59 protein-coding genes (1 of these 59 only partly in view) are annotated in these 55,896 nt (G+C 64.8%); 30 read left to right on the forward strand and 29 right to left on the reverse strand.

All coding sequences use genetic code 11. The annotated features are described in order from the left end of the window. The first annotated feature begins 177 nt into the window (after positions 1–177). Positions 178–336: a hypothetical protein gene (locus CH289_RS28130; RefSeq protein WP_019663404.1), complete on the forward strand. Its 159-nt coding sequence runs from the start codon at positions 178–180 to the stop codon at positions 334–336. A 5-nt stretch (positions 337–341) separates the two neighbouring features. Here the strand turns inward: CH289_RS28130 and CH289_RS01035 are convergent, their stop codons facing one another. The 5 genes from CH289_RS01035 to CH289_RS01055 form a co-directional block, all read right to left on the reverse strand. Further along, a complete protein-coding gene (locus CH289_RS01035; protein WP_094727030.1) occupies positions 342–803 on the reverse strand; it encodes a Sec-independent protein translocase family protein in 462 nt (153 codons plus the stop codon). Positions 804–819: 16 nt separating this feature from the next. Then, positions 820–1,602 (reverse strand): twin-arginine translocase subunit TatC, encoded by a 783-nt coding sequence (gene tatC / locus CH289_RS01040; protein WP_019663406.1) that lies wholly within the window; start codon positions 1,600–1,602, stop codon positions 820–822. Further along, complete coding sequence (locus tag CH289_RS01045) at positions 1,599–1,817, reverse strand: twin-arginine translocase TatA/TatE family subunit (RefSeq protein ID WP_019663407.1); 219 nt, start codon at positions 1,815–1,817, stop codon at positions 1,599–1,601. The genes tatC and CH289_RS01045 overlap by 4 nt, the downstream gene beginning before the upstream one ends. Positions 1,818–1,852: 35 nt before the next feature. Continuing rightward, entirely contained in the window at positions 1,853–2,866 is a 1,014-nt protein-coding gene (locus CH289_RS01050) for an intradiol ring-cleavage dioxygenase (protein ID WP_019663408.1), read from the reverse strand. A 147-nt stretch (positions 2,867–3,013) separates the two neighbouring features. After that, on the reverse strand, positions 3,014–3,649 hold the full coding sequence (locus tag CH289_RS01055) for a DUF3159 domain-containing protein (protein WP_019663409.1): 636 nt from the start codon (positions 3,647–3,649) through the stop codon (positions 3,014–3,016). A 247-nt stretch (positions 3,650–3,896) separates the two neighbouring features. Between CH289_RS01055 and CH289_RS01060 the strand changes: the two genes are divergently transcribed. Beyond that, positions 3,897–4,472, forward strand: a complete 576-nt coding sequence (locus CH289_RS01060; protein WP_037144378.1) for a dihydrofolate reductase family protein — start codon at positions 3,897–3,899, stop codon at positions 4,470–4,472. Positions 4,473–4,489: 17 nt separating this feature from the next. Here the strand turns inward: CH289_RS01060 and CH289_RS01065 are convergent, their stop codons facing one another. Next, positions 4,490–5,266: an SDR family NAD(P)-dependent oxidoreductase gene (locus CH289_RS01065; RefSeq protein WP_256976910.1), complete on the reverse strand. Its 777-nt coding sequence runs from the start codon at positions 5,264–5,266 to the stop codon at positions 4,490–4,492. 128 nt (positions 5,267–5,394) lie between these two features. On the opposite strand from CH289_RS01065, the gene CH289_RS28135 reads away from it, so the two are divergent. The 4 genes from CH289_RS28135 (at position 5,395) to CH289_RS01080 (ending at position 8,293) form a co-directional block, all read left to right on the forward strand. Further along, entirely contained in the window at positions 5,395–5,532 is a 138-nt protein-coding gene (locus tag CH289_RS28135) for a hypothetical protein (RefSeq protein WP_179276700.1), read from the forward strand. 136 nt (positions 5,533–5,668) lie between these two features. Then, positions 5,669–6,640, forward strand: a complete 972-nt coding sequence (locus CH289_RS01070) for a glycoside hydrolase family protein (protein WP_037157928.1) — start codon at positions 5,669–5,671, stop codon at positions 6,638–6,640. 9 nt (positions 6,641–6,649) lie between these two features. Further along, positions 6,650–7,261, forward strand: a complete 612-nt coding sequence (locus CH289_RS01075; protein ID WP_094627541.1) for an NUDIX hydrolase — start codon at positions 6,650–6,652, stop codon at positions 7,259–7,261. A 96-nt stretch (positions 7,262–7,357) separates the two neighbouring features. Beyond that, on the forward strand, positions 7,358–8,293 hold the full coding sequence (locus CH289_RS01080; RefSeq protein ID WP_019663415.1) for a sensor domain-containing diguanylate cyclase: 936 nt from the start codon (positions 7,358–7,360) through the stop codon (positions 8,291–8,293). Position 8,294: 1 nt separating this feature from the next. Here CH289_RS01080 and glsA read toward each other — a convergent pair whose 3' ends face one another. Then, on the reverse strand, positions 8,295–9,488 hold the full coding sequence (glsA, locus tag CH289_RS01085; RefSeq protein ID WP_037144383.1) for a glutaminase A: 1,194 nt from the start codon (positions 9,486–9,488) through the stop codon (positions 8,295–8,297). 83 nt (positions 9,489–9,571) lie between these two features. On the opposite strand from glsA, the gene dapA reads away from it, so the two are divergent. Continuing rightward, a complete protein-coding gene (gene dapA, locus CH289_RS01090; protein ID WP_019663417.1) occupies positions 9,572–10,471 on the forward strand; it encodes a 4-hydroxy-tetrahydrodipicolinate synthase in 900 nt (299 codons plus the stop codon). A gap of 4 nt (positions 10,472–10,475) precedes the next feature. Here the strand turns inward: dapA and CH289_RS01095 are convergent, their stop codons facing one another. Then, positions 10,476–11,159: a DedA family protein gene (locus CH289_RS01095; RefSeq protein ID WP_020111249.1), complete on the reverse strand. Its 684-nt coding sequence runs from the start codon at positions 11,157–11,159 to the stop codon at positions 10,476–10,478. Positions 11,160–11,255: 96 nt separating this feature from the next. Between CH289_RS01095 and thiD the strand changes: the two genes are divergently transcribed. Continuing rightward, a complete protein-coding gene (thiD, locus tag CH289_RS01100; RefSeq protein WP_019663419.1) occupies positions 11,256–12,047 on the forward strand; it encodes a bifunctional hydroxymethylpyrimidine kinase/phosphomethylpyrimidine kinase in 792 nt (263 codons plus the stop codon). Positions 12,048–12,058: 11 nt separating this feature from the next. Here the strand turns inward: thiD and CH289_RS01105 are convergent, their stop codons facing one another. Further along, positions 12,059–13,141 (reverse strand): Rv1355c family protein, encoded by a 1,083-nt coding sequence (locus CH289_RS01105; RefSeq protein WP_094653911.1) that lies wholly within the window; start codon positions 13,139–13,141, stop codon positions 12,059–12,061. 260 nt (positions 13,142–13,401) lie between these two features. On the opposite strand from CH289_RS01105, the gene CH289_RS01110 reads away from it, so the two are divergent. Then, positions 13,402–14,223 carry a hypothetical protein gene (locus CH289_RS01110; protein ID WP_094727034.1) on the forward strand — a complete coding sequence of 274 codons (822 nt, stop codon included), beginning with the start codon at positions 13,402–13,404 and terminating at the stop codon, positions 14,221–14,223. An 11-nt stretch (positions 14,224–14,234) separates the two neighbouring features. Here CH289_RS01110 and CH289_RS01115 read toward each other — a convergent pair whose 3' ends face one another. Continuing rightward, positions 14,235–15,407 (reverse strand): GGDEF domain-containing protein, encoded by a 1,173-nt coding sequence (locus tag CH289_RS01115; protein ID WP_020111245.1) that lies wholly within the window; start codon positions 15,405–15,407, stop codon positions 14,235–14,237. Positions 15,408–15,573: 166 nt separating this feature from the next. Further along, positions 15,574–16,365: a sugar phosphate isomerase/epimerase family protein gene (locus tag CH289_RS01120; protein ID WP_033189842.1), complete on the reverse strand. Its 792-nt coding sequence runs from the start codon at positions 16,363–16,365 to the stop codon at positions 15,574–15,576. Between the two features lie 96 nt (positions 16,366–16,461). On the opposite strand from CH289_RS01120, the gene CH289_RS01125 reads away from it, so the two are divergent. From CH289_RS01125 to CH289_RS01140, 4 genes are all read left to right on the forward strand, one after another. Further along, on the forward strand, positions 16,462–17,199 hold the full coding sequence (locus CH289_RS01125; RefSeq protein WP_037144395.1) for a GntR family transcriptional regulator: 738 nt from the start codon (positions 16,462–16,464) through the stop codon (positions 17,197–17,199). 17 nt (positions 17,200–17,216) lie between these two features. Then, a complete protein-coding gene (locus CH289_RS01130) occupies positions 17,217–18,275 on the forward strand; it encodes an FUSC family protein (protein ID WP_256976912.1) in 1,059 nt (352 codons plus the stop codon). A gap of 126 nt (positions 18,276–18,401) precedes the next feature. Next, positions 18,402–19,151, forward strand: coding sequence for an IclR family transcriptional regulator (locus CH289_RS01135; RefSeq protein WP_094653909.1), 750 nt, complete (start codon positions 18,402–18,404; stop codon positions 19,149–19,151). 50 nt (positions 19,152–19,201) lie between these two features. Beyond that, positions 19,202–20,377 (forward strand): 4-hydroxybenzoate 3-monooxygenase, encoded by a 1,176-nt coding sequence (locus CH289_RS01140; protein WP_094727038.1) that lies wholly within the window; start codon positions 19,202–19,204, stop codon positions 20,375–20,377. A gap of 23 nt (positions 20,378–20,400) precedes the next feature. Here the strand turns inward: CH289_RS01140 and CH289_RS01145 are convergent, their stop codons facing one another. After that, complete coding sequence (locus tag CH289_RS01145; RefSeq protein ID WP_094727040.1) at positions 20,401–21,855, reverse strand: AAA-type ATPase lid domain-containing protein; 1,455 nt, start codon at positions 21,853–21,855, stop codon at positions 20,401–20,403. Positions 21,856–22,031: 176 nt separating this feature from the next. Between CH289_RS01145 and CH289_RS01150 the strand changes: the two genes are divergently transcribed. From CH289_RS01150 to CH289_RS01165, 4 genes are read left to right on the forward strand one after another with little or no spacing between them, the layout of a single operon-like run. Next, the gene (locus CH289_RS01150; protein WP_020111240.1) at positions 22,032–23,084 is read left to right on the forward strand and encodes an amidohydrolase family protein; all 1,053 of its coding nucleotides are present in this window, start codon (positions 22,032–22,034) and stop codon (positions 23,082–23,084) included. A gap of 2 nt (positions 23,085–23,086) precedes the next feature. Beyond that, positions 23,087–23,794 (forward strand): iron-sulfur cluster assembly protein, encoded by a 708-nt coding sequence (locus CH289_RS01155; RefSeq protein ID WP_019663429.1) that lies wholly within the window; start codon positions 23,087–23,089, stop codon positions 23,792–23,794. A 30-nt stretch (positions 23,795–23,824) separates the two neighbouring features. Beyond that, complete coding sequence (locus tag CH289_RS01160) at positions 23,825–24,850, forward strand: NAD(P)-dependent alcohol dehydrogenase (RefSeq protein WP_094727059.1); 1,026 nt, start codon at positions 23,825–23,827, stop codon at positions 24,848–24,850. Positions 24,851–24,874: 24 nt separating this feature from the next. Continuing rightward, entirely contained in the window at positions 24,875–25,198 is a 324-nt protein-coding gene (locus tag CH289_RS01165) for a putative quinol monooxygenase (protein ID WP_019663431.1), read from the forward strand. 56 nt (positions 25,199–25,254) lie between these two features. On the opposite strand, the gene CH289_RS01170 is transcribed toward CH289_RS01165, so the two are convergent. The 5 genes from CH289_RS01170 to CH289_RS01190 form a co-directional block, all read right to left on the reverse strand. Beyond that, the gene (locus CH289_RS01170) at positions 25,255–25,671 is read right to left on the reverse strand and encodes a flavin reductase family protein (protein ID WP_256976914.1); all 417 of its coding nucleotides are present in this window, start codon (positions 25,669–25,671) and stop codon (positions 25,255–25,257) included. Between the two features lie 67 nt (positions 25,672–25,738). Continuing rightward, entirely contained in the window at positions 25,739–26,074 is a 336-nt protein-coding gene (locus tag CH289_RS01175) for a hypothetical protein (RefSeq protein ID WP_256976915.1), read from the reverse strand. A gap of 8 nt (positions 26,075–26,082) precedes the next feature. Then, complete coding sequence (locus CH289_RS01180) at positions 26,083–26,499, reverse strand: SRPBCC family protein (protein ID WP_019663434.1); 417 nt, start codon at positions 26,497–26,499, stop codon at positions 26,083–26,085. A gap of 6 nt (positions 26,500–26,505) precedes the next feature. Continuing rightward, the gene (locus CH289_RS01185) at positions 26,506–27,672 is read right to left on the reverse strand and encodes an LLM class flavin-dependent oxidoreductase (protein WP_033189987.1); all 1,167 of its coding nucleotides are present in this window, start codon (positions 27,670–27,672) and stop codon (positions 26,506–26,508) included. 85 nt (positions 27,673–27,757) lie between these two features. After that, positions 27,758–28,537 (reverse strand): helix-turn-helix transcriptional regulator, encoded by a 780-nt coding sequence (locus CH289_RS01190; protein ID WP_019663436.1) that lies wholly within the window; start codon positions 28,535–28,537, stop codon positions 27,758–27,760. 154 nt (positions 28,538–28,691) lie between these two features. On the opposite strand from CH289_RS01190, the gene CH289_RS01195 reads away from it, so the two are divergent. Both CH289_RS01195 and CH289_RS01200 read left to right on the forward strand, forming a co-directional pair. Continuing rightward, the gene (locus CH289_RS01195; RefSeq protein WP_094627617.1) at positions 28,692–29,885 is read left to right on the forward strand and encodes an acyl-CoA dehydrogenase family protein; all 1,194 of its coding nucleotides are present in this window, start codon (positions 28,692–28,694) and stop codon (positions 29,883–29,885) included. Positions 29,886–29,913: 28 nt separating this feature from the next. Beyond that, entirely contained in the window at positions 29,914–30,750 is an 837-nt protein-coding gene (locus tag CH289_RS01200; protein WP_033189850.1) for a mycofactocin-coupled SDR family oxidoreductase, read from the forward strand. Positions 30,751–30,786: 36 nt separating this feature from the next. Here CH289_RS01200 and CH289_RS01205 read toward each other — a convergent pair whose 3' ends face one another. Beyond that, on the reverse strand, positions 30,787–33,405 hold the full coding sequence (locus tag CH289_RS01205) for a LuxR C-terminal-related transcriptional regulator (protein ID WP_094727061.1): 2,619 nt from the start codon (positions 33,403–33,405) through the stop codon (positions 30,787–30,789). Between the two features lie 258 nt (positions 33,406–33,663). Between CH289_RS01205 and CH289_RS01210 the strand changes: the two genes are divergently transcribed. Together CH289_RS01210 and CH289_RS01215 are read left to right on the forward strand one after the other, a co-directional pair. Continuing rightward, entirely contained in the window at positions 33,664–34,059 is a 396-nt protein-coding gene (locus CH289_RS01210) for a nuclear transport factor 2 family protein (RefSeq protein WP_094627548.1), read from the forward strand. Position 34,060: 1 nt separating this feature from the next. Then, entirely contained in the window at positions 34,061–34,651 is a 591-nt protein-coding gene (locus CH289_RS01215; RefSeq protein WP_094627549.1) for a 3,4-dihydroxy-2-butanone-4-phosphate synthase, read from the forward strand. Here the strand turns inward: CH289_RS01215 and CH289_RS01220 are convergent. The 3 genes from CH289_RS01220 to CH289_RS01230 are packed head-to-tail and all read right to left on the reverse strand — an operon-like array spanning position 34,642 to position 38,690. Then, positions 34,642–35,907 (reverse strand): acyl-CoA dehydrogenase family protein, encoded by a 1,266-nt coding sequence (locus CH289_RS01220; protein WP_179275260.1) that lies wholly within the window; start codon positions 35,905–35,907, stop codon positions 34,642–34,644. The genes CH289_RS01215 and CH289_RS01220 overlap by 10 nt on opposite strands. Before the next feature lie 19 nt (positions 35,908–35,926). After that, positions 35,927–36,976 (reverse strand): phosphotransferase family protein, encoded by a 1,050-nt coding sequence (locus tag CH289_RS01225; RefSeq protein ID WP_019663438.1) that lies wholly within the window; start codon positions 36,974–36,976, stop codon positions 35,927–35,929. Positions 36,977–37,010: 34 nt separating this feature from the next. Further along, on the reverse strand, positions 37,011–38,690 hold the full coding sequence (locus tag CH289_RS01230) for an AMP-binding protein (RefSeq protein ID WP_094727042.1): 1,680 nt from the start codon (positions 38,688–38,690) through the stop codon (positions 37,011–37,013). A 222-nt stretch (positions 38,691–38,912) separates the two neighbouring features. Here CH289_RS01230 and CH289_RS01235 point away from each other — a divergent pair, with 222 nt between their 5' ends. Next, on the forward strand, positions 38,913–40,268 hold the full coding sequence (locus tag CH289_RS01235) for an MFS transporter (protein ID WP_256976916.1): 1,356 nt from the start codon (positions 38,913–38,915) through the stop codon (positions 40,266–40,268). Here the strand turns inward: CH289_RS01235 and CH289_RS01240 are convergent. Next, a complete protein-coding gene (locus tag CH289_RS01240; protein WP_179276701.1) occupies positions 40,226–41,314 on the reverse strand; it encodes an NAD(P)-dependent alcohol dehydrogenase in 1,089 nt (362 codons plus the stop codon). The two genes, CH289_RS01235 and CH289_RS01240, sit on opposite strands and share 43 nt — an antisense overlap. A 2-nt stretch (positions 41,315–41,316) precedes the next feature. Next, the gene (locus CH289_RS01245) at positions 41,317–41,790 is read right to left on the reverse strand and encodes a DUF4334 domain-containing protein (RefSeq protein ID WP_094727046.1); all 474 of its coding nucleotides are present in this window, start codon (positions 41,788–41,790) and stop codon (positions 41,317–41,319) included. Between the two features lie 109 nt (positions 41,791–41,899). Between CH289_RS01245 and CH289_RS01250 the strand changes: the two genes are divergently transcribed. Continuing rightward, positions 41,900–42,463, forward strand: a complete 564-nt coding sequence (locus CH289_RS01250; protein ID WP_020111230.1) for a TetR family transcriptional regulator — start codon at positions 41,900–41,902, stop codon at positions 42,461–42,463. An 11-nt stretch (positions 42,464–42,474) separates the two neighbouring features. Here CH289_RS01250 and CH289_RS01255 read toward each other — a convergent pair whose 3' ends face one another. Continuing rightward, complete coding sequence (locus tag CH289_RS01255) at positions 42,475–43,797, reverse strand: glycosyltransferase family protein (protein ID WP_094727048.1); 1,323 nt, start codon at positions 43,795–43,797, stop codon at positions 42,475–42,477. 172 nt (positions 43,798–43,969) lie between these two features. On the opposite strand from CH289_RS01255, the gene CH289_RS01260 reads away from it, so the two are divergent. The 4 genes from CH289_RS01260 (at position 43,970) to CH289_RS01275 (ending at position 47,694) form a co-directional block, all read left to right on the forward strand. After that, positions 43,970–44,365: an acyl-CoA thioesterase gene (locus CH289_RS01260; RefSeq protein WP_230621029.1), complete on the forward strand. Its 396-nt coding sequence runs from the start codon at positions 43,970–43,972 to the stop codon at positions 44,363–44,365. Between the two features lie 79 nt (positions 44,366–44,444). Continuing rightward, positions 44,445–45,131 carry an isopentenyl-diphosphate Delta-isomerase gene (gene idi, locus CH289_RS01265; protein WP_094727050.1) on the forward strand — a complete coding sequence of 229 codons (687 nt, stop codon included), beginning with the start codon at positions 44,445–44,447 and terminating at the stop codon, positions 45,129–45,131. A 64-nt stretch (positions 45,132–45,195) separates the two neighbouring features. Next, on the forward strand, positions 45,196–45,861 hold the full coding sequence (locus CH289_RS01270) for a ScbR family autoregulator-binding transcription factor (RefSeq protein WP_080734070.1): 666 nt from the start codon (positions 45,196–45,198) through the stop codon (positions 45,859–45,861). A gap of 57 nt (positions 45,862–45,918) precedes the next feature. Next, positions 45,919–47,694, forward strand: coding sequence for an acyl-CoA dehydrogenase (locus CH289_RS01275; RefSeq protein WP_094727052.1), 1,776 nt, complete (start codon positions 45,919–45,921; stop codon positions 47,692–47,694). An 84-nt stretch (positions 47,695–47,778) separates the two neighbouring features. Here CH289_RS01275 and glgX read toward each other — a convergent pair whose 3' ends face one another. After that, positions 47,779–49,806, reverse strand: a complete 2,028-nt coding sequence (gene glgX / locus CH289_RS01280; protein WP_094727054.1) for a glycogen debranching protein GlgX — start codon at positions 49,804–49,806, stop codon at positions 47,779–47,781. Between the two features lie 73 nt (positions 49,807–49,879). Between glgX and CH289_RS01285 the strand changes: the two genes are divergently transcribed. Next, the gene (locus tag CH289_RS01285; protein ID WP_019663450.1) at positions 49,880–50,074 is read left to right on the forward strand and encodes a hypothetical protein; all 195 of its coding nucleotides are present in this window, start codon (positions 49,880–49,882) and stop codon (positions 50,072–50,074) included. A 6-nt stretch (positions 50,075–50,080) separates the two neighbouring features. Here CH289_RS01285 and CH289_RS01290 read toward each other — a convergent pair whose 3' ends face one another. The 4 genes from CH289_RS01290 to CH289_RS01305 are packed head-to-tail and all read right to left on the reverse strand — an operon-like array spanning position 50,081 to position 54,112. Next, entirely contained in the window at positions 50,081–50,929 is an 849-nt protein-coding gene (locus tag CH289_RS01290; protein ID WP_094727057.1) for a glycosyltransferase family 2 protein, read from the reverse strand. After that, positions 50,926–51,930: a glycosyltransferase gene (locus tag CH289_RS01295; protein WP_019663452.1), complete on the reverse strand. Its 1,005-nt coding sequence runs from the start codon at positions 51,928–51,930 to the stop codon at positions 50,926–50,928. The genes CH289_RS01290 and CH289_RS01295 overlap by 4 nt, the downstream gene beginning before the upstream one ends. Further along, positions 51,927–53,006, reverse strand: a complete 1,080-nt coding sequence (locus CH289_RS01300; RefSeq protein WP_037158039.1) for a glycosyltransferase — start codon at positions 53,004–53,006, stop codon at positions 51,927–51,929. The genes CH289_RS01295 and CH289_RS01300 overlap by 4 nt, the downstream gene beginning before the upstream one ends. Continuing rightward, complete coding sequence (locus CH289_RS01305; RefSeq protein WP_094653896.1) at positions 53,003–54,112, reverse strand: glycosyltransferase; 1,110 nt, start codon at positions 54,110–54,112, stop codon at positions 53,003–53,005. The genes CH289_RS01300 and CH289_RS01305 overlap by 4 nt, the downstream gene beginning before the upstream one ends. Positions 54,113–54,220: 108 nt before the next feature. Between CH289_RS01305 and CH289_RS01310 the strand changes: the two genes are divergently transcribed. Together CH289_RS01310 and CH289_RS01315 are read left to right on the forward strand one after the other, a co-directional pair. Further along, positions 54,221–55,156, forward strand: a complete 936-nt coding sequence (locus CH289_RS01310; RefSeq protein ID WP_033189863.1) for a WcbI family polysaccharide biosynthesis putative acetyltransferase — start codon at positions 54,221–54,223, stop codon at positions 55,154–55,156. Next, a protein-coding gene (locus CH289_RS01315) for a glycosyltransferase family protein (protein WP_256976917.1) crosses the window boundary here: on the forward strand, positions 55,153–55,896 show its 5' portion. It continues 276 nt past the right edge of the window; 744 of the gene's 1,020 nt are visible here — the first part of the coding sequence; it begins with the start codon at positions 55,153–55,155; the stop codon falls past the right edge of the window. Before CH289_RS01310 ends, CH289_RS01315 begins: the two co-directional genes overlap by 4 nt.

Genomic DNA, 55,896 nt, shown 5'->3' on the forward strand with positions numbered 1-55,896 from the left:
GCTGTTTGGGCATTCTCGGGGCCCCACACCCGCCCCCGAAAATGCCCCAGCCTCCGCTCGCCGTTCCCGGTGGTGAAGGTACGGCGTAGCGGGCGTGCTACCCCGAAGGTTTGATGCGATGCCGGGGAGGTAAGCAGCACTACCGACAACAGCAGTACCGACACAGGGAGTTCGACGATGAGCACCAGCGAGACACCCACCGACAAGAACACCGGCAGCGGCGACGACGGATTGGGCAAGGACGGGTCCATCCCGGACACCGACGACGGAGTTGCTGTCGGGCACACCGACCAGTCGTCCTTCGAACCCGAAGAGGACGAGCAGGCGGAGGGGTGAAAATCTCAGGTTTTCTCGACTGTCACCACAGACTCGCACTTTGCAGGGTCCACCTCGGCAGCCATGCGCCGCGGGTCGCTCTCGGGAAGAGAGGCGATGAGTATTCGCTTCGGGTGCGACGAGGTCCCCGTCACGAGGTACTTCTGACCCGGCCGCACGGTGACCGCCTCGGCGAACGGTGCGTCTTCGGGTAGTGCATCCGAGGGCTGTGTGTCCTTCTCGTTCAACGCATCGCGGACGATTCGCCGGGGATCGTACTGCCGCAGGTCGATCGATTCCCATTCGCTGCGTCGCAACTTGACCCCCATTTCCTCCTCTGCCTCGGTGCGCGTGGTGTCGACGAAGTCACGAAGCGAGCGGACCCCGTGGGCTAACTCGCGCGCGTAGCCGGGTAGGCGCGAGGGGCCGAGAAGGAATCCGGCGATGACTGCGACCAGGAAGAGTTTTTCGAAGGTCAAACCGAACATGGTGGTGCTCCGGGTTTCAGGAGTGCGTGGACAGTGGTGTGTCGTGGAGTGAGCGTCGGGAAGCTCTCTTGTCGTGCACCGCTGTGATGGCGAGGGCTGCACCGAACAGCCCCGACATCGGGAGCGCGACGAGGAACATGGACAGAACGTCGGCCGCCGGGGTGACGAGCGCGCTGAAAAGCGCGATGACGACGACCATTACGCGCCAGCTGCGCCGCAGGGCGTGCGCAGACACGATCCCCAGGCAGTTCAGCATGACCAGAAACGCCGGAAGTACGAAAGCGATTCCGGTCGCAAGGACGATCTTCATGACGAAGTCCACGTAGTAGGACGCGTTCAGGATGGTGCTGTCCTGGTCGGACGAAAAGCCGGCCAGCACGCTGACCATGCGCGGGAACAACAGGAACCCGAAGGCGCAACCAGCGGCGAAGAGCGGCGCGGCCGCAGCCGAGAATCCGACGACGTATTTCTTCTCGCGTTTGTTCAACCCCGGTGCGAGATAGGCGAACAGCTCGCGCAGCCAGACCGGGCTGGACACGATGATTCCCGCGAACAGGGCAATTCTCAGCTGGAGATCGAACGCGCCGGTCACAGTGTCGTAGTTCAAACTGGCAGCCCGTGTCGCGGCCAACTCTTCGACCGGGGTGCGCAGAACGTCGAGTATCGAATCGGACAGCAGAAACCCGATCACGATGCCGATCAGCAGCGACACCGCCGCGCGCGTCGCGCGGCGTCGAGCCTCGCGAAGATGACCGGCCAGCGGCATCGTGCCGCGCACGGTGGTAGTCGCTGCGGTCATGATGCGTGTCGGTACGGAACGGTCGTGGTGTCGTTCTCGGCACCGGTGCGGTCACGAGTCGACGAGCCGGCCGTCTCCTCACGCACCTCGTCCTTGAGGATCCGCAGAGATTGGCCGACGCCCTTGGCGAGCGACGGAAGTTTGGTGGAGCCGAAGACGAGCAGGAGAATGGCGAGGACGATGAGTGCGTGCCATCCGGTCAGGTTGTGCAACATGGTGTTTTCCTAAGTGTCGAAGTGAAGTAGCGAGATCAGTTGGAGCCCTGGGAGCCGACGTTCGGCGGTCCGCCTGCGGGCGGGGTGCCGCCGCCCATCGGCGGCTGGCCACCTCCTCCCGGTCCGCCGCCGCCGGGAGGTGCACTCATCGTGGGTTCGGTGCCGGCATCCACGGCTACTGCCAACGATCCGACGTACCCGGAAGCGGCGTCTCCGGAGAACGTTCCCATCTGCAGGTCGTAGCCGTCACCGAACACGTTGTCGTTGTCGAGGCTGCCGATCTGAGCGAGGTTCTCGGCCGAGCCGGGGTAGGTGTCGAGCTGATAGATCGTGTCGAGCATGTCCTGAGGAAATGCAATCTGGGATGTGGCGATTGCATTCTCGGCAGTCGTTGCGGAGGCCGCGTCCGGATAGACCTCGAAGTGGATGTGCGTCCAGCGTCCGCTGTAGCAACCGGGGACGATGGTCTGGAAGGTGGCCTGTCCGTTGGAATCGGCGACCTGGATTCCGCGAAGATACGTCTCGTCCTCGACGCCTTCGGAATACATCGAGTAGAGGCCGGCTGCATCGCACTGCCACATGTAGACGGCGACTCCGTCGTACGGGTTGTTGCCGTTCGCCAGGTCCGTGACCGAGAAGGTCAGCGACAGAGGCACTCCCGACACAGTGGTGCCGCCGTCGAGGCTCGACGTCACATCGCTGCGAACGATTCCGGACTCCTCGAGGACATTGACACCGTTGGTGCCGTCGGCCGGGTAAGGGCCGTTGGTCTCCTCGGGAATTTCGTCGGTGGCGGTCGCCGTCGTGGAACCGGCCGATGTCGTCGTGGACGCGGCTGCACTGCCGGTATCCGACGAGGTGGAACACGCTGCCAACGCGAACGCGCCTGCCCCGGCGCCCACGACGCTGAGAACTCTACGACGAGTCACCAACGTGGTCATGTCGAAGCGGGCACCTTGATCGACGACCTCCTCGGTGGGCCGATCGAGAAGGCGCCCTTCGTAAGCCGGGCCGTCGGGCGTATCGGTGGGTTCTGGTACTCGGGTCATGTCTATTGCTCCTCTGGGGCACTCGGTGGCTCAGTAGGTTCAATAGTGGGTGTCGATCCGGTGAGAACCCTGGCTCTCGGCTGGAAGGTTCCTGTGAACGAGAAAGACCCGGTGCCGTCACGACACCGGGTCTTTCGTTCTCGTCGCTCAGGCGGCGTCGCCGAGGCGGGCGGCGGCCTGGGCGCTTGCTTTGTCCGGGTAGGTGTTGGTCACGTGCACCATGACCACGATCAGGATGATCGGTACCGCCCAATTGAGGAAGAAGTCGATCAGATAGGGGCTGTCGGTTCCGGTGGCGTGCGCGTCGAGGGCGGTGACGAGTACGGACGCGGCGCCCATCACGGTGATCGCGACGCCCCAGGTGGCGGACAGGACGAAGTTGATGCGTCGGAACAGCGGCGAGGACCAGTACTCCTGAGGAGTAGACCGTTTCGCGTACTCGGCGGTGAACGGGCGCGTGGATGCCGTGGCCAGCAGGATGAGGCCGAGTACGACGCCGACGAGCGGCCGGCCCCACTCGAAGAGCCAGTTGTCGATGTTCTCGCCGCCGACGAAGCCGACGACGGCGATCAGGGAGAAGAGGACCAGCGAGTACATGTCCATCATCGTGGGGTTGCCCGTGCGTCGGCCTCGGACGACGAACACCAGACCGATGGCCGCGGCCAACAGTGCGCTCCAGGCGACGCCGTTGGCCGCCATTCTCTGCGCGACCAGAGAGAACGCGATCCAGGGAATGAAGCCGGTGAATATGGAGAGCGGATTGAGGTTCTTCGGCTCGGACATGTGGTTTCTCGCTCTCCGGTGTGAGGGTGCCGTTGCGGTCTTCGGCAGGGCGTGCAGGGTGTTCGAAGACGATCATGCGCGACGGGCGGGCTGCGGAACATCGGTCACGACGCGTAGATTTTTCTGCCGTTCACGTTCCACTCGGCACTTCTGGAATGGGTGGTCCGGTTTGTACAGTGATCCGGTGGGGCGTGACAGGGTGCCTCGCGGGATCACACAGGACCAACGAGAACTGGGGAAATATCGGATGGCACGTGAATTGGTGTGGACGGGTTTCATGTCGGTCGACGGCGTGCTGGATTCGCCGGGCGGTGAAGAGGAAGGACACCCCAGCGGTGGTTGGGTCGTACGCACCGAGTTCGTACCCGAGGCGTTCTCGCTGAAGGGCGAGGAACTGCAGGAGACGACGGCACTGATGTTCGGCCGCCGCAGCTACGAGGTCTTCGCGCCGGTCTGGGTCGGGTCCGAGGACCACGCGAGCTACAAGGACCTCCCCAAGTACGTCGTGTCGACGACTCTCGACGAGACAGCTTTGGTCGACGGCTGGGGCGAGACGACCATCCTGAGATCGGCCGAGGACGTCGCAGCTCTCAAGGAATCCGACGGGGGAGCCATCTTCATCCACGGCAGCGGCGAACTCGCCCGCAGTCTGGCCGACGCCGGACTCATCGACCGCTACAACCTGCTGGTGTTCCCCGTCGTCCTCGGGTCCGGCAAAAATCTTTTCGGCCACGACTCACGCCCGGAGCAGCGTCTCGTTCTCCGCGAATCCGAGGCGTACTCCAACGGCGTCGTCAAGGTCGTGTACGACGTGGTGCGGTAACCGTTCCATCCATGCACTCACGGATGTAGGTACGACGCCCCGTTGACGTCGACCACCGTGCCGCTGCACCAGGCGGCTTCGGGTGAGGCGAGAAAGACGATCGTCGACGCTATCTCCTCCGGTGTGCCTACTCGGCCGAACGGACTCTGGCGACGGATGTCGTCGCCGCGTTCTCCGGCCAGTGTGGCCGCCTGGCGTTCGCTGGACACGAACCCGGGCGCGACAGCGGTGACCGAAATATCATGCGGTGCAAGCGCTGCCGCCATCGATTGGCTGAACGCATGCAGTCCGGCCTTGCTTGCACCGTACGCGGGGTAGTCCGGCTCCCCTTTGAGTGCGCCCCTCGAGCCGACCGAGACTATCGATCCTGGCCTGGCCCTGTTTACGAGGTGGCGGACAAAGGCCCATGTCGTATGAGCCGCTCCGACGAGATTGACCTGCAGCATCTCTCGCCAGGCCGACTCCCATTCCTCGAACGACCCCTCGGTGATGGGATGCCGGTTCGTTTCGGTCGGCCCGACGGCGGCGTTGTTGATCAACACGTCCACACTTCCGAAGCGGTCGATCACCTCGTCGACAATCCCCGGCCCACCCGTCGGCGACGAGAGATCACCGGCGACGGTGATGTGTCCGGTGCCGTCGAGGAGTTCCACTGTGTTCGCCGCAGCGTCGACTGCCGTCGAACAGTGCACGGCCACGCGATGTCCAGCTGCTGCGAATGCTCGTGCCGTGGCCCGGCCGATGCCCCCGGACGCGCCGGTAACCAGGACATTCGGATAAGCAGGAGTGTGCATGGGTGCACTGTATCGAGCGTCGGCCTCGACATTCGGGTTCACGGTGGAGTTTGGAAGCACTGCGAGCGGGTACCTAGGTCCTCGTGCAAATTGGAGACAGAGCTAGGTTCACAGCGGGGGAGAGCACGGTGGTCGTGATCATCGGCGACGTTCGAGACGACGGATTGGTGTTGGTTCAGAACGAGCCGACGGGTGCGGGCGCGTATTCGTTCCTGGTACGAGGAGAGCTGCTGGACGCGTTCGACGACGTCCCGGCGACGGTGTAGCCGCACACTCCTCACAACGCTCTCGGTGCGTTCACAACGGTGACAGCCGTTGTGAACGCACTTTTTTGTTGTAACGATTACCAAGGTCCATGCGGAAGTGACCCCCCGACGCGCGTCTACGTGGATACTCCTGACGGTGAAGCCGACTGCGCGTCCAGGTCCCGCCGCTCTGTGGACGGTCCTCTGCCTGGTCCTGGGACTGACGGTGGCAGGGGCGGGCATCGGTGAGGCACAGCCCGGCGCTGTTCGGTACACCATCGTGGGCTTCAGTACCTCCAGTGATCGCGATATGGACGTGTACGAATCCACCGACGGCAGCGCCTTTCGATCCGTTCGTGACGCCGCGTTCCGGCCGCCGTCCGGACTGATTCGCGACCCCAGCATCTTCCGGCATTCCGACGGCCAGTACTACGTCGCGTACACGACGGGCGGTGGAGCGAACATCGGTTTCGCGCGCAGTAGCAATCGCGTCGACTGGACGCCCATGGGCAACTATCCCGTCCCGTTGTGTTGCGCGTTTCTGCCGGGCACCGGAGACGGCACCGGCTCGGCAGGTCCTCCCGGTCTGACGGGTTCCGCGGGGTCGTCGGACGGACCTTCTCTTTCACCGTTCACCACGAAGGCGTGGGCACCGGAGTGGTTCGTCGACGGGGATCGGGTCAACTTGATCTTGTCCATGTCGACAGGGGGCGGGTTCGTCCCGTATCTGATGACCGCGCTCGACCCGTCGCTGACGCAGTGGAGCTTTCCGCTTCCCATTGCAGGCCTCGGTGCCGATCGCATCGATACGACCGTGGTCAAAGCAGGAGCGGTCTATCACGCGTTCACGAAGAACGAGACGAACAAGGTGCTCGAACACGCGATAGCGCCCACTCTCGCCGGGCCCTACACGTTCGTTCCGCCGGGGGACTGGGGCGCGCTGGTCGAAGGACCCGCCGTCGTCCAGTTGCCGAACGGACACTGGCGAATCTACTTCGATGCCTACACCGAGGGAAAGTATTTCTACTCCGACAGCGCGGACGGACTTCTGACGTGGAGTCCCCGGCAGGAAGTGCCAGGGTTGTCCGGCACGGTGCGTCACTTCGGTGTGCTGACCGAACCTGTCTAGGCTTCGCAGATGGCCGAAGAATCGAGACTGGAACGCGACGCCATGGTGGCCGCGCTCGCGGACTTCGAACATCGGGAACTCCGCGTCGACGGTAGGCGAGCGGCGGTGGCCGTCGCGATCGGCGGGGCGGCCGGCGACCGCCGGATGATTCTGACGAAGCGGCCCTCGAAGCTCCGCGCGCACCCAGGACAGTTCGCGCTGCCAGGCGGCAGCCTCGACCCAGGTGAGACCGCGCCGCAGGCGTGTCTGCGGGAGTTGGCCGAGGAGGTCGGATTGACGGCCGAGCCGTCGGACATCCTGGGCCGCCTCGACGATTACGGCACCCGGTCCGGATACGTCATCACTCCGTTCGTGGTGTGGGTCGGAGACACGTTGTCGACGATGACCATCGACCCCGGTGAGGTCGCCACCGTCTACGAGGTCGACGCCGCCGAGATCGATTCCGACCCTCGATTCGTCTCCATCGAGGAATCGGACAAGCCCGTGGTTCAGTGGCCGTTCCGCACCTCGCTGGTGCATGCGCCGACAGGCGCCATCGTGCACCAGTTCAGGGAAGTCGTGCTGCACCGGCGGCACACTCGGGTCGCGGATTTCGAGCAACCCGTGTTCGCCTGGCGTTGACCGCATCAGGCGAAGCGTTCTGTTCGACTGCCGCGGACCGGTTCGCTCTGTAGTGTTGACGGCTGTTCACTGGACACGGCGGCGGGGCGGTTTTCGATGGGCGGTACCAGCGGGGCAGGACTCGGCGATACGCCGACCCGTCGTCCCGATGTCCGAGGCTTCACCGAGGACGAGGTCATCGCGATAGACGCAGTGGTGGCTCAGCTCCCCATCGCCGTCGTGGTGCACAGCTTGGATTCGGTGATCGTCGCCGCGAACGGGGAATGCCGTGAGCTGCTCGGGTACGACGCGGGCGATCTCACCGGCGCGCCCGTCACCGATTTCATTCCGGATTCCGAGCGAGTGTCGGCCCGCCGGATGGCGCTGGACATCGCGTCGTCGCCGGTGGACGTCAACGGACGCACCGAACCGAGAAGGGCGCTGCGGCAGCTGCGTCGCAAGGACGGTGTGATCGTCTCCTGCTGGATGCACGTGGGTGTCGGCGTGCTGGCGGGGCACGAGGTCTTCATCGTGTGCATGGATCTGGTCAACCCCGTGGTGCACGACGCCCATCTGTGGCGGAGTCGAGCCGAGCGCGACGATCTGACCGGACTGTCCAGGCGGGCAGTGTTTCTCGACCATCTGAACAGTTGGATTGCCGACGATGGCGCGGTGACCTTGGCGTTCATCGACGTCGACAATCTCAAGATCGTCAACGACACCCACGGGCACAGTGCCGGCGACAGCCTCCTGGAAGCCGTCGCGCTCCGATTGCGAGAGTGGTTGCCCGGCAACGCGATCGCAGGCCGATTCGCGGGCGACGAGTTCGTCGTCGCGCTGCCGCAGCCTTCCCCCGAACCGTCACTCGATGCCCTGTGCATCGTGCTCGACCGCGCACTGACGGGTGAGCCGGTCGCCTGGAACGGCAGGTTGTTGACCCTGGCGGTCAGCGTCGGTGCCGTCGAGCGTCTCGACGACGAGGACTGTGCGGCCCTCGTGGCGCGAGCGGATCAACAGATGTACGCGGCCAAGACCAAGCGCCGACGGGACTAGCTCAGGGCGCCGACATCAGGTTCTGCGGATCTCTGATCGTCACGTCTCGGTTCTCCTCGCGCAGTCGATCCACGGCATGCTGCAGAAGCGACCGGGCGGCGTCGTCGATTGCCCGGACGTGTTCGAAGTCGAGCACCAATGCTCGCGCTGTCGTCCGAGAGAGTGCGACCAGTATCGACTCCGCTCCGGCGAAGCGGAGGTCACCCTGCAACTCGACGGTCGCCTCGTTTTCGCCGTCGGCAGTGGTTCGGACAGCAGAGTCACCGGTCGGAGAGACGTGCATCATGTGCAGTTCGAGATCCTTCGACAGCCGTTCGAACACGGCCACTCCGCGCACACTGTTGCCGTGCTCGTTCAGGTTCGGTGACACGACAGCGATGCCGACCTGCCCGGGCAGCACTCCGATGATCGCGCCCGCCACTCCGCTCTTCGCCGGAATCCCGACCGTGGAGATCCAACTTCCGGTGCCGTCGTACATTCCACACGTCGCCATCACCGACAGCACGTGCCGGTTGTGCTGGGTGTCGAGCAGTCGTTCTCCGGTCTCCGGGCTGATACCGCCGTTTGCCATGACCGCCGCGATGGTCGCGAGGTCGCGGCAGTTCACGGAGATCGCGCACTGGCGGGCGTAACCGTCGACGACCTCGGCGGGGTCGGCCCCGAGGACTCCCACTGCCTTCAACAGGTGTGCGATACCGGTGTTGCGGTCGTCGGCCTCCAGCTCGGCTTCGTGGACCGCGGCGTCGATGGACAGCTCGCGGCCGGCAAGCCGACTGTGCAGCAACCGGACTCGTTCGGCGCGATTTTCGGAGGACGCACCCTCGATCATCGAATGAACCGCGAGCGCGCCCGCATTGATCAACGCATTGCGCGGCCTGCCCGTCTCGGGTTCCAGCGAGATCTCGTTGAACGAATCACCGGACGGTTCGGTGTCCACGACCTCGGCCATCGCGTCGCGGCCACGGTCGTCGAGGGCCAACGCGTATGCGAGGGTCTTGGCGATGGACTGAACCGAGAACTCGTACTCGGCGTCGCCCGCGGTGTAGACCGAGCCGCCGACGGTGGCGAGCGCGATACCGAACAAATCTGTGTCCGCCCGTGCCAGTTCCGCATTGCCCTGCGGAATGGATCCGCCGTCGGACCCGCGACACTCGTCGAGCACAGTACGGAGATAGTTCGAGATCGGAGATTCCACACCTAACCGTAGACGACCCATCACTGTGCCTGTTCTCGGCTATTCACCATGTTCGTCTACGATTCCGAGCGGAATTCGAACACATGACGGAAGGCGTCAGAAGCGTGATCACCGGCAGCGTCGTTGCAATTGTCACCCCGATGAAGACCTCGGGCGAAGTCGACTTCTCCGCGCTCGACGCACTGGTGGAACGGCAGGTGGCGGAAGGCACGTCCGCGATCGTGTCCGTCGGCACCAGCGGCGAGGCATCGACGCTGTCGGTGTCCGAGCACACCGAGGTGATCAGGCGGACCATCGGCGTCGTGGCAGGCCGGGTGCCCGTCATCGCCGGTACCGGCGCGAACTCGACGTCCGAGGCCATCCACCTGACCAAGTCCGCGCTCGCCGCGGGTGCCGACGGTGCCCTGCTGGTGACGCCTTACTACGTCAAGCCGCCGCAGGAGGGCCTGTACCGGCACTTCCGCGCGATCGCCGAGGCCGTGGACATCCCGCAGTACCTCTACAACGTGCCGTCTCGTACGGGGTGCGACATGCTGCCGTCCACCGTCGCGCGACTTGCCGAGATTCCGAACATCGTGGGTTTGAAGGAAGCCGCCGGTGACCTGGACCGGGTCCGCGATCTCGTCGCGCTCGAGTTGGACGATTTCGCGCTGTACTCCGGCGACGACGGCACCGCCCGCGCCAGCATGCTCGCAGGATTCCACGGCAACATCTCCGTGACCGCCAACGTCGCACCGGCGGCGATGGCCCGGATGTGTGCTGCCGCGATCGCAGGTGACGCTGAGTCGGCGTCGGAGATCGACGCGACGCTCGCGGGTCTGCACAGCGCCCTGTTCGCCGAGCCCAACCCGATCCCGGTCAAATGGGCGCTGGCGGAGATGGGTCTGATGGCCGGCGGTATTCGCCTCCCGCTCGTCGAACTCGACGAGTGGCATCACGAGGACGTGCGCGCGGCGCTGCGCACCGCCGAGCTGCTGGACTGAGCGCTCATCCCTCGGGTCGATCGGTGCCCGAACCGGTCGACTGCTCGGTGGACTTACGTGCCCGGATCTTCTTCGTCACGAACCATCCGACGAGGAGGACTGCGGCGCCGATTGCGACGTACTGGAAGATCGACGCGTAGGTCTCGACATAGTGCCAGTTCTCACCGAGGAAGAATCCGGCGAGGACGAAGATCGAGTTCCAGAGCAGGCTTCCGAGCGTCGTGTACAGGGTGAACTGGGCCAGCGGCATTCGTGACACGCCAGCCGGTATGGAGATGCCGGATCTGACGACGGGGATCATCCGGCCGAAGAACACCGCCGAGCGGCCGTGCCGAGTGAACCAGTCCTCGGCCTTGGCGAGGTCGCCGGTGTCGACGAACGGGATTCGGTCGACGATCGCGTACATCCGATCCCGGCCCAGTTTCATACCGAGCCAGTACAGGACCAGTGCGCCGACGACGGATCCCGCGGTGGTCCAGAACAAGGCTTCGGCGAGCGACATTCCGCCGCGCGACGCGGTGAAGCCGGCCAGCGGAAGAATGATCTCACTGGGCAACGGTGGAAAGAAGTTCTCGGCGGCGACGGCGATGCCTGCCCCCGGTCCGCCGATGGTCTCCATCAGGCCGACTGCCCACCCGGCGATTCCGCCGAGTTCGGTGCTGGTTGCGGCAAGGTACGCGTCGTTCATTGCATCGACTGTATCGAATCGGACAAAAGGAAGACGGTGACCACGAGGGCAGCGTCCGATTCGAGTGGGCATCGGGTACTCCGCAATAATGGCCGCATGTCGAAGATCGCGTACGTCATCGCAGGCTCGGAAGCGACCGGAGGTGCCGGCTTGCAGGCCGACCTCAAGACGTTCGAGAAACTGGGTGTCTACGGCGTCGGCACCATCACATGCATCGTGTCGTTCGACCCCAAGTCGGGCTGGGGTCACCGATTCGTCCCGATCGCCGGCCAGGTCATCGCCGACCAGATCGAGGCAGCCACGTCCGCGCACGCTCTCGACGTCGTCAAGATCGGGATGCTCGGAACTCCGGAAACCGTGGAGACCGTCGCGACCTCGCTCAGGCAGCAGCCGTGGCGGCACGTCGTCGTCGACCCGGTTCTGATCTGCAAGGGGCAGGAGCCTGGCGCCGCCCTGGACACCGACAATGCGCTGCGCAGCGACATCCTTCCACTCGCGACCGTCGTCACCCCCAACCTCTTCGAAGCGCAGACGCTGTCCGGCATGGAGTCGCTCGAGACGGTCGACGACCTCGCGGAGGCAGCCCGGCGCATCGCCGATCTCGGCCCGCGCTACGTCGCGGTCAAGGGCGGCGCCGGTCTGCCCGGTGACGAGGCCGTCGACGTGTTCTTCGACGGAACCGACGTCACGGTGCTACGCGCGCCGAAGATCGGTAATGAGCGGGTGTCCGGCGCGGGATGTGTGTTCGCCGCCGCGATCACCGCGGAACTCGCCAAGGGCACCGACGTCGCCGACGCGGTGTCCGTGGCCAAGGAGTTCGCTCACGCGGGCATCGCAGGCCGAATCACCACCGAGGCGCCGTTCACCGCTGTGGACTGGCACAGCTGAGGGGCGCGCTCTCACGCTTCGGTGCGTAGGTCCTCGATCGCCGCGATGTGCGCATCGAGGTTGATGCGGACTCGGCCCGAGCTCGGTGGGTTTCCGAGGCCGAAGGATCGGACGACGGCCGCGACGGATGCTCCACCGAGCGCGACGTCGCTGCCGAGCTGAGGCCACGTCGACAACGTCTTGCCGATCTCCGGCACCGATGCGAGCATCCGCGGAGTGAGCTTGGCGGGATCGAGAATTCGTGCCGCCAGCGGCGCCTTCTGTGCCGGCGTGATGTCGCGGAGCGCCGAGGCGTCGAGGTCGCCCAGCAGCCCGTGCAGCAGGGGACGATCCGGCTCCACGTCGAACCTCTCGACGTCGAGTATTCCGCCGTCGCTGGTCTCCATGATCACCGGTATGCCCCGGCGGCGTGCGTTCTCGCGAAGCGTCAATTTCGCGTCGAGAGAATCGCATTCGTCGATGACGATGTCGAGACCGTCCAGAAACGAGTCGATCGTCTCGGGCGTCAACCCGTCCTGGAACTCGACCACCGACAGGTACGGGTCGAGCTCTGCAATTCGACGGGATGCGACGACACTCTTGTTGACGTCCAGATCGAAGAGCGACGCCGGGACTCGGTTGAGGTTGGACAGGTCGAGCTCGTCGAAGTCCGCGAGACGTAGTTCACCGCACAGGCCTTCGATGGCCAGGGTGTGCGCGACGGCGTGTCCGACGCTCAGTCCGACCACGCCTACGCGCAGATCGGACAGGGCGTTCTGCTCCGACGCGGTGATCTTGTTTCGGTTCCGATCCAACCGGAGCAACCGAAATGCAGCGGGACCGAGGACCCGAACCAGCGCGTGGCGCCACGGGTAGTGCACCCACCGCAGAGGTTCCTCGAGCACGTCCGCCGCCGGTGCCGGACGAAGCTCGCGGAGCGATTCACGTTGTGTGCCAGTGGTGTCGAAGACACGGATTCCGCTTCGCGCGGCAATCTCGTCGTACAGTTCGCGGTCGTCCGTCTCGGCCACATTCAACACAACGTGCTCTGCCACGTCACCCTCGTTCTTCGCTGCTTCGTCCGATGCGGCCGGAAGTCGTGCCGCTGCCGACAAGGTAGCGGAACACTGCCCCGGACGCTGTGGCGAGCGGCATCGATGGTGGTCGTGACCTGACACAAAGATTCAACCGCAAATCTGGAAAGCGGCCTGCTCGCGTGTGTGCGATCTCATCACCTGCGGGCTTTCTGCAGGTCATCGGAGTGGCTAGCTGGGCAAACGACCCCAACTACCAGGAAGAATGAGTGGACTGCCGTCCGGCAGTGCCCTCGTCCGGTTCCATTCGGGGATCTGGACCGTTCTCAAGGAGTCAAGACGTGGTTGCACACACCTCAGGATCAGCGCGCACTTCGGCCGTCCACCACTCGGCCGTTCAGTACCCTGCCTCGAAATACAAGGGCCGGGACATCCGCGGCATCAGGCCTCGCCTCACCCCGGTGAACAGCCTGCTCGGATCGTCCTTCGGACCGCGATCGAGCGTGACGACAGATGGCACGATGGAACTCGTGGTCGCAACACCCGCGGCCGCACCCGAACTGTGGGATCGATACGTCGACGGTGCCTGGTCGTCGTACTCGCGGCATGGGGTGACCCGAGCGCTGGACATCGACGAGGTCGCGTCCGGTGCGACGACCACTCTCTTCTACGTGGTTCTCGACTCGTCCGGAGAGATGCTCGGGGGAGTGCGCGCGCAGGGACCGTACACCCTCGTCGAACAGTCGCATGTCCTCGTCGAGTGGGAGAACTCGCCCGGACTCGACGTGGTCACCGGGCAACTCCGAGCGCGGTTGCCCTACGGCATCGTGGAGATGAAGAGCGCCTGGGTGGGCAAGGGAAGCCCGGGTCGCGAGGTCTCGGCCCTGTTGGCGCGTACGGCGCTGCCGACCATCGAGCTGACCGGAAGTCGCTACTTGTTCGCCAGCGCCGCCGACCACGTTCTCCGTCAGTGGGAGTCGTCGGGTGGTCGTATCGACGTCGACGTGCCTGCGGCGGCGTACCCCAGCGATCAGTACCGGACTCGGCTGATGTGGTGGGACCGCGAGACGTTCTCGCGCGAGGCTCAGCCCGCGGTGTGGGAGGACATGGTTCGGGACGCGCACGCTCTGTGCGGTTCCAGCTCGTCTTCGGCCGTGGCCTGAGGACGTTCTTCTCACGGCATCGCGCGCCGCGCGACCTCGGCTGCCAGGTCACTTCGTTGCTCGGGAGTGTGCGCTTCCCAGGTGACCAGGACAGCACCTGCATGCGCGGACTGGTCACGCCCGCTGGACTTCGCGTCGTACAGCGCGTTGTCCGCGGCGTGCATGATGGTGTCGACGACGTGCTCGACGTGCGAACTCTCACTCGCGGCACCGAAGTTGAGCCGGGGATCGAGCGCAGCTCGGACGTCCACCGTCACCGAGCCCACGCTGACGGTGACCTCGCACTCCGCGCGAACACTGTCCAGGATTGCGTTCTCGAGTGGAGTGCGTGGCTGGAGTTCGGTGAGGATCAGAAATTCTTCGCCGCCGATGCGCGAGACGATGGCTTCCTGCGATCCGGTTCGAGCGGTTGCGTGGCGCAGCGCTTCGGCGATGGTGACGAGCACTCGGTCTCCGGCCGCATGACCGAGCGTGTCGTTGACGGACTTGAAGTGGTCGATGTCCACGACGTACGCCCACAACCTGCCGCGGCTGATGCACGCCTTGTCCAGGAGGGCCTCGACCTGGGACAACATTCCCCGTCGGTTCAGCAAGCGGGTGAGCGGATCGGTGTTGGCCAGCACGCTCAGCCGTCCGTTCACCGCGAGAAGCGAGCGACGCAACGCGGCGATCAGTACGACGGGCACCAGGACGGTGGTCGCCGCTGCACCGACCGCGACGACGGTGACGGCCAGTCCGGAATCGGACAGTGTGATCGACGACAGCCACGTCGCGAGAATTACGGATCCAGCGGTGACGGCGGCGGTGATCTTCGGCGGCGACCCAGCAGCGGCGATGGCGGGAACGACTGCCAGCATCGACGTGACTGCGCGTGTGCCCGACGGATCGGCGATGAGATAGGCGGAGATCGCGACTCCGACCATGCCGCCACTGCCGAGTATCGCGAATTGCAGGTCGGTCAGGCGGCCGATCTTCAGTGCGAACACCACGGTGAGTGCCGTGAAGCCCACGATCGCGCACAGAAGAGGGAACGCTCCGGGCTTGAGGAACGTGGGCGAGATCATCGCGATGGCGAGCAGAGGCAGCGCGCCGGTAGCGCTGGCGATCACCATCGCCGTGCGCGTGTCGAACCGCGCAGTCGAGCGCTGCGGCTCCACACCGGATCGACGCGTCAACACGCTCATAGGTCAGTGCCTCGGGTCGAGTAGGGACAGGTCCCGGCCAGCATAGCGCCCATGATGGTCGAAGTTGGCGATCCAGAGTCCAACTGGAACCGACCTTCCGGTCGGAAAGTTGGTGGTCGGGGCGTCTTTCGATAGTTCGGGTCCGTTTGCCAGGAGGTTGCTGTGGTCAGGTCAGTCCGATCGACCGTAGGTATCGGAGGCTGTCCATTCGGTCGGTGGGGTCGTGCAGTTCGATGCCGATCAATCCGTCGTATCCGGCTCGGCCGAGGACGTCGAATGTAGCCGCGACATCCAGGGTTCCTCGTCCGAGCGCCAGGTGATCGTCCACGACCCCGTCGTTGTCGGTGAGTTGTACATAGGCGATGCGTGGTCCGAGCACCTCGACGAACTCGGACACTCCACCCGGGAGCAGATGGGCGTGGCCCACATCGAGGCACGCCTCGAGTGCCGGTGAATCGACGGAATCGAGAATTGCCAGAACCTCCGCGGCCGTGCATCCGAGGTAGCGAATCTCGGCTTCGACGGGAAGAACGTTCATGTTCTCGAGAACCATCGTGATACCACGGTCGTGCGCCCGCACCGCGACCTCACCGAGAGTTCGCGCGAGGGCGTCGAGCGGTTCGTCGAGACCGAGTCCGAAGTGGTAGCCCGCATGAACGATCAGAGTGTCGAGGCCGAGGCGATCGGTGAGATCGACGTACTCGAGCAGATGCGCGACGACGGCGGGCCGGACCGTCGGATCGGTCTCCGCGCAGTTGACCGCGGACGCGGAGTGCACCACGCACGTCATTCCGAAGCGCTCGACGAGTCCACGGACGGTCGCGATACGCGTGTCGTCGAACGAGCCCGGCCTGTTCTCCGGCTCTTGGCACGCGAGTTCCAAAGCCGAGACACCCGCGGCGGCCGCGAACTCGAAACCTGGTTCGAGCCGTCCGCGTCCGGTGGACAGTGCAATCATCGGTCAACCTCCGGGCTATTGTAGACAACGAGAGGTTAACCTAATTACTTGAGCAGAACGGCGTCGCGTCGTGTGGGCGGTACCGTAACGGCTGATATGAGCAAACCACTCCCACGTGCAGGCAGACTCGTCACGGACCCGCCCAGCCTCACCGCTCTGGCTGCGGACGCACTGCGGTCGAAAATTCTCCGCGGCGAGCTGCGTCCGGGCGATCGCGTCGTCGAGAACAGGTTGACGGGCGAGCTCGGAGTCAGTCGGCCACCGCTCAGGGAAGCAATGCGCATCCTCGAGCAAGAGGGGTTGCTGGTCCAGACTCCGCGCGTGGGTGCGGTGGTGACTCCCCTCACGATGCAGGACGTCTACGAAATCGTCACTCTGCGAGAGAATTTGGAGGCGATGGCTGTACGTCTGGGTGTACCGGTGAAGTCGGAGTCCGCACTCGCGGCGTTGCGCGAGACGCTCGAACTCATGACGTCGCACGCGGCCTCGGGTCGAGAAGACGTGGCCGTCGAGGATTCCTACCGGTTCCACGCCGCGCTGGTGGCGCTCGCAGATCATCGTCGACTGGAAGAGTCCTATCGTTCGTTGTCCATCCAGCTGCAGTTGTGCATGAGCATGAACCGCTCGGCCCGGGCAGCCGAGGAGACTCTCGTCGAACGAGCGGAACGGCACCGACGGTTGTTCGATCTCGTTGTCGCCGGCGATCCGGACGCTGTCCTGCGCGCGATGCACGACGAGAACTCGCGCAGCTTCGTGCGAACGATCGAGACCGAACTCGCCGACGGGTCGCCGTCTGCGCAGGCATGGGCGGCGGAGTTTCGGGGTCCCGCGTAGCGGGGTAGCACCCGAATGTGTCGGGTACAGCAATTTTCCGTTCCATAGGGCGGCCGTGGATCGTCGCGGCCACGAAGTCGACGATTGCAGCGATGGCCGCGTGGTGGTTGGCCGATCGCGTCATCGGTAGTCCGCAGAGCTTCCTCGCGCCGTACACCGCGCTGTTCATGATCGGTGTGACCGTGCGTGCGAGTGGGACTGCGGCCCTTCGTCAAGTCGCCGTCGTCACCGTCGGCGTCGCGATTGCAGCCCTAGCGGGCAGCGTAGCGCCGGTGGTGCCGGCTCTGGCTGCGGCGGTTGCCGTCGGGACGGTTGTCGGCAGAATGAAAGTGTTTGCGCCGGATGGTATGTGGGTGGCCATCACCGCGCTCCTGGTGCTGCTGTACGGAACTGCGACCGACGAGGTGATGGTGCTCTACCGCATCGGTGACGTCGCGCTCGGTGCCGTCGTCGGGCTTGCTGTCAACGCCGCCGTGGTGCCCCCCGAATTCCTCTCCGAGGCACGTGACCTCATCGTCGTACGATCCAGAGGCCAGGCCGAGCTGCTGCGTAACCTGGCCCGCGCGGTGCGGGACGGGACTCAGGTGCATCGGGAACGTCGGACCGAGCTGTGGGAGTTGTTCAAAGCCTCCGGTGTCACAGCAGCCCTGGATCGAGGCAGAGACAGCTTGCGGGGCAATGTGCGACGCCGTGCGTGGAGCCGGGTCGGCGGCGATCGTATCTATCGGCCCGCGGCGAGCACACTCGATCGAACGCTGATTTCGCTGGCAGCCGTGGTTGTCGGCGTGGAAGGGCTGTCCAGCAGGTCCGAGGACTCGAGTGACGGACTGCGCGACGATGTCGCGGACCTACTCGACACCGTCGCCGACGCGTTGGACGAACTGGGCCACGACCCGGCGCGTCACCACAGTCCTTACTCGCGCATGCTCGGGAAACACCTGCCGGAAGCCATGCGATTGAGCGAAGTTGTGCACGAGGGACTTTCCGACGCAGGCGCCGACGCGGCCGCGATATCCACCATCGTCGTCGCCGTGGACGCCATCGACGCCACGCTGTATCGACTCGGTGAGCAGTGAGGGGCTCCCGACGCCGATGATCCGGGGCGTTCGATCTGTCCTGGGTGAAGCCTGAAGACGCTACGCTTCTCGGCGGTATCGGCAGCGGTTCCTACGCCGCGGTGTGGTCGACGACGGAGGTGCGCGGTGGCGGGCAACACGAGAAATCCGGGGCAGTCGGTGTCCGCTCGACTCCTCGCGGTTCTCGCAGCCTTCGAAGGAGATCGAACAGCCCTCACGCTCACCGACATCGCCGCCGCGGCAGGGCTGGCGCCTGCGACAGCGCACCGCCTCGTCGGCGAGCTGGTCGACTGGGGTGCGCTGGTGCGTACCGAGACGGGTGAGTACGTCGTCGGGCAGCGCTTGTGGAAGTTGGGCATGCGCGCGCCCGTGCAGGCTGATCTTCGTGAGATCGCGTCGCCGTTCTTGCACGACATCTACGGCGCAACGTTGGCGACGGTCCACCTCGCCGTCCGCGACGGTGATCAGGTGCTGTATCTCGATCGGCTCGCCGGGCACGCGTCGGTGCCGGCAGTGAGTCGGATCGGCGCCCGACTTCCATTGCATGCCACAGGCGTGGGGAAAGTGCTTCTCGCGTACGCACCGAAAGATGTTCACGATCGTGTGCTGAGCGACTTGCCTCGACTCACCCGGTACACCGTCGTTCACCCCGGCAAACTGGAGGCCGAACTTCGTCGCGTACACCGCGAGGGATTCGCGCAGACCGTCGAGGAAATGGCACTCGGCGCGTGTTCGGTCGCGGTTCCGGTGCGCGGTGCCGACGACGACGTGGTCGCGGCGCTGGGAATCGTGGTGCCGAACTTCAATCGGGACCGATCGAAATTGGTTGCGTCCCTTCAGGTGGCAGCCCAGGGTATTAGTCGATCCTTTCACTGAGTGGAAGAACCCGCTAGGAGTGGCGCCGGTCAAGGTGTCTACTGGGCGTCATGCGTACAGAGGTAGCCATCATCGGAGCAGGGCCTGCCGGCTTACTGCTGTCTCACCTGCTCGCCGAACAGGGCGTCGACTCGATTCTGATCGAAACGCGGAGTCAGGAGTACGTGCTCTCGCGCATCCGCGCAGGCATTCTCGAGCACTCGACCGTCCAGCTGCTCGACGACATTGGCCTCGGAACGCGATTGCGCAGTGAGGGTCAGGAACATCGCGGCATCTACCTTCAGTGGCCGGAGGAGCGGCACCATATCGACTTCACTGATCTCGTCGGCCGCAGCGTGTGGGTCTACGGACAGACCGAGGTGACCAAGGACTTAGTTGCCGCACGCGAAGCGGCGGGTCAACAGATCTACTACGAGGTATCCGATACCGCGCTGCACGACGTCGAAACCGATTCTCCCTACGTCACATTCACCGATTCCGACGGGCACGAAGTGCGCGTCGACGCGGCGGTGATCGCCGGATGCGACGGGTCGTTCGGCCCGAGTAGGGCGACGATGCCCGACCGGGTTCGGCAGACCTGGGAACGGACGTACCCCTACTCGTGGCTCGGCGTCCTGGCGGACGTGGCCCCGTCGACCGACGAACTGATCTACGCCTGGCACCAGAACGGCTTCGCGATGCACTCGATGCGCTCCGACACCGTCAGCCGGTTGTACCTGCAGGTTCCCAATGGAACCGATGTGAACACCTGGTCCGACGACAGGATATGGGATTCATTGGCCGCCAGGCTCGGTCACGGCCAGAACGGGTGGGAGCTGACGCCGGGTCCGATCACGGAGAAGAGCGTCCTGCCGATGCGTAGCTACGTTCAGACTCCGATGCGGCACGGCAACCTCTTCCTCGCCGGCGATGCGGCGCACATCGTCCCACCGACCGGTGCCAAGGGGCTCAATCTAGCAGTCGCCGACGTGGCACTTCTTGCTCCTGCGCTCGTCGCGTTGGTGCGCAAGGGCGACGGCGAGCTGGCTGAGTCCTACAGCGACAACGCACTTCGGCGAGTCTGGCGATGCACTCACTTCTCGTGGTGGATGACGACGATGCTGCACACCAGCGCAGATCCGTTCGACGCTCAACTTCAGCTGTCCCAGCTGCGCTGGGTGGCGTCGAGCGAAGCAGGCGCCACCGGCTTGGCAGAGAACTACGCCGGACTGCCCATCGGGTTCTGATTCGCGGCGACAACGAATGCCGATCAGCGAGAACTCTTCATGTCGATTTTGTAGTAGGCAATTTTGCGATACAGAGTTGCCCTGCTCATTCCGAGGCGTTCGGCGGCGTGCTGCATCGTCATCGGGCCGGTGGAGAGAAGGCGCACGATTTCGCCGCGCTCGAAGGCCTCGATGCTGGACAGTCGACGGGTGGGGCCGGCCAGGATTTCGGTGGGTAGTACGTGTGTGTCGACAACATCGGAACGCCCGACCGCTCGAGTGATCGTCGACTTCAGTTCGGCGACGTCGTGCGGCCAGTCGTAGTTGCGTAAAGCGCGTTCCGCTGAGCCCGTGAACTGGACGTCGCGGCCGCGCATCTCGCGGGCGAAGTGCCGGGCGAGGGGGAGGACGTCGTCGGGACGGTCCTGAAGGGCCGCGACGGACACGACCGATCGGACGCGCCTGCGGAGAGCCGTCGGCACCGACTCGAGCCGTTCGGCCGTCATCGAAACAGGCATGCGCAGTACGTCGGATGCGAACAGCAGGCCGTCGAGATGCTCGGCGGCGTATGCGGGCAGGGCGTCGATGTCCCGGACGACGATTGCGGTGTCCGGTCGCCCGGCTTCGAACGACCACAGGTCGAGCCAGGTCTGCAGATCGTTCGGTTCCGGCGCGGATGCGACGAGGATGCGGTGCCGAGGAAACGCTGCTCGAGCGGATTGTTCGAGCAGCGTCGAACGTCCGCTGCTCGCCCGGCCGATCGCGGCGACGGCCATGCCGTCGTCCATCGCGGATCGTGCCTCGGCCACTGCCGTCGTCCACTCGGAACCGAGGTCTGCGACGGCGCGGCCCGCGGCGTGCACGATCCTGAAGAGGCCACGCCGCGTCGTCGGACGCGGCGTGTTCCCCGAACCGCGTGCCAGCATCGACGTGCGGATGGTGCTGGCCGCCGACCTGGCGAGCGTCAGCAGCAGATCACTCGACGTTCGCGCCCACGTCGTCAGGTTCACTGCGCCTTCCAGCCTGCCCGTGGCAGGGTCGACGACCGGTGCAGCGGCACAGGTGAAACCGGTCAGACTGTGCGAGTAGTGCTGCTCGGCTCTGACGAGGGTGGGTGCGATGTCCGCGAGCGCCAGACCGAGACCGTTGGTGCCCACCTCCCGCTCGGAGTAACCGAAGCCGGGAGCAAGATGCACCGCGTCGAGTGCACGCAGCAGAGAGTGGTCGCCGCTGACCCTGCTCAGGACAACACCGTCGGCGTCCGTCAGCATCATGCCGACGGGTTCGCTGGACAACGTTCGGTGCAGATCGGCGAGCACCTCGTTGCCGCACTCGTGGAACAGGGACTCCGGCGGTTCGGTGCCCGCGAACACCGGCTCCACGGCGTCGATCGAGATGCCGTACCGCTCACTACGCAACCACGACGCACGTAGACGACCGGGCACCAGGGTGCCTGGTACGTCGTCGCGGCGGTTCAGGGCGGGGTGGTCGTCGATCACCGAAGTCCTCGTGGTCGGGAGTGCGCACCGTCTCCGATGCATGTGATCCAGATTACATAACAGAATGACGATGCGACGTCTCAGATTGAGACAGCCAGGGCCTCGGCAGCCGGGGCGAGCGGACCTACCGTCGAACTACGAACTGTGGCGCCAGTCACACGACGGAAGGGATCGACATGTACAAAAAGGGTGACGACAGCTTCTTCATCGTCGACGCGCACGTGGCGTTGTGGGATGCGCGCAAGGAGAACCAGCGCAACATCCACGGCAAGCAGTTCATCGACTGCTTCTACGACTACCACCGCAACCTGTCACCGGAATCCGAGCTCTGGACGTACGACGAGTACCTCTACCAGGGCGGTGAACGCCTGATCAAAGACCTGTTCATCGACGGTTACGTCGACCACGCGATCTTTCAGCCGGCTCATCTGGGCGAGTTCTACGTGAACGGATTCGGCCAGACCGAGGAAGCGTGGGCGCTGACCCAGAAGCATTCCGACATCTTGACGTACAACCACAATTTCGATCCTCGCAACGGCGAGGCGGGTCTCGATCAGCTACGGGCCGATGCCGAGCGATTCGGCCTGAAAGGCGTGAAGCTCTACACCGCCGAGTGGAACGGTGATTCCCGCGGATACAAGCTCGACGACGACTGGACGCGCCGCTACCTCGAGGTGTGCCGTGAACTCGGAATCACCAACATCCACGTCCACAAAGGTCCGACGATCAGGCCGCTCGACCGCGACGCCTTCGATGTCGCCGATGTCGACCACATCGCGACCGACTTCACCGATCTGAACTTCGTCGTCGAACACTGCGGGCTTCCGCGGCTGGAGGACTTCTGCTGGATCGCGACCCAGGAACCGAACGTGCATGCCGGACTCGCCGTCGCCATGCCCTTCATGCACACCAGGCCGAAGTACTTCGCTCAGATCATCGGAGAACTTCTGTACTGGCTCGGCGAAGATCGCATCCAGTTCTCCTCCGACTACGCCTTGTGGACCCCGAGGTGGCTGATCGAGGCATTCGTCGAATTCCAGATCCCCGACGAGTTGAGCGAGTATCCGCAGATCACCCTGGACCAGAAGAAGAAGATCCTCGGCCTGAACGCCGCGAAGATGTACGACATTCCGGTCCCGGAGGATCTCCGTCTAGCCGACGCCGATGAGACGGAGACCGGACCCCGCGGCGCAGAACAAGCCGCCGACGAGCATCTGGTGGGTGCGTAGCCGTGCCGGACATCAGAGAAGCTGCGGCGCTGGAGGCACTCGGGGCGGTCGTCGATCCCGAGCTCGACCAGCCCATCACCGATCTCGATTTCGTACAGTCCGTCACCGTGTCGGGCGAGGGTGACGTAGTGGTGCACTTGCGGCTTCCGACGTCGTTCTGCGCGCCCAACTTCGCGTATCTGATGGCCTCGGATGCGAAAGACGTTCTGACGACGCTCGAGTGGACCGCGCAGGTCACCGTCGAACTCGACGATCACCATGATTCGGCGATCATCAACGCCGGTCTCGCCGCCGATGCGGGCTATCGCGGTACGTTCGCCCACGAAGCCGAGGACGATCTGGAAGAGCTCCGGACGACCTTTCAGCGGAAGGCCCACGTCGCGGCGATGGAGCGGTGCCTGACGGCGCTTCTGCGGAGGGATCCGTCACGCGACATGCGTGAGATGGGCACTGTTCTGCTGGGTGAGCTGCCCGAAGACGAGACGACACATGCATTGCTGCGGCGACGAAGCACCATCGGATTGCCGACGACTCCGGACAGCCTGGTGATGGTCGATCACGAGGGAAACGACTATGCCCAGATCGACGTACCGCTTGCCTTGCGACGTGCACGGTCGACGCGCATCTCGATCGACGGCAATGCGCACTTCTGCCGAGGGTTGCTTCGGACCCGCTACGACGACCCCGATCGCACCACTGTCAACGCTTGAAACCCCGTTAAGGACGAGAACATGAGCACGATGAGAGCTGTACAGGTTGTGGGATACCACGACAAACTGCAGATGACGGAGCTCCCGATTCCAACGCCCACAGGACCTTTCGACGTCATCGTGAAGATCGGCGGCGCCGGGGTGTGCCGAACCGACCTGCACATCCTCGAAGGGCAGTGGGCAGAGAAATCGAACGTACAGCTGCCGTACACGATCGGTCACGAGAACGCGGGATGGGTGCACGCGGTCGGGTCCGCCGTCACCAACGTCGCCGAAGGCGACAAGGTGATCGTCCACCCGCTGATCACGTGCGGACTGTGCCGCGCCTGCCGATCCGGGGACGACGTGCACTGCGAATTCAATCAGTTCCCCGGAATCGACACCAACGGTGGATACGCCGAGTACCTGAAGACGTCCGCGCGAAGCGTCGTCAAGATCGACGACTCTCTCGAACCCGCCGACGTCGCGGCCCTCGCCGACGCAGGCCTGACGGCATATCACGCGGCAGCCAAGGCGTCGAAGCACCTGACGCCACGTGACAAGGTGATCGTCATCGGTGCAGGAGGCCTGGGGCACATCGGTATTCAGGTACTGAAATCGCTGACAGCCGCGGAGATCGTCGTCGTCGACCGCAACCAGGCGGCAGTCGAACTGGCCACATCTATCGGGGCCGATCACGGCATCGTCGCCGACGGCACCCACATCGAGCAGGTGCTGGACCTGACGAACGGCAACGGCGGCGAAGCCGTCATCGACTTCGTCGGCGAAGGCGGCGCGACGAAGGAAGGCGTGGCGATGCTGCGCGGCGCCGGCAACTACTACGTCGTCGGATACGGCGAGAACATCGACGTCCCCACCATCGACATCGTGTCCTCCGAGATCAACATCATCGGTAACCTGGTGGGGTCCTACAACGACCTGTGCGACCTGATGGCCTTGGCTGCTCGGGGATCGGTGGTGTTGCACACCGCGAAGTACGCGCTCGACGACTTCCAAAGTGCCATCGACGATCTCGATGCCGGTGCCATCCGCGGCCGTGCGATCCTCACCCCCTGACCTCGTCAACGCATAGGAGCTTTCATGATCTTCATCGTCGTCAAGTTCGAGACCAAGCCCGATTGGACCGAGCGCTGGCCGGAGCACGTGGCCGAGTTCACCGCAGCAACACGCGCCGAGGAAGGCAATCTGTGGTTCGAATGGTCACGCAGCCTGGAAGAGCCGAACGTCTACGTCCTCGTCGAGGCATTCCGCGACGGTGACGCAGGTGGAGCGCACGTGAACAGCGATCACTTCAAGAAGGCCGTCGAAGAACTGCCGAAGGGACTCGCCTCCACTCCGAAGATCATCAGCGAAACCATCGGCGCCACCGGCTGGGGCGAGATGGGTGAAATGAAGGTCGGCTGACCGAGACCCTCGGTGGTGCACACGGTCGTGCATCACCGAGGGGTGGTCGTACCGAATCAGCGCAGCGCGTGAAACCCGGAGCGGTAGAACACCAACGGCGAGCGATCACCGACCGCTGCGTCGAGCTGGTGAACCTCTCCGACCACCAGATCATGATCGCCCAGCCGCTGCACCGATGTGATCGTGCAGTCGATCCATCCGTGCACCCCGTCGAGAACGGGACTTCCACTCGGCGACGGTTCCCATGCGACTCCATCGAATTTGTCGCCTCCGGAACGGGAGAACGCCCGGCACACATCGACTTGATCGTGGGACAGGATGTTCGCGCAGAATCGTCCTGTAGCAGCGATTCTCGGGAATGTCCTGGAGGTCTGCGCGACGAAGAACGCCACCAGTGGTGGGTCCAGCGACACCGAAGCGAACGATCCGACGGCCAGCCCGATGGGAGTGTTCTCGGACTCGAGCGAGGTCACGACCACCACCCCGGTGCTGAATTCGCCGAGCACCGTGCGGAAGTGGTGGGGTCGACAGCGGTGTCGTTCATGAGAGTCCCTGGCTGGTAGAGGAATATGCGACGACGGTGAGGCCCGCCGGCGTGGTCAACGGAAGGCGCGCCTCGTGCCCGCCGACCGTGGGTTCGCCGACCGCCCACCCCAGACGTGCCGCCTCCCGTGCGACGGCGTCGAGATCGCCGGTCTTGGCGAGCAGGGACCACGAAGGCCCCTGCTCGTCGGACAGACTGAGTCCGGGAAACACCGCCCACGCAGCGCCGTCGGAGAACGAGGCCGGGCCGAAGATGTCGGTCAGGTCGCGGTGAGCAGCCGCCCAGTGATCGGCCGAGTGCATCACCGTGACCTTCTCGAACAAATTCGTCAACGATTTGCTCACGGTGCGGCCACGCGAGCGACTTCGTCGAGTGCGCCCTGGTAGATCTCGCCGATTCCGGTCTCGAGCTGCGATTCGAGGGCAGCCGGATCGTCACCGGCAGCGGTGAACTCGGCGTCCCACGAGACGACGGATCCGTTCGCGGTGGCGTCGACGCGGATGGTGGAGGTGTACTTCGCGAGCGGAAGTGGCCCGTCGATGTATTCGTAGGTGTACGTACGGGAGTCGTCGTCGTGGGACACGATCCGCTCCCGGGCGGGATTACCGTCGGTGAAGACGACGTGTCGTACCTCGCCGTCGAGCCTCGACGTGTCCAGTGACGGAATCCAGTTCGCGGCGCCGGCCGGGTCACCGACCACGGCCCACACCGATTCCGCGGACTGCGAGTACTCCTGGCGCACAGACACCGATGCCATGTCCGATCACCGCCCGAGTTCTGCGTTGTACTTCTTGGTCATGTGGTCGACGGCCTTGCGGTGCTCGTCGGCCTGCCCTTCTCGGACGGCCTGCGCACGCTCGGCGGCGTCTAGCATCGGCTGCGCCTGGCCCTGGAAATACGGCATGACGTCCTGGGCGAACAGTTCGTAGGAACGCCTGGTGGCCTGCGGATTCGCCCAGTCGTGGCCCTGGACCAGCAGAGTCCCGAAACCGCCCGACTGATCGACAAGGCGCTGTACCTGAGCGCGGGCCTGCTCGGCGGTACCGATGACGCCGATGCCGGAGGTGTTGATGAAGTCGATCATTTCCTTCTTGTTGGTACCGCGAACATCCATCTGCGGGAACGCAGCAACATGCTGAAGGTAGTTGAACCAGTATTCGATTCCGTGTTCGACGTCCTCGTAGGCCTGCTCGACGGTCTCGGCGATGTGGAACGGTCCGACGAGACGCCACGTCGAACGATCCACCTCGTCGGCGCGGCCTGCCTGCTCGGCGAATTCTTCGAGCATCCCCCAGTGATGCTGCAGCGCGCTGAACCCGTCGGGCGTCAGAGTCGCTGCGATGGAGAGCAAACCGATTCCGTGCTTCCCGGCGAGACGAGCGCCGGTGGGCGACGCGATGGCCGCCACGACGACGTCGAACAGTGGGTCGGAGTACGGCGCCATCTGGATCTTGGCGTCGAACAGTTCATGGGTGCGAGTCTTGGCGGTGACGGTCTCTCCGCGCAGCAGACGCATGATGATGTCGGCGTTCTCGGCGAGCAGTTCCCTCGTGTCGATCTGGGACAGGCCGAGCATCGCGGCGTCGGTGGGAAGCGAGCCCGGTCCGAGCCCGAACAGGACGCGGCCGTGCGTGAGGTGATCGAGCATCACCATCCGCTCGGCCGCCCACAGTGGGTTGTGGTAGCTCACGGACGTGACGCCGGTGCCCAGCTTGATGCGGCTCGTACGCTCACCCGCCGCGGCGATCATGATCTCGGGAGAGGCATAGATCTCGGCGCCCGCCGAGTGGTGCTCGCCGAACCATGCCTCGTCGTACCCCAGTTTCTCCAAGTACTCCACGAGTTCGAGATCGCGCTGCAGAAGCAGCGTCGGATTCTGGCCGGGGGTGTGGATCGGGGCGAGGAACGTTCCGAACTTCAGGCGCGTCATGTGATCTCCAGGTGTGACGGGCAACATTGTCACGATCACCGTATGACCCACGCCACAGCGTGAAACAGTCCTCGAAAGAGGACAGTTACAGGCTGACCCGCCGAGACACCGACGCCGCGAGAGCAGCGCGATTGCGGAAACCGGTCGTGTCGAAGATGCGGCTGACGTACTTCTTGACCGTCATCTCCGTCAGGTTCAGCTCGACCGCGATCTCTGCATTGGTCAGACCGTCGCCGATCAGCTCCGCGACATCCCACTGCCGCGGACTGAGCCCGACGAACGGATCCGCCTCGGGGGGCGCTTCTCCGATGGCGACGGACCTCGCACTCGCACGCAGATGACCGGCCAGGAACTTCATCGCGGTGATGTCGCTCCGATCCCAGTACCGTTCACGGTCGAACATGCCCACCAACGCCTCACCGTCGGCGAACCGCAGATGAATCGCCGACGCCGTGCCCATCCCGTGCGGCGCGAGATAATCCTCGACGTAGGAACGTTGAGGCACGGGTAGTCTCGCCAGATCGTCGAGCGTCGCGAAGCCGTCGTCGGTGAGTACGCGTCGTGCCCGGGGGAGCGCGAACACGTCCTTGTCCCGCCACCTTTCCTGATATTCACGCAGCAACGGCTCGGCGGCACCGGTGAGCAGAGGAGCGGGATCCGCGAACACCGTCGGATAGGTCGTGCCGAAGAAGAACGTCACGTCGCGGACGTCGAACACCGTCGCGATGGCATCCACCAAGGCTTCCTTGTATCGAGTCCCACCTGCCGACGACCGCGCCACTTCCAGGACTTCGAGAATTCGACGCATGTGCTCGGCGGACAACACGTCCTGCCACGACCGCGTGTGCTCCACCTGCGACTGCATGACCGAAATGCTATCGATATTCCCCCTGGTCCCGGTCGGGTTCTCGCAAGCACGTAGTGGATCACGTAGTTCTGCGCGTCCGTCCGGGGGCTGCGCCGAGCATTGTGATGTGAGTCATACCGAAGCCGTGCTCGAACGAAAGGTCGTACAGCACATGACCAGCACCATCGACGCTCCCGTCACCACCAGCTTGTCGCCTGATTACGCCGAACGGGCACGAACGGTTGCCCGTGTCGTCGAACGCGAAGCGAACACCATCGAATCCGACGCCACCATCACGTCGGCCGTCTACGAAGCTCTCGTCGAGCAGGAGCTCTTCTGGCTGCTCGTCCCTGCCGAATTCGGCGGCGGCGGAAAGGGAATCGTCGAAGCTTTGAAGGTGATCGAGGAGATCTCACGCGCCGACGGGTCCACCGGCTGGGCGCTGATGGCCAATGCGTTCTCCACCGGAGTCGCAGTCGGGTTCATGAACGATGTCGGAGCCCGCGAAATGTTCGACGGCCCGGCCCGCGGCATCACCGCAGGCATGATCATGCCCACCGGTAAGGCAGTGCGCGTCGACGGCGGATATCGGGTCACCGGCAAGTTTCAGTTCGGCAGCGGATCGGCGCACGCATCGTGGATCGGTGCAGGATTCGTCGTACACGACGACGCGGGCAACCCCGTGCTCGACGCCAACGGCGGCCCGGACTGCCGAATCGGCTTCCTGCCCCGTACCGACGTGGAGTTTCTCGGAAACTGGGACGTGATGGGTATGGTCGGAACCGGAAGCTACGACTATCTCGTCGACGACGTCTTCGTCCCGGACAGGTTCACGATGGAAACCTTCTCCACGGTGCCCGTCCGACCTGAACCCGTCTACAAATTAGGTCTTCTCGGCATCGGCGTAGGGGGTCACGCCCCGGTCGCCCTCGGAATCGCCACGCGCGCACTCGAAGAGGTAGTGCAGATCGCGTCGAAGAAGAACCGACCAGGTTACGACGGTCCCGTCGGGGAATCGCAGCTCTTCCTTCGCGACTTCGCGAAGAACGAGGCTCTGCTTCAGGCCGCTCGCGCGTACGTCTACCAGGCGCACGGCGACGCCGAGGACACCGCGCGCCGCGGTGAGGACATCACCGACGAGCAGCGCGCGCGATTGCGTCAGGTTACCACCTGGGTGCAGGAAGTGGCCGGTGAGATCGTGCAGTTCGCGCACCGATGGGCAGGAAGCCAGGCGATCCGCAACCCCAGTGCGCTCGGTCGTTGCAGCCGCGATATCGCGGTTGCCACACAGCACATGCTGGTCGATCAGATCAGTCTGGTCGAGGCCGCCAAGGCGATCGTGCCCGGCTACGACCACCAGTCCTGAAACCCGTCGACAGAGAAGGAAGAACGCAGTGGGACAGCTCGAAGGAAAAGTAGCCCTCGTCACCGGAGCCGCGCGCGGACAGGGACGTTCGCACGCAGTTCGGCTCGCGGAAGAAGGTGCCGACGTCATCGTCGTCGATCTCTGCAGCAAGCCGGAGACGACCAAGTACAAGGGATCCTCCCGTGAGGATCTGGACCAGACGGTTCGCGAGATCGAGAAGTTCGACCGTCGTGCACACGCCGTCGTCGCCGACGTGCGCGAGCTCGGACAGCTCGAAGCGGCTGTGTCCGAGGGTATTGCGGAGCTCGGGCGTCTGGACACCGTCGTCGCCAACGCCGGCATCTTTTCCTCCGCCCCACTGCACGAGCTGAGCGAAGAGCAGTGGGACGAGATGATCGACATCAATCTCTCGGGCGTCTGGAAGACGATGCGCGCCACGGTGCCGCACCTGATCTCCCAGGGTGAGGGCGGCTCGATCATTCTGATCTCGTCCACCGGCGGGATTCAAGGATTCCCGAACTTCGCGCACTACGTCGCTGCGAAACACGGTGTCACCGGGCTCGCACGTACTGCGTCGAACGAGCTGGGTCAGTACAGCATTCGTTGCAACTCGATTCATCCGACGTCGGTGCTGACCGACATGATCGACAACGAGCCGATGTACAAGCTGTTCCGTCCCGATCTGGAACATCCGACCCAGGACGACTTCCGTGAAGCATGTCAGGGCGCGATGAACACGTTGCCAGTTCCGTGGGTCGACGCGGTGGACATCAGCAACGGCGTCGTATGGCTCGCCTCGGACGCAGCACGCTATGTCACGGGCATCGCATTGCCGATCGATGCCGGCGCCCTGAGCAAGGTCTAGTTCTCACGGCGCGGCCCGGGTCGTCGGGTCGCGCCGCTAGACCCTCTGGAAGTACCCCGCGACTTCCTGTCTGCGGCTCATCCCCAATTTCTGCAGAACGCGTTCGACGTGGCCTTCGATAGTGCGTGGTGACAGCACCAGTGTGGCGGCAATGTCTTTGTTGGACATGCCCTGCGCGAGCATCTCGGCGACCTCACGCTCGCGGGGCGAGAGCGCGACGACGGGTACGGCCGCAGTGGACGTATTCTTGGACGGACTCGTCAGAGCAGTCTCGCCGAGTGCGTATCGGGTGAGTTCGGAGACCGACATGGTCGAACCCGACGCGCGGTGTTCCTCGAACTCTGTCGCACCCAAAGCAGTGCGCGCTCGTTGCTCGAACGTCTCTCGTTTGTCGATCCAGTGCTCGGAACCGTAGAGCTGTTCGCCGAACGAACCCCACATCGCCGACGCCGCACCGAGCAGTACCGCTGCGCGGTCGGCAGATCCGGATTCTGCCTCGGCCCACGCGAGCAGGTCGGTCATCAGCGTAGTTCCTACGACGTCGTCGAACGCCCGGTGCAGATCGAGCGCGGTCACCGCGAAGTCGGCTGCGTCGGAAAATCGTTCGGCCACCAGCGCGACCAGCCCTAGGCCGTAGACGGCGTACGAACGAAGCCAGGTCTCACCGCTGTCCTCCGCGAGAACCCTGACCCATTCGAACGCGGCGTGGGCCTCGTCGAGCTTGCCGGTGAAGCTGTACACCATTCCCAGATGAATCTTCATGGTGCACAGCAGGTCCACACGCTCGGGGATATGGCGGTAGAGCTCGCGTGAGGTGGTCAAGAAGTCGACAGCCGAGTCGAATCGGCCGTCGAAGAACTCGTTGAGACCCAGCACATGCGTCGAGAACGCGCGCACGAGCGGATCGTCGCCACCCGATTCGATCGCACGTCGCAACACCTCGTCGGCGGCGACACGGTCTCCCTGGAGCGTCATCACCAGACCGGCCGTGGCCGAAGCCCTGTCTCGGATGTCGGCGAACTCGGGTTGCCCGATCACCCGGTCCAGCCAGAGCCGATGCTCGGGGACGGAGATCCCACACGCCCAGAGGAACCAGACGTCGGCGATCAGGTTCGCACCGCGACGCGCCTGCTCGGAATCGGGGGAGCGCAGTGCACGCTCTAGCGCGTACCTGATGTCCGCGCGGTTGTCGTGCACACACGAGCTGGTGGTTAGCTGGTCCGGGCCGAACCAACTGTCTGCGGCGCGGTGCAACACATCGGCGCACCATGCGAAATGACGGTTGCGCAGCGCCTCGGCCTCCTCCGACGTCAACTGTGCGAATCCGTATTCGCGCAGGGTCTCGAGCATTCGGAAGCGGACCTGACCGTTCTCCTCGATCCGCTGCAGAATCGACTTGGCCACCAACGCGAACACGCCGTCGAGAATGCCGTGACTGGAGATGCCGCTACCTGCACACACCTGCTCGGCCATGTCCAGGTCGAATCCGCCGACGAATACCGATGTTCGTGCCCAGAGCAATTGCTGCTCCCTGGTGCACAGCTCGTAACTCCAGTCCACGGTGGCCTGAAGGCTTCGGTGCCTGGTCGGCCCGGTTCGATTGCCTTCGGTGAGGAGGTCGAGGCGATGATCGAGCCGAGCGGCGAGCTGATCGATCGACAGAACACTCAATCTCGAGCACGCAAGTTCGATCGCCAGTGGCATTCCGTCGAGGCGAGCGCAGACCCGCTCGACCGCGTCTCGGTTGGACGGAGTGATCGAGAACGTCGGAAGGATCGCCGACGCCCTGGATTCGAAGAGTTCCACTGCACCGGGTGCGGCACGCTGCATGCCTGAAGTGGTGTGCATGGGCTGCAACGCCAACCGATGCTCCTCCGGGATGCCGAGAACCTCACGAGAAGTCGCGATGATGTGCACCTGGGTCGTGCCGCGCAGAAGAGCGGAGATCAGTCCCGCGCTGGCATCGAGGAGATGCTCACAGTTGTCCATTACCAACAACATTCGACGGCTACCGAGGTAGTCGATCAACGTGTTCTGGGTCGCCGTGCTCTGCAGACCGCGATTCGACATGCCGAGCGCGTCGGCAACGGCCTGCGGCAGCAGCTCAGGCATGTGCAGGGACGCCAGTTCGACGACACGGACGCCGTCGGCGAATGCTCGACGGAAACGACTGGCGGCGTGGACGGCCAACCGCGTCTTGCCCATGCCGCCGGGACCGTTGATCGTGATGAGGCGCTCGGTGCCGATGAGCAATTGCAGTGTGCGCAGTTCGGAATCCCTACCGACGAACGGTGTCGCGTAATTCGGCAGCGACGGTGTGTATTCGCACTCGGGCGGCGCCTCGGCGAGCTCGGACAACTGCCTGCGTGCCGTGTCGACTCGGCGCACCAGCGTCGTCCGCGCCCCGTCCCACCCGACACGCCGTCCGATCTCGCCGACTCCGAGCTCCGGTGCGCCGGCGATGACGTCACGAATCGAGGCATCGACGTGGTCGTCGGCGGATCGACGAACGCTGCGGTGGTCGTCCGGGGGCGCGTCCAAGGACAGTGCGCGTCGAACGGTGTTGCGAGACATCGACAATCTCTGCGCGATGCCTTTGATGGGAACTCCCGACGAACGAAGCGTATGGATCTCGCGCCACTCGTCGGCATTCATTCGGCCTCCTCGGCACGTCATCGGAACGAGATGTGGATCACTCTCGTTCACCGGGTGCTGCGTTGTCAATGTGCGGGGGTCAACTTCGGTCACGCATGGTGATCGGACGTAAGTTTCAGGCCGTGGACCAGCGTGAACCTCCGCCAGTAACGGACCACGTAGTAGGACGGTTCTCGGAGTGGGGCGGCGCGGGCAGAGTGATTCAGGACACAGGACCCGTCAGGGGTCTCATCATCACGACACGGAGGTTCGACACCCATGAGTCAGCAGAATGCAGAAGCATTGAAGGCAGCATTCGCGGCGGCGGACGCGGGCGACCCCGGCCCCCTCGTCGCGCTGTACTCCGACGACCTGACGTGGGCGGGATTCACCCTCGAAGGCACCCTGCGGCTCTACACCAAGGGCGAGTTCCTCGAGGCGTTCGGTGTGCTCGCCAAGCTGGATGCGTCCGCCAACGAGGTCATCAGCGTCGAGGTCGTCGGCGACGAACTGGTGACCGCCAACATTCGTGCGTATCGCAAGCTCGGCGGCGACGAACTCGACATCACGATGGTCATGACGCACCGCTTCGTCGACGGCAAGGTCGTGCGCGGCACCGACATGGTGCCGTCCAGCTTCGAGGCGTTCTGGTCGCGTGTCGGGATCACGGTCTGAGATGACCACCGCAACGCGGCATTACGTACCCGCCCGTTCCTGGTCCGCACGCCGACGTGCCCGAATTGCGCTGTCGCAGGGTGCACCTGTTGTGGTGGTCGACGATCTTCGTGGAACCGGATGTGATCTGGTTGTCGCAGCGCAGGGCGTCGACGTTTCCGTGATGGCGCATCTGATTCGCTTCGGATCGGGATTCGTCTGCATCACCGTCGACGACGAGACGTGTGAGCGACTCGATCTCCCACCGGTCGCCTGGTCCCAGCGCAACTCGTTCTACCTGGGCTCACCCAGGGTGTCGGTGGATGTAGTCGACGGCACCACTACAGGTATTTCAGGAGCCGACCGTGCCGCGACTGCTCGCGCGCTCGCGCACTGCGATGCACTGGCGTGCGAGTTCACCCGACCAGGGCACCTCGTTCCCGTGCTTGCGTCGGGTGAGCGTCCCACCAGACCAGACCTGATCGCGGAACTGGTCGAAGGATCGGCGGTGTTCACCGCGTTGGAAACGTCCATCCGTGACGACACGACAGCGTTGCGGCAGGGCAGCCGGGTAGTGCCGGTCATCCGAATGTCGAAGTACGCCTACTTCTGACCGCTGGACCCCCGGCGCAGTTCGGACTTCGCGATGGTGCGCACGTGGACTTCGTCCGGGCCGTCGAAGATGCGCATGGCCCGATGCCAGCCGTACATCGCGGCGAGTGGCACGTCGTCGCTGACGCCTGCGCCGCCGTGAACCTGGATGGCGCGGTCGATGACGTCGAGCGCCACCCGGGGGACCGACACCTTGGCGGCCGAGACGTACGGTGCCGCGGCTTTGTTGCCGTGCACGTCGGTGATCTTCGATGCGTACTGACACAGCAGGCGTGCTTGATCGATCGCGATGCGCGACTCGGCGATCTGGGCCTGCACCACACCCTGTTCCGCGAGCGGCTTGCCGAACGCGACGCGGGACTGCGCCCGCGACACCATCAACGACAGTGCTCGCTCGGAAGCACCGAGTGCGCGCATGCAGTGGTGGATACGGCCGGGGCCCAGGCGTGCCTGCGCGATCGCGAAACCGGCGCCCTCCTCGCCGAGAATGTTGGCGACGGGTACTCGGACGTCGTCGTAGACCACCTCGCAGTGCCCGTGCTGATCCAGCCGGCCGAACACCGGAACATCGCGTACGACGGTCACACCCGGAGTATCGATCGGTACGAGCACCATCGACTGTTGACGATGCGTCGGAGCGTCGGGGTCGGTCTTGCCCATGACGATGAGCAACCGGCACCGCGGGTCGGCTGCACCGCTTGTCCACCACTTCCGGCCGTTGATCACGTAGTGGTCGCCGTCGCGGACGATTCGGGTCTGGATATTGGTGGCGTCGGAGCTTGCAACCTCGACCTCGGTCATGGAGAACGCGGACCGAATCTCACCTTCCTTCAACGGCTCCAGCCACGTCCGCTGCTGCTCCTCCGTGCCGAACAGATGAAGCAATTCCATGTTGCCGGTGTCCGGCGCCTGGCCGTTGGTGGCCTCGGGCGCCAGATGCAAACTCCACCCGGTGATTTCGGCGAGTCCTGCGTAGTCGAGCTGGCTGATCCCGGAATAGGCGGGGAGGAACAAGTTCCAGAGACCGCGTGCGCGCGCTTCCTTCTTCAACGTCTCGACGACGGGAGGAAGCGAGCTGTCCTCGGGGCCCACCGAGGCGCGGTAGCGCTCGTACTCGGCCTCGGCGGGAAAGACGTGCGTGTGCATGAACTCGACCAAGCTCTCGCGCAAACGCAGCGCGGTCTCGGACGGACGAAGATCCAGAGATGCGACGTCGACGGCAGCGGGCATGGCGGAAGTGTTCACGGCGTGCGTCATGGCGATGTCCTTTGACTGTTCAGCCGGCAAGGCCGGTGACTGAGGAAGCAGATGCGCGATCGAGCGCGCGGCCGAGCAGCGGCCCGACCATGTCGCCGACGCGTGAGAAATCCTCGCCGTCGGTGTGACCCTGGGCGTGACGCGCGTGGATGCCTTCGAGAATGACCGCAATCTTGAAGTCGGCGAACACGAGGTACCAGTCGATGTCGGGCACGTCGATACCGCGTGTCGTGAGGTACCGCTGCACCATCTCGTCGCGGGTGGGAAAACCGGGCAGTGCGGTGGCACCTGCGGTGATCGGATTGTGGAACTCACCGGCATGGTCCCAGAACGAGCACAGTATTCCGAGGTCCGTGAGGGTGTCTCCGAGCGTGGACATCTCCCAGTCGAGCACACCCAGAATCTTCGTCGGATCGGAACGGTCGACCATCATGTTGTCGATCTTGAAGTCGCCGTGCACGATTCCCGGATAGCTCCGCGGCGGAAGGCCTGAGCGTAGTCGGCGGTGCAGTTCGGCGACCTCGGGCCGTTCCGAGGTCGCGGATGCGTCCCACTGCCGAAGCCAGCGGGCGAGTTGCCGCTCGAGGAACCCGTCGGGCTTGCCCCAGTTCGCCAGGCCCACCGCGGCGGGGTCGATGGAGTGCAGATCAGCGAGCACGGTGGACATCGACTCCGCGAGCGTGCGGCGCTGCGACTCGCTGAGTGTCGCAGTGTCCTCCTGGGTGCGGAGAGTGACGCCGTCGAGCTTGTCCATCACGTAGAAGGTCGTACCGATCACCGTCGTGTCCTCGCAGAGTCCGACGGTTCTCGGCACGGGTACTGCGCTGTCTCTCAGCGCCGTCAGAGCTCGATACTCTCGGCCCATGTCGTGGGCGGTCGGAAGGACGTGTCCCCGAGGAGGGCGACGCAGAATCCAGTTTCTGCTGCCATCACCCAGTTCGTAGGTGGGATTGGAACGCCCCCCGGCGATGAGGCGAGCGGTCAGCTCGTTCACGGGCGAGGACTCCACGCGGGCCAACCACTCGCGCACTGCAACCACGTCCAGCTCGTCCACCGTCGTGGTGTCCATTACCAGTCCCTTTCGAAGGTTTCGAGCAGCGCCGTCAGGAGTTCCGAAGTTCGCGGCGAAGCAACTTTCCGCTCGTGGTCTTCGGAAGTTCCTCCAGCACAACCAGTTCCCTGGGGTACTTGTAGGCTGCCATTCGGGTCTTGCAGAATTCGATGAGCTCCTCGGGTGTCACCGACGCCCCCGCCGTCAGCGAGACGAACGCCTTCACGGTCTCGCCGCGATAGTCGTCGGGGACTCCGACGACGGAAGCTTCGCGCACCGCCGGATGCTGGTACAGCACGTCTTCGACGTCGCGGGGAAACACCTTGTAGCCGCCTGCGTTGATCATGTCCTTCAGCCGGTCCACGACGAAGAGCCAGCCGTCCTCGGTGACCTTGCCGACGTCGCCGGTGTGCAGCCACCCGTCGCGAATCGCGTGAGCGGATTCCTCCGGCATCTGCCAGTAACCTGGCACCACCATGGGGCCCGACACGACGATTTCCCCGACCTCGCCGGGCCCGAGGTCATGTCCGTCGCTCAGGTCGACGATACGAACGTTCGCCTCCGACACCGGGATTCCCACGGACAGCGCGCCGCTGTCGGGATCGACCGGCGGATCGGTCTCGGGCGGCCCGAGGTGTGTCGGCGACGTCGTCTCGGTCATTCCGTACGCGCCGCGCAACACCCACCCCGTCGCCTCACGGACGCGATCCACGAGCGCGGGCGACACGGGTGCCCCTCCGGACGGGGTCTTGGTGAGCGAACCGAGGGCCAGTTCGTCCTTCGCCGGATGATTGCTGAGGGCGATGAACAAGGTGCTCGCCCCGATCATGAACGTGCCGCGCCACTCATCGATCGCCCGGAGGGTCTCCTCGGCGTCGAAGCGGTGCAGAAGAACCAGGGGCGCACCGCTGACGATGTGAATCCCGAGGCACGCGACGATGCCGGTGATATGGAATACGGGGGCGACACCGATGATCACGTCACGATCTGCGCGCAGGTCCCACCACTGGGTGTAGACCGTGGAATTGTGCACGAGCGAACCGTGCAGGTTCATCGCTCCCTTGGAACGGCCCGTCGTGCCCGACGTGTAGGTGAGAATGCCGATGTCGTCGGCACCAGCCGGGTGGGTGGACGGCGCACCGCGTCCGGTGACCGCTGTTGTCCATGCGATGGTGTCCGAGAACGACTGTGGCGCAGGGATGTGTGCACGCAACGACGCAGGCACCGACGCGTCGGGGGTCATGTCCAGCGGATGCGTGGTGACGACGATGTCGAGTGCCGTCTTCTCCCGAATCGGGGCGACGGACTCGGTGTACAGGCTGTCGAGGCAGATCAGCGCGGTAGCGCCGCTGTCGACGAGGTGATGTTCCAGCTCACCTGCCCGCAGCATCGGGTTGACGGCCACTGGAATCGCACCGATCTTCCAGGCGGCGAGGACTGCGACGAGCCAGTGCGGATCGTTCTGCAGGTACACCGCGATGCGATCCTTCGGTGCTACGCCTGCATCGTGCACCGTCTGCGCGAGCGCGTCGGCAGCGGCGTCGATCTCCCCGAACGTGAGGGTGGCACCGAAGTAGTGCACCGAAGGACCGTCGGGCGTCGCCGACACGTGTGCGTTCCACGCATCCAGCAGGGTCGGGAAAGCCGACGCCGCGTCAGGCGTGACCGTGCTCGGATACAGGTCGGTCCACGGGCGATCGTCGGTTCGGAGGGTGTCGTCGAGCTGCTTCACTGTTCCGCCTCGTCCTAGGTCCTGCGATCGTTGTGCAGTGATCGATTTCTCACCATCGTTGGGGCCGAGCGATCGCTTGTCAAGTTTCTCGACCTGAGTCGACAGAACGCTATCTGTGCACTTGAACGCGGAATTATAGTGTTCAGTAGTTGACAATCGATCGTTCGGTGCCCATCATTCCGAATGACGCAGGTCACACTGATGACGAGAAAGTCGATACACATGACCGCACAGAATCTCAGCACGACGACCGCCGACTCGTGGACGCCGGCCAAGCGGAGAACCGCCCGCCGCGCCGCGCTGGCCGGTGGCGTGGGCACGCTGATCGAGTACTACGACTTCAGCCTGTACGGCTACCTGGCGGTGGTGATCGCGCCGATCTACTTCCCGAGCGACGAGCCTGTCGTGTCGCTGCTGTCCGCCTTGGCGGTCTTCGGGACCGCGTACCTGGTCCGGCCGCTGGGCGGCATCGTGTTCGGCCATGTCGGTGACCGGTTGGGACGTAAGAAAGCATTGATGGCGACTCTCGTGTGCATGGGAGTCGGCAGCACAGCGATGGGCCTTCTGCCCACGCCCGCGCAGATCGGCGTCTGGGCGACGGTTCTGCTCGTCCTCGTACGCTTGCTGCAGGGATTCTCGGCAGGTGGTGAGGTCGGAGGATCGGCCACCTTCATCTCGGAATCGGCGCCCTCGCATCTGAAGGCCACGTACGGCGCGTTCACCCCGATGGGATCGACCGGCGGGTTCGCACTGGCAGCTGCCGTCGCGGGCGCCGTGTCGGCGCTGACGACGGACGCATCGATGGACAGCTGGGGGTGGAGAGTCCCGTTCCTGCTTGCCCTTCCATTGACGGTCTTCTGCCTGTGGATCCGCACCCGCGTCGAGGAGACGCACGATGCAGACGGAGGGCTGGGCAAGTCGGCGTCCGGAGCCTCCGACGCCCACGAGTCGAGCGCCCCGCTCAGCGCAGTGTTCCTGAAACAGCCTCGCGCACTTGCTCAGGCAACGGCCTTGAGTGCTGCAGTGAACGGAACCGCGTACATCGGACTGACCTACATGGCCATCCACCTCACCAAGCAACTCGGTTACGACTCCACCTCGGTGTTCTGGGTTGCAACACTCGCGATCGGAATCGCCGCTCTGGCAATGCCTCTCGCTGGTGTACTGGGAGACCGGATCGGCACCGTCAGGCTGATGACCATCGGTTTCGTCGGATTCGTGGCGCTGACCTATCCGATGATGGGTCTGATGCACCACGGCATCGTCGTCGCGACACTCGCGTTCGTCGTCATCATGCTCAACAGCACGGCCACGCAGGTGGGTGTCTACACGATCATTCCGCAGTTCTTCGACAAGCGCTCGCGTTACACCGGAGTCGCGATGGGATGGAACTTGGGAGTCATCATCGCCGGTGGCACAGCCCCGTTCGTCGCGGTGTGGTTGGTCGAAAGGACCGGAAACATCCTGTCACCTGCGTTCTTCGTGATGGTGCTCGCGGTGGCCGGGCTCGTTGCGCTGGCGACGGTCAGGGCTCGTCACCACACGAGCACGGGTTTGACCACGGAGCCCGCACGCTGATCGGCGATCGCGCGTTCCAGGTCCGAGAAGGGGTACTCGGTCGTGAGGCGATCCACCGGGAAGTCGCCACGGGCGTACAGGTCGGTCAGCTGTGGGATGAACTCCCTCGCGACCGAGTCGCCTTCGATGCACCCTCTGATGCTCTTGCCGCTCAGCATCAGATCCTGAACGTCGATGGTCAGCTCGCGGTCACCGAGTCCGAGAACGACGAGGTCCCCGCGAGCTCGCAGGGTCGACAGAGCGGTGAGTACGACGGCGGGAATGCCGGTGGTGTCGAGCCCGTGCGTCGCGCCGCCTCCGGTGACGTCGCGCACCTGTTCCACGACGTTTCCGGCGGCGGAATCGACTGCCTCGAAACCGAACGACCGCGCAAGATCACGACGGGTGTCGTTTGGATCCACCGCGACGATCGCCTGGACACCGGCCGATTTCGCCGCGAGCATCGCCGAGAATCCGACGCTGCCTGCACCGAACACCACTACCGACGAATCCGATTCGGGTCGAAGGACATTGAGAATCGCACCGGCGCCGGTTTGAAATCCACACCCCAGCGGAGCGATCACATTCAAGTCCAGAGTGCGGTCCACCACCACCACGTTGTCTGCATGCGCGATCGCGTACTCGGCGAAACTCGACTGACCGAAGAACCGGGTGTTCACTCCAGCTCCGTCCGACGTCACCACATGGGTGCCGTCCGGCCTCGGCCCGAGGCGGTTCAGGGTGTACGAACGCAGGCAGTAAGCGGGGTTGCCCCGTAGACACTGGTCGCACCGAGCGCAATGCCGGTAGGTGAGTACGACGTGATGGCCCGGTGCAACACCCTCGATCTCGCGCCCGACCTCCACGACCACTCCCGCGCCCTCGTGGCCGAGGATCGCGGGCCCGGACTTCGCGGGCGTCGCTGCTCTGGTGAACAGGTCCGTGTGGCACAGTCCGGTTGCGGCGACACGCACCAGTATCTCGTCCGGGCGCGGATCGTCGATGTTCACCTGCTCGAGCGTGAACGGAGTGTTCGGTCCCCGCGACACGGCAGCGGACATGCGCATGGTCACTCGCGTTCGAGGGCGAAGTAGTAGTGGTGGCCGCCGTCGAGAACGAGCGCGGGCTTCCCGTTCATGATGCCCATCAACGTGTTCGAGTCGACGCGCTTGAAATGGTCGAAGATGGGTGCGCCGTCGTAGACCATGGTGGCCGTCACTTCCCCGCGGAACTCGATGTTCCACAGGCTCGCTTCGCCGCCTCCGGTCTCGATGTCCGAATACAGCTCACCGTTGTCGTTTCTGCAGATCAGAGGTTGTGCCCGCTCGAGTGATTCGAAATTCTTCCCATGCCAGTTGCCGGCGGTGAGCTTGCGGCACAGGCGATGTCCGGTGAAGAACTGCGATCCTTTCCACGCACCGAGCACGTCTTCCGCGCGGGCCGGCTCGAGTGCGGACCACACTGCGTCGAGGTCGGCGGGAAGCACACCGTCGGTCTTCTTCGCGAGCTCGGCGAACCTCGAGCGTGCGTCGGCGATATCCACGGGATCTCCTTCTAGTTGCCGAACCATTTGGTTCGGAACTTACGCCGAACCGATTGGTTCGGCAAGGCTCCCGACTCGACGATGTTGCCGCAGGAATTAGGATCAGGGCGTGAGGTCAGCAGGCGAAGCCACTCGCGAACGCATTCTCGACGCGGCACAGGCGGAGTTCGCCCGTCACGGCATCGCCGGGGCGCGGATCAATCGCATCGCTTCCGAGGCGAAAGCCAGCAAGGAGCGGTTGTACGCGTACTTCGCCGGCAAGGAAGAACTCTTCGCCGCGGTGTCGGAGAGATGGGTCGCGTCGACGACGGCTCACACCGCCCTCCGAGGCGACGACCTGCCGGGGTACGCAGGGCGACTGTTCGACGAGTTCGTGGCGTTCCCTGATCATGTGCGTCTCCAGAGGTGGGCCGACCTCGAGGAGTCGCACCGGCCGACGGACGATTCCCGGGCGGCGGCGATCTCCGCGAAGATCGGTCACATCCGTTCCGGCCAGCGAGACGGACACATCGACGACTCCTGGGACAGTGTCGAACTGCTCATGGTGGTGACGGACGTGGTCATGTCGTTCGCCGTCGGGCACTACGGCGCGGGGGACCGTCGCAGACCGAACGAAGCGCGCCGCGCGGCTGCGGTGGAGGCGGTGCGCAGAATCGCAGCCCCGCGCGGTTGATCCGGCGGCGGCTACCGACGGCGGTCGACGTGCGGCGCCCGGGATCGGCCCGGATGACGAGTGTCACCGAAATCGGTTGCACCGGCGGGGGCTTCGCGATACTTGGACATCAGGCGTAGGACGAGGGTCGCCCGCGCGGACCAAGTGTGGAGTGACGCGAGTTCGCGGCGAGAGGCCACAGCCTCCGGGTCAGCGGTGGCGCGTGCGAGTGCCGAGACCGCAGCAGCGAACTCGTCCGGAGTGTGGGCAATAGTGACGTGCTCGGAGTCCAGCCACCGCGTCGACGGTAGTTCGGTGGTGACGACCGGTAGGCCGGCAGCCAAGTAGTCGAGGGTGTGCGTCGGGAACCGCGCCCGAGTGCCCGCGTCGAGGGTGTGCGGAGCGAGCCCGACTGCGGCTGCCGCCAAGTACGTAGCCGCCTCGTGCTCCGCAGCCGGGTGCCCGTCCGTCGATGCGCCGGTGCGGGAGCCGAGCAACTGGACGTTCGGCCTGGACAACAACGCGTCGACACGCGCGGATCCCGCCGAGGACAGCCGAGGCGAGCGGTCACCGATCACTGCGATGTTCAGCGACGTGGCGGCTACCGCGTCGAGCATGTCGTAATCGATGCTGTCGTCGAGGTCGCCGACGAACACTGCCGGGCAGGTGCGACGCGGTGCGCCGGAATTATTGCTCGGTGCGTCCGTGCCCGTCTCGAAGTCCGTCTCCGGGAGCGTGCACCCTGCGTGCACGACGCGCACCGCGTCGAAGGTCTTGGAGTACAGGTGCAGCCGTAGGGCCAGCGTCTGAGAGACCGCAGCGACGGTGTCGGCGCGACTGCAGTTGACCTCGATGGACCGAAGGACAGCGCGCCGTGACAGGCCGCGGCTCGGCGCCGAGCTCACCCAATCGTCGGTGACGTACAGCAAACGGTGTCCGCCCACGTCGACGGGGAATCTGCCGACGGGATCGGTCAGAACGACGGCATCCGACGTGGTTCCGAGCTCGGTCAGTGCCGACGCGATCGCGCGATCGGTGGCGCGCCGTGCCAGCGCGCGCGTCAAAGCGGACCGGGGGCGGGTGCCCACGAACGTCCTGACCCGGGAGAAGCGTGGTGACATGCGGACGAATTCCGACCTCGTGGTCCTGCGTCGACGACGCGGGCCGCGCTCGGACCCCCCGGCAGATCCCGGCGTGTCCCACGAGGTCGGCTCGACCCAGACGACGTGCGCGAACTCGGCAAGAGCCTTCGCGAGTGCCGCGTCGTCGGTCGCCGACTCCATCGGTGCACCGGCCATGAAGATCAGCGTGGGTGCGGTGGAGTTCGTTCGAGAGAGCGTGGGCAGGGACTTCATTGTTGGCAGCGATCTGTGAGAGTGAAACCGACTCGAAGAACAATTGTAGCTCAGAAAAAGTCGAGAGGTTTGTTATGGATGGTAGAACCGCGCTTCGGGACGGGGAAGAGAAAGGCTCACCGATGCCTCGGCGCTGACGAACGGTAGCGTCCCGGCCATGTACCGAGCGTCGATGCCGTTGACTCACAGGCCTGCGCGGGACGGGGCGACCGTCGATGCCGCACATGTGCCCGCGTACCTCGCCCTGGAACTGGCGAGCCAGGCGTGGGCCGATGCGTTGAGCCACGTCAGCGACGGTCGGCTGACGGCCCTGGACGTCATGGTCGCGAACGTGACCGCGGACTTCTCGCGGGAACTGTTCACCGGCGTCGCCGAGGTCGACGTCGTCGCGACGAAGGTCGGCCGTACGTCCATCACCGTACGAGTCGCCATCGAACAGGGCGGTGAGCGTGCGGCCGTGTCCACGTTCGTACTGGTGCACGTCGTCGACGGACGGGCCGAGCGACTGTCGGACGAGCAGCGCGCGTTCCTCACGCCCTCGGACTCGCACCCGACGCGGGGTGCATGAAAACTCGGCATCCAGCCGCCGGAGAACGATGTGTGAACGCTGACGTTTGAACTCGCCTTCGGTCTGGGAACATGGGCACATGACCTCGACGTCGCACCCCGAGTCCTCGACTTCGCACGAGGTGACCACCGAGTACGTGGTTCTGGTCGACGAGGACGGGCGGGCCATCGGCACCCACCCCAAATCGACCGTGCACACGACGACCACACCGTTGCATCTCGCGTTCTCGTCCTACGTCTTCAATTCGCGGGGCGAGGTGCTGATCACGCGGCGCGCGCTGCACAAGAAGACGTGGCCGGGTGTGACCACCAACAGCTGCTGCGGCCATCCCGCGCCGGGCGAGGATCTCGGCGGCGCGGTCGTTCGGCGCCTGCGGCAGGAGTTGGGCATCGAGGTCGGAAGCCCCTTCCTGTTGCTACCTCGTTTCCGCTACCGGGCGGTCATGGACGACGGAATCGTCGAGTACGAGATCTGCCCCGTGTTCGGCGTCGAATACGACGGTCCGGACCCGGTGGTCGATCCCGACGAGGTCGCCGACGCCACGTGGGTGCCGTGGGTGCAGTTCGTCGACGACGTGGCCCGGGGGCGTGTGGTGTCGCCGTGGTGCGTGGAGCAGATCGACCAGCTGCGGGAGCTGGGCGACGAGCCCTCGGCCTGGCCGGTGGGGGAGGCCTCGGAGCTTCCCGAGGCGGCTGTCTACGACGTCGGTGCACGCCAAGGAATGGCTGGGTCATTCGAACAACCGACCCCGACCCGATATAGTTGACCAGTGCACTACATGTCGGCTGCCTCGCGTACACGCGAGCGAGTTTCAGGATCGGTTGGTGCTCGTGCAGCAAAGAGCTGAGAACACACGTCAGGCAGTGCTGCTCGGTGCAGCGGTGAGCTTCGAGAAGCACGGGTACGGAACCGCCAGTCTGTCGACCATCCTGGCGCACGCCGGAGTCACCAAAGGCGCGATGTACTTCCACTTCTCCTCGAAGGAGGAGCTCGCCCATGCGGTCATCGACGCCCAACATCAGCTTGCGATGGATGGTGTACGTGCGATCACTGCAGAGGTTCCGCGCGCGCTGGACAGCATGATCTGCGTCAGCCAGGAGATGGCACGCCAACTCCTGGAAGAGCCGATGGCCCGCGGCGGGATGCGGTTGACGCTCGAGATCGGCAGCATGCAAGGACCGGTTCAGCGCCCGTACCGCGACTGGATCGACTCGATCCAACTGCTCGCGGACAGGGCAGCCGAGGAGGGCGACCTCGCCGACGGAGTCGACACCGAGGCGCTGGCCAAGTTCGTGGTCGGTGCGTTCACCGGTGTTCAGACCCTGTCGGAGGTGCTCAGCGGGAGGGCGGATCTCTACGCCCGATTGTCGGACATGTGGCAGCTGCTGCTCCCCTCGATCACGGATCCCGCGGCGTTGGAACGGACGCGTGCACTCGCGCTCAGCGAGCCGCGGGACTGGTCCGTCTCGACGTCGGACGTCGGCGTAAGCGCCTGATCGGCGTTCGCCGGCGGGCTAGCCTGTAGGTATTTCCCTGCGCGAACGGAATCTCTCATGACCGACGTACTGTCCCGCCGTGATCTCGACTTTCTCCTCTACGAGTGGCTCGACGTCGAGTCTCTGACGACCCGAAAGCGATTCGCCGAACACTCCAAGGACACGTTCGACGCCGTCCTCGACCTGTGTGCGGACATCGCGCGCAAGCACTTCGAGCCGCACAACAAGCTGTCCGACGCCACCGAGCCGCGGATGCGCACCGACGGTACCGTCGAGATGATCCCCGACGTCAAGGCTGCGTTGGACATCTACGCGGCGTCCGGTCTGATTGCCGGACAGTTCGACGAATCGCTCGGCGGGATGCAGCTTCCCACCACCGTCGCGCGGGCTGCGATGGCCTGGTTCCAGGCGGCGAACGCGTCCACCTCGTCGTATCCGTTCCTGACCATGGCGAACGCCAACCTGATCGCCACGTACGGCACGTCGGAACAGATCGATCAGTACGTCCGCCCGATGCTCGAGGGCAAGTCCTTCGGGACGATGTGCTTGTCCGAACCGCAGGCCGGGTCGTCGCTCGCCGACATCACCACGCGTGCGGTCGAGCAGGACGACGGTAGTTACCGCCTCACCGGCACCAAGATGTGGATCTCCGCAGGAGATCACGAGCTCACCGAGAACATCGTGCACCTCGTCCTGGCGAAAGCCGCGGGCGGCGGCGCCGGAGTGAAGGGCATCTCACTGTTCGTCGTGCCCAAGGTGCTGCCGGACGGTACACGCAACGACGTCACACTCGTCGGTCTCAATCACAAGATGGGCAACCGGGGTACGACGAACACGCTGCTGAATTTCGGCGACGGAACGCATGCCGTGCACGGTGGCCCCGGCGCGGTCGGTTACCTCGTCGGCGAGGAGCATCGTGGTTTGAGCTACATGTTCCACATGATGAACGAGGCCAGAATCGGTGTCGGCTTCCTGGCGATCTCGCTGGGGTACGTCGGCTACCTCAAGTCCGTCGAGTACGCGAAGGTCCGAACACAGGGTCGTGCTCTCGGCGTGAAGGATCCGTCCTCGCCGCCCGTTGCGCTGATCGAGCACGCGGATGTCCGGCGGATGCTGTTGGCGCAGAAGTCCTACGTGGAGGGCGCTTTGGCCCTCGGTCTCTACTGCTCCAAGCTCGTGGACGAGCAGGACACCACCGAGGACGAGTCGGTGCGCAGCGAGACGACGCTGCTCCTGGACCTGCTGACACCGATAGCCAAGAGTTGGCCGTCGCAGTGGTGCCTCGAAGCGAACAGTCTGGCCATCCAGGTGCACGGCGGATACGGCTACACCCGTGACTACGACGTGGAACAGTACTACCGAGACAACAGGCTCAATCCCATTCACGAAGGAACACACGGCATTCAGGGGCTTGACCTGCTCGGCCGCAAGGTGACGATGCAGGGTGGGGCAGCCCTGCCGTTGCTCGGAACAAGAATCGACGGAACCATCCGTCGTGCCCGTGAACTCGGCACCGACGAGTACGCGTCGGCGCTCGAGTCCGCATGGGGGAGCGTCCTCGAGGTCACGGCAACTCTGTGGGGCACCGGCGATCCCGAGGTGGCACTCGCGAATTCGTCGGTGTACCTCGAGGCCGTCGGCCACGTCGTCATTGCGTGGATGTGGCTGGAACAGCACAACGCGGCCGACGGCAAGACCGGCGACTTCTACGACGGCAAACGTCAGGCCGCCCGATACTTCTTCCGCCACGAACTGCCCACGACCGGACCCCAGTTCGCACTGTTGTCCAGCCTGGACCTCACCACCCTCGAGACGGACCCGGCCTGGTTCTGACCCCTCGCTGTGCGCGGAAATGTAGTGCGATCTGGTCGCTTCGCGGGCTCCGCTCCTGCCCCAGGGCCTACATTTCCGCGCACGTCAGCGGGCGAGCAGCGTGAACGAATGATCCGCGATCAGGATCGATGGTCCCGACTCCTCGTACGCCTGCTGCGGGTCGCTCGACAGGACCTGGCGCCAACTGCCGGACGGTAGGCCGAACTCCACCGTCTCGCTCGACGCATTCGCCGCCCACCCGAACACTTCGTCGTCTTCGGCCGACGCGAGAACCACCAGCATCGACAGCGCCGACCCATCGGACCAGTCCTCGTCCGTGAGCTTCTCGCCGTCGGCGCGGTAGAAATCGACGTAGGTGTCCGCATCGGACTCGCTGTCGTGGCGGAACCACCTCGGACGCAACGCTGCGTGCGACTTTCTCAGCTCGATCAGCTGACGAGTGAAGGCCTGCAGATCGGTGTCCGCAGAGTCCCAGTCGAACCACGACAGTTCGTTGTCCTGGCAGTACGCGTTGTTGTTGCCCTGCTGGGTTCGCCCGATCTCGTCGCCGCCGAGAATCATCGGTACACCGGCGGACAGAAGCAGTGTCGCCAGATGGTTGCGTTGCTGCCGGGCACGGAGAGCCAACACGCCCTCGTCGTCGGTCGGGCCTTCGGCGCCGCAGCCCCACGACCGGTTGTCCGATTCACCGTCCTGGTTGTCCTCGCCGTTGGCGTCGTTGTGCTTGTCGTCGTATGCATTCAGGTCGGCGAGAGTGAACCCGTCGTGCGCGGTGACGAAGTTGACGCTGGCGAGCGTCGGGCGCCGCGTGCTCTCGTACACGTCGGGGCTGCCGGTGATGCGCTGCGCGAACGCCCCGAGAGTGCCTGGCTCCGAACGCCAGAAGTCACGAACGTCGTCGCGGAACTTCCCGTTCCACTCCGACCATCGCGCCGGAAAGCCGCCGACCTGGTAGCCCTGCGTGTCCCAGGGTTCGGCGATCAGCTTGACCGACGCCAGCGTCGGGTCCTGATGAACCAGATCGAGGAAGGCGCTGTGCTTGTCCAGATCGGAATCCTGGCGAGTCAACGTACTTGCGAGGTCGAAGCGGAATCCGTCGACATGCATCTCGGTCACCCAGTAGCGCAACGAGTCCATGATCAGGGCCAGCGCGGCAGGATGGCCGACGTTCAGACTGTTGCCCGTGCCGGTCGTGTCGAAGTACGAGCCGCGATCTTCCTCGACCAGACGATAGTAGGAACGGTTGTCGATCCCCTTGAGCGACAACGTAGGACCGAGGTGATTGCCCTCGGCGGTGTGGTTGTACACGACGTCGAGAATCACTTCGATTCCCGCGGCGTGCAGCGCCTTGACCATGGACTTGAACTCGTTGACCTGGCCGCCGGTGTCACCCGCATGGCTGTACTCGTTGTGCGGAGCGAGGAAGCCGATCGAGTTGTACCCCCAATAGTTGCGCCGCCCTTCTTCCAGGAGGTGCGAGTCCTGGACGAATTGATGAATCGGGAGCAATTCGACGGCGGTGACCCCGAGATCGACGAGTGCTTGGACCGCGGCCGGGTGGGCAAGACCTGCATAGGTACCGCGAATGTCCTCGTCGACGCCCGGATGGCGCGCGGTGAAACCCTTGACGTGCACTTCGTAGACGACACTTTCGGACAGAGGGATCCGCGGAGGTGCATCGTCACCCCAATCGAAGTCGTCGCCTACGACGACCGAATGAATCATCGACGACGCCGAATCCTCGTCGTTTCGCGTCTCGGGCTCGTCGTGCAGGTGCGAGAACACCGACTCGTTCCAGTCCACACTGCCCGCAATGGCTCGGGCATACGGGTCCACCAGCAGCTTGTGCACGTTGTGACGGAGACCGTCCGCGGGACTCCACGGTCCGTCCACCCGCAATCCGTACCGCGACCCGACCGTCAGGCCGTCGACGACACCGTGGAACACGTGCCCGGTCCGCGTGTCGAGAGTGGTCGAGGAAAGTTCGGCGCCGGATGCGTCGACCACGACGACAGCGATGGAATCCGCGGTCTCCGAGTAGACCGCGACATCGGCCGTGCCGTCGGGTAGCAGGGTCACGCCGAGGGGATGAGGGGAGCTGACTTCGGTCATTGCAGCCCAGTACCCCGGCAAGGATCGAGCAAACCGAGTTTTGAATCGACGGCCCGAGGGGTACGACACACTCATGGCTGATTACAGAGTGCTCGATCCGACAGGCGACGTCGTCGCGACCAAGAACATCGAGAGCGCCGATGACGCGTACAACTGGTTCATCGAAGAGAAGGCGGACAACAGCGAACTCGGGTGGCGTCTCGAAGTCGACCATGACGGCGACTGGGCCTTCGTGGACGATTCCGAAGGCACCTCGCCCGGTAACTGACGACGCTCAGAGGGGTTCGCCGAGGCGCTGAATGCGTCCGGACGCGGTGCGGGCAACGAGCCCGCGCCGCTCGAACTCCGCCAACCATCCTTCCATCGGCCACCTGTTCCACCGATCGTGGAACAGGCGAGCGTTGCGCACGATGTCGTCGACGTGCTCGACCGGGGGCGAGGACACCGCATGATGCTGGTGATAGGCGTGGGCGCCGCCCACCCACCGTAGACCGATTCCCGACGCTCGGGCCGTGGCTGCGAGGTCGGTGTCCTCACCGCCGTAACCCGTGTAGCCCTCGAAGAATCCGCCCAGCTGTCCCCATGTCGGAGCGGTGACCGCGAACGACAGTGACCAGAACAAGTCGTAGTTCGATCCCGATTCGACGGCTCCGACGGCCGGATTCGGCCGCGCACCATGGGGATTCGTGTGCGCGATCAACTCTTCCTCCGACCACCGCCCCCGGTGTGGGGGCAGATAGGTGACCGGTCCGCAGAGCAGGGACATGGCGTTCGCGGAGTCCGAGCAGGCGCGCTCGTAGGTCGCCGCCATCTCCGGGCCCGGTATGCAGTCGACATCCAGGAACAGCAGTATGTCCGCGCCCTGTGTAACTGCCACCTGTGCTCCGAGATTGCGCGCGTGAGCCAGAGGTAGGCGCCCGTCGACCGTATCGATGTACCGCACTGTCGCGGTGCCGGTGCCGGTGTCGGCCACGACATCGGCCACAACGTCGACGATCCGGTGATCGCCCATCGCGATCACGACGTGATGGTCCGGAGGCCTCGTCGACCGTGCCAACCCGCGGATCTGCTCGCGGAGGTGTTCGTGACGGCCCGAGACGACCGTCACCACAGTCAGATTCATCGGACGACCGCTCCGGCATCGAGCACACGGGCGGCACGGCCGGCCGCCCCGCGCTGCTCCACGCGACCCCACCCCGACGCGCCGAGCTCGGTCGCGCGGTTCAGCAGCGCTGTCCAGCCGTCCGGATCAGGCCATGCATCGGTCACGACCGCCACGGATGCCGAACCGAGGGCACGCGCGCTGGCGATCTGCTCGTCGAACGGCCGATCCTGTGGAATGACGATTGCCGGCGACCCCGCGGCCGCGACGTCGGCCAACGCGTTCTGCCCGGCGTGGGTCACCACGACCGTGGCCGAACACAGCAGTGGCCAGACGTCCGCTCTCCACGACGAGGCATCGATTCCTGCTGCGATCCAGCGAAATTCGGGGTTGGCCGCGCCGGCGAGCTCGATATCGGACGCGACGAGCGTCGTACCACCCGCACCGCCGAGAACGACCACGGAGGCGTCGTCGCCGACCGTCTCCCGGGCGCGGCCGTCGAACCTGCTGATCGCACCGACGTACGTGGTCTTGTCCGCATACGGCCGAAGCCACTGCGGGTCGTAGACCGATCGCGACCACGGCGCGACGATCGCCGACGCTGCTCGGTACGCGAGGGTGTGGGGAGTGTCTGTCCGCTCGCCTGGCATGGCCATGACGACGACGTCCACCCCGAGCAAGCGGACCAGCAGTGTCACTTCCACCGACACGTCGACGACGACGAGCCGTGGGCGCACGCGGGCCACCCACTCGGCGATCAGCGCCATGCGATCGGTCAGGCCGCGCACGCCCGTCGGGGCCCAGTGGAGGATTCCTCCGGCAGTCTCGTCGGCCGGGTACTCGGGGCCGCCGGTGTCGGTGGGTTGTGGGGTGTCGAGGGGGAGCTGCAACCATTCGATGTCGCTGTGCGGGAACGGTTGTCGCGAGGACAGCACTGTGACGGGCTCGTCGGTCGCCGCAGCGATGGAGGTCGCACGTGTCATGTGGCCGGTGCCGTGATGGTGCGCGTAGTAGCCGATCACAGCGCGGCGCCGGACATCATGGTGTCGTACAGGCTCAGGTACTGATCTACCATGCGGCGCTCGGAGCATGCCGACTCGGCGCGAGCCCGAGCGTCGTGCCGCGACAGGGTGCGGGCTTCGATCATCGCCCGTGCGAGATCCTCGACCGAGTCCGGACGAGCCAGTCGTCCAGACGTCGGATCCAAAATCTCGGGGATACCACCGCGATCGAACGCAGCGACGGGAGTTCCGCACGCAAGCGCTTCGGCCACGACCAGACCGTAGGGCTCCTCCCAGACCGGCGTCGCCAACGCGACAGCGGAGGATCCGACGAGGGTCGCGAGTTCACGTTGACGCAGGTGGCCCGCGTACGTGACGTCTCCACCGAGTCTGGGCGCCACTTCCGCCTCGAAGTACGCCGTGTTCGACGCCGGGCCCGCGAGGGTCAGCGAGAATCCGGCTGCGCGTGCGGCGTCGATGGCCAGATGAGGCCCCTTCTCGGGCACCAATCGGCCCGACCACACTGCGCCGTCGCCCCCCGGACCTTCCGGCCATCGCTCCAGAGAGATCCCGTTCGCCACGACGTTGACGGGGCCGGTGACAGGGAACCATTGGCGCGCAGCGTGTTCGCTGACGGCTGCGAATTCGACGCCGGTGCTTCCGGACAGTGCCACCGCAGATTCGAGCCACGCGAACGGGGGAGTGTGCAGGGTGGTGAGCATAGGAGTGCGCACCGTGCGCGACATCGCGATGGGCAGGTAATGCAGGCTGTGATTGTGGATCACGTCGAACGCGTCGGACAGCTCGCCGGCCAGTTGCATCATCACCGACAGGTACGCGTGGTGCTCGCTGACGGCACGTGCGGGAGTGGTGATGTCGGCCTTGGAGATGTCGGACAGCTCCAACCGCGCAACGCTCAGAAGGTCGTCCGCGACATCGAGGGTCGAGCCTTCCGCCGCGAACAGGGTCACCGAGTGTCCGCGCTCGGTCAATGCACGAGACAGCTGACCGATGTGCGCTTCCATTCCACCCGCGTACGGCTCGGCGATCGGAAAGTTCGACGAGCCGAGCAGTGCTACGCGCAGGCTGTCGGTCATCGTCGTGTCCCGGTGGTCACAGGGCGCTCGGACAGTGCACGGCGATAGATGCGTGCATGCGTGCGTGCGGCCTCCTCCCGGTCGACTTCCCGGCTCGTACGCAGGAATTCGCCGGTGTCGGACTGTGAGGTTCGCCGCGCCGCGACGTCGTCGTACGTGGAGTGCAGCGCGTCGGCCAGCCCGATGTCGTCGAAACGGTCGAGGCCGAAACCGAAGACGCGGCAGGGGGTTTGCTCCGCGAAGTAGCCACAATCGGGAACCACGACCGCAGTCCCCATGTCGACACACGCCTCCAACCATCCCGAATGCGTGCCGAATCGGTACGGCAGAACCGACACGTCGATCTCGGTCAGGTACGTCCACAGTTCTTCGTCGTCGAACCGAGGGTGAACTCGAACGTCGACGCCCTCGTGTGTCCCGAAGGCGGCGATCGCGGCAGCGTCCTCCGGGTGCGAGTCGAATGCCTGGTCGTCGATGTCGATTCGGACTGTTGCACCCGGCAATTGGGCAGCTGTGTCGACGATAGTCCCCAGGACGGCCAACGGATCGAGGTTGGTGCGCAGGCTCTTCGCGTGCACTCCGATCACGAACGACTCGGTGTGCGGTCGACGTCGACCGATCAGCTCCATCGGGGCGACGTGCGGATGCGGCACGACGGTTGCGCGACGTCCCCAACGGGATCCGATTTCCCGCGCAGCGCCCGGCGTGAGGGTGATCACCTCGTCGGCCGCTTCGATCAGCATGTCGAGGTGAGCCTCGTGGAGAGAGTTGTCCACGAAATGTGGGTTGTGGAGGTCGTGCACCGTGTAGACCAGAGGCTTGCCCGCCGATCGCACCGTGCGTATCACCTCGCCGAGGTGCTCGGGTGGCAACGAATCGAAACCGAAATGCACGTGCAGCACGTCGAACGACGACAGATGACGCTTCGTCCACTCCGGTTCGAGCCAACGCGGCGGCCACCAACGACCGGTTCCCTCGGCGCCCGGCGGGACCGGGTCGGGAAGTCGACGGACTCCGTCGGAACCCAGGTGCGCGACATAGGTGTGGCCGGTGGGTACGGAAGCCACGGTGATCGACGCTGGATCGATCGGGGTGGGGTTGATCAAATGAGGGTTCCTTCGCGACAGAACGGTTATACGGGACGTGTGATGAGCCCGGACCCGACTGCTCGAGAGGGAGTGTCTCCTGCGACAACCGAATACTACAGGGAGCCCGTGACGTCGAACGATCCCGACGAGGGGCGTCGCATTCACTACGGAGATTTCTACGGAGTCTCCGACACGACGGGCGACGAACGGCCGCTATTGGTCGTGTGGGGGAACTGCCAGGCCGAGGCCCTGCGGATCGTGGTCTCGAGCGCGGCGGACCTTCCTTACCGTACGGTGCGGGTTCCTCCGGTCCACGAGCTCACCGAGAGCGACCTACCGCACGTTCGTGACCTGATGGCGCGCTGTGCGGTGCTGCTGTCCCAACCCGTGCGTTCCGGCTACCGCGGGTTGCCGATCGGGACGGACGACGTGGACGCACTCCGATCGACTCGAGCGGAGAAGATCGTGTGGCCGGTCCTGCGATACAGCGGGTTGTATCCGTTCCAGGTTATCGTGCGGCACCCCAGCGCCCCGTCCGCGACGCCCGCAGGCGTTCCCTACCACGACCTCAGGACGGTGATCGCCGCCCGCGACGGTGACTCGGCCGGGTGGGACGTCCCGCTGAGTGCTCGTCAGGTGACAGACGTCGCAGCGTGGAGCATCGCGGAACTCGCCCGGCGCGAACGCGCCCAGTGCGACGTCGGTGTGTCCGATCTTCTGCTTCCAGCGGGCGCCGGCGCCGCGAACACCGTCAACCACCCGGGAAACTCGGTGTTGACGGCGCTCGGATCCCGCATTCTCGACGCGCTGGGTTGTGGCCCGCCCGCCGAGCCCGATCGAGAATTGTTGGGCAACATCGTCTCTCCGCTCGACGAGCGCGTCGTACGAGCTCTCGACCTGCAGGCTCGGCCCAGGCCGTCATGGCTCGTCGACGGATCGTCCGTGTCCCAGGACGAGATCCGACGGGTTCAGTTGCAGTGGTATCGAGACAATCCGCCGTTCGTCGACGCGGCAATTCAGCGCTACGCCGATCTCCTCGACATTCTGGACATGGCTGCATGATGCCCCAGATCGGCCATGTCCTGGTAGGGCCACCGGCACACGGCGTCGTCGAGTACGGCGCGTCCGTTGCACGAGAGTTGGGGGAACCGACGCACCGGGCAGTGCGCCTGGACGGACCGGAGTCCGAACTCCCTGCCTGGATCGGGGAGTGCTCACTCGTACACCTGCATGTCACCGACCGACTCTTCGGCGACCGTGTATCAGCAGCGCCCAACTACGCGGCACTGTGCGCCAGGCTGCCCGCGCGGCACTCGGTGACCGTGCACGACGTGCCACAACCGTCCGACGGATCGGGGTTCGAGACGCGAGTTCGGTTCTACCGGACAGTGATCGACCAGGCGGCCGGGGTGATCGTGTCGAGCGACCACGAGGCATCGCTGCTCCGAGAGTTCACCGACGCGTCCGTCGATCCACAGGTGATTCCGCTGATGATGCCGAGGCCGAGAGCGGAGCCTGCAGGGCCTGAAGGGATGGAGGGCGGATCGTCGGGTGCGCGTGTTGCCGTGCTTGGTTTCCTGTATCCGGGGAAGGGGCACATCGAGACGCTCCGGGCGATGGCCGACTTACCGCGGTCCGTGGGTTTCGTCGCGTTGGGGACTGCGTCGCCAGGGCACGAGGATCTGATCGATCAGTTGCGGTGCACGGCAGCCGAAGCCGGAAGGCCCTGCGAGATCACCGGATTCCTCCCGGAACTCGATATGTATCGACGCTTGGCGGCTGCGACCGTTCCTGTCGCCTTC

The sequence above is a fragment of the Rhodococcus sp. RS1C4 genome (assembly GCF_002258225.1).
Classification (GTDB): domain Bacteria; phylum Actinomycetota; class Actinomycetes; order Mycobacteriales; family Mycobacteriaceae; genus Rhodococcoides; species Rhodococcoides fascians_E.

Excerpts from the sequence above, each read along its gene's own strand:
- CH289_RS01235 (WP_256976916.1), top strand. The coding sequence starts at position 38,913 with ATGACCGCACAGAATCTCAGCACGACGACCGCCGACTCGTGGACGCCG.
- CH289_RS01215 (WP_094627549.1), top strand. The coding sequence starts at position 34,061 with ATGACCACCGCAACGCGGCATTACGTACCCGCCCGTTCCTGGTCCGCA.
- CH289_RS01260 (WP_230621029.1), top strand. The coding sequence starts at position 43,970 with ATGCCGTTGACTCACAGGCCTGCGCGGGACGGGGCGACCGTCGATGCC.
- CH289_RS01205 (WP_094727061.1), bottom strand. The coding sequence starts at position 33,405 with ATGAATGCCGACGAGTGGCGCGAGATCCATACGCTTCGTTCGTCGGGA.
- CH289_RS01290 (WP_094727057.1), bottom strand. The coding sequence starts at position 50,929 with ATGAATCTGACTGTGGTGACGGTCGTCTCGGGCCGTCACGAACACCTC.
- CH289_RS01275 (WP_094727052.1), top strand. The coding sequence starts at position 45,919 with ATGACCGACGTACTGTCCCGCCGTGATCTCGACTTTCTCCTCTACGAG.
- CH289_RS01190 (WP_019663436.1), bottom strand. The coding sequence starts at position 28,537 with ATGCAGTCGCAGGTGGAGCACACGCGGTCGTGGCAGGACGTGTTGTCC.
- idi (WP_094727050.1), top strand. The coding sequence starts at position 44,445 with ATGACCTCGACGTCGCACCCCGAGTCCTCGACTTCGCACGAGGTGACC.
- CH289_RS01060 (WP_037144378.1), top strand. The coding sequence starts at position 3,897 with ATGGCACGTGAATTGGTGTGGACGGGTTTCATGTCGGTCGACGGCGTG.
- CH289_RS01180 (WP_019663434.1), bottom strand. The coding sequence starts at position 26,499 with ATGGCATCGGTGTCTGTGCGCCAGGAGTACTCGCAGTCCGCGGAATCG.
- CH289_RS01050 (WP_019663408.1), bottom strand. The coding sequence starts at position 2,866 with ATGACCCGAGTACCAGAACCCACCGATACGCCCGACGGCCCGGCTTAC.
- CH289_RS01075 (WP_094627541.1), top strand. The coding sequence starts at position 6,650 with ATGGCCGAAGAATCGAGACTGGAACGCGACGCCATGGTGGCCGCGCTC.
- CH289_RS01140 (WP_094727038.1), top strand. The coding sequence starts at position 19,202 with ATGCGTACAGAGGTAGCCATCATCGGAGCAGGGCCTGCCGGCTTACTG.
- CH289_RS01285 (WP_019663450.1), top strand. The coding sequence starts at position 49,880 with ATGGCTGATTACAGAGTGCTCGATCCGACAGGCGACGTCGTCGCGACC.
- CH289_RS01125 (WP_037144395.1), top strand. The coding sequence starts at position 16,462 with ATGAGCAAACCACTCCCACGTGCAGGCAGACTCGTCACGGACCCGCCC.
- CH289_RS01150 (WP_020111240.1), top strand. The coding sequence starts at position 22,032 with ATGTACAAAAAGGGTGACGACAGCTTCTTCATCGTCGACGCGCACGTG.
- CH289_RS01095 (WP_020111249.1), bottom strand. The coding sequence starts at position 11,159 with ATGAACGACGCGTACCTTGCCGCAACCAGCACCGAACTCGGCGGAATC.
- CH289_RS01220 (WP_179275260.1), bottom strand. The coding sequence starts at position 35,907 with ATGACGCACGCCGTGAACACTTCCGCCATGCCCGCTGCCGTCGACGTC.
- CH289_RS01210 (WP_094627548.1), top strand. The coding sequence starts at position 33,664 with ATGAGTCAGCAGAATGCAGAAGCATTGAAGGCAGCATTCGCGGCGGCG.
- CH289_RS01240 (WP_179276701.1), bottom strand. The coding sequence starts at position 41,314 with ATGCGCATGTCCGCTGCCGTGTCGCGGGGACCGAACACTCCGTTCACG.
- CH289_RS01255 (WP_094727048.1), bottom strand. The coding sequence starts at position 43,797 with ATGAAGTCCCTGCCCACGCTCTCTCGAACGAACTCCACCGCACCCACG.
- CH289_RS01065 (WP_256976910.1), bottom strand. The coding sequence starts at position 5,266 with ATGCACACTCCTGCTTATCCGAATGTCCTGGTTACCGGCGCGTCCGGG.
- CH289_RS01225 (WP_019663438.1), bottom strand. The coding sequence starts at position 36,976 with ATGGACACCACGACGGTGGACGAGCTGGACGTGGTTGCAGTGCGCGAG.
- CH289_RS01165 (WP_019663431.1), top strand. The coding sequence starts at position 24,875 with ATGATCTTCATCGTCGTCAAGTTCGAGACCAAGCCCGATTGGACCGAG.
- thiD (WP_019663419.1), top strand. The coding sequence starts at position 11,256 with ATGTCGAAGATCGCGTACGTCATCGCAGGCTCGGAAGCGACCGGAGGT.
- dapA (WP_019663417.1), top strand. The coding sequence starts at position 9,572 with ATGACGGAAGGCGTCAGAAGCGTGATCACCGGCAGCGTCGTTGCAATT.
- CH289_RS01055 (WP_019663409.1), bottom strand. The coding sequence starts at position 3,649 with ATGTCCGAGCCGAAGAACCTCAATCCGCTCTCCATATTCACCGGCTTC.
- CH289_RS28130 (WP_019663404.1), top strand. The coding sequence starts at position 178 with ATGAGCACCAGCGAGACACCCACCGACAAGAACACCGGCAGCGGCGAC.
- CH289_RS01045 (WP_019663407.1), bottom strand. The coding sequence starts at position 1,817 with ATGTTGCACAACCTGACCGGATGGCACGCACTCATCGTCCTCGCCATT.
- CH289_RS01160 (WP_094727059.1), top strand. The coding sequence starts at position 23,825 with ATGAGAGCTGTACAGGTTGTGGGATACCACGACAAACTGCAGATGACG.
- tatC (WP_019663406.1), bottom strand. The coding sequence starts at position 1,602 with ATGACCGCAGCGACTACCACCGTGCGCGGCACGATGCCGCTGGCCGGT.
- glgX (WP_094727054.1), bottom strand. The coding sequence starts at position 49,806 with ATGACCGAAGTCAGCTCCCCTCATCCCCTCGGCGTGACCCTGCTACCC.
- CH289_RS01300 (WP_037158039.1), bottom strand. The coding sequence starts at position 53,006 with ATGACCGACAGCCTGCGCGTAGCACTGCTCGGCTCGTCGAACTTTCCG.
- CH289_RS01080 (WP_019663415.1), top strand. The coding sequence starts at position 7,358 with ATGGGCGGTACCAGCGGGGCAGGACTCGGCGATACGCCGACCCGTCGT.
- CH289_RS01120 (WP_033189842.1), bottom strand. The coding sequence starts at position 16,365 with ATGATTGCACTGTCCACCGGACGCGGACGGCTCGAACCAGGTTTCGAG.
- CH289_RS01185 (WP_033189987.1), bottom strand. The coding sequence starts at position 27,672 with ATGACGCGCCTGAAGTTCGGAACGTTCCTCGCCCCGATCCACACCCCC.
- CH289_RS01195 (WP_094627617.1), top strand. The coding sequence starts at position 28,692 with ATGACCAGCACCATCGACGCTCCCGTCACCACCAGCTTGTCGCCTGAT.
- CH289_RS01035 (WP_094727030.1), bottom strand. The coding sequence starts at position 803 with ATGTTCGGTTTGACCTTCGAAAAACTCTTCCTGGTCGCAGTCATCGCC.
- CH289_RS01115 (WP_020111245.1), bottom strand. The coding sequence starts at position 15,407 with ATGAGCGTGTTGACGCGTCGATCCGGTGTGGAGCCGCAGCGCTCGACT.